The 57,671-nt window shown below is 60.4% G+C and carries 50 protein-coding genes (1 of these 50 running past the window's edge); 31 read left to right on the top strand and 19 right to left on the bottom strand.

Features of this window, described 5'->3' with window-relative positions:
• On the bottom strand, positions 1-233 hold the 5' portion of the coding sequence (locus F7P65_RS15630; protein WP_025551028.1) for a hypothetical protein. The gene continues 244 nt to the left of window position 1, outside the view; the window shows 233 of its 477 coding nt (coding positions 1-233); its start codon is at positions 231-233; its stop codon lies beyond the left edge, outside the window.
• A 194-nt stretch (positions 234-427) separates the two neighbouring features.
• On the opposite strand from F7P65_RS15630, the gene F7P65_RS15625 reads away from it, so the two are divergent.
• A complete protein-coding gene (locus tag F7P65_RS15625) occupies positions 428-898 on the top strand; it encodes an NUDIX domain-containing protein (protein ID WP_025551026.1) in 471 nt (156 codons plus the stop codon).
• A gap of 76 nt (positions 899-974) precedes the next feature.
• Here F7P65_RS15625 and F7P65_RS15620 read toward each other — a convergent pair whose 3' ends face one another.
• Positions 975-5,201, bottom strand: a complete 4,227-nt coding sequence (locus tag F7P65_RS15620; protein WP_025551025.1) for a strawberry notch-like NTP hydrolase domain-containing protein — start codon at positions 5,199-5,201, stop codon at positions 975-977.
• A gap of 80 nt (positions 5,202-5,281) precedes the next feature.
• Positions 5,282-5,935, bottom strand: coding sequence for a DUF7146 domain-containing protein (locus F7P65_RS15615; protein WP_338053910.1), 654 nt, complete (start codon positions 5,933-5,935; stop codon positions 5,282-5,284).
• Between the two features lie 977 nt (positions 5,936-6,912).
• On the opposite strand from F7P65_RS15615, the gene F7P65_RS15605 reads away from it, so the two are divergent.
• From F7P65_RS15605 to F7P65_RS15595, 3 genes are all read left to right on the top strand, one after another.
• Complete coding sequence (locus F7P65_RS15605) at positions 6,913-8,115, top strand: AAA family ATPase (RefSeq protein ID WP_025551020.1); 1,203 nt, start codon at positions 6,913-6,915, stop codon at positions 8,113-8,115.
• On the top strand, positions 8,112-9,146 hold the full coding sequence (locus F7P65_RS15600) for a ParB/RepB/Spo0J family partition protein (RefSeq protein WP_025551018.1): 1,035 nt from the start codon (positions 8,112-8,114) through the stop codon (positions 9,144-9,146). The genes F7P65_RS15605 and F7P65_RS15600 overlap by 4 nt, the downstream gene beginning before the upstream one ends.
• Before the next feature lie 125 nt (positions 9,147-9,271).
• A complete protein-coding gene (locus tag F7P65_RS15595) occupies positions 9,272-10,597 on the top strand; it encodes a replication initiator protein A (protein WP_275897562.1) in 1,326 nt (441 codons plus the stop codon).
• Positions 10,598-13,291: 2,694 nt separating this feature from the next.
• On the opposite strand, the gene F7P65_RS15590 is transcribed toward F7P65_RS15595, so the two are convergent.
• A complete protein-coding gene (locus tag F7P65_RS15590) occupies positions 13,292-14,332 on the bottom strand; it encodes a hypothetical protein (RefSeq protein ID WP_162854655.1) in 1,041 nt (346 codons plus the stop codon).
• 230 nt (positions 14,333-14,562) lie between these two features.
• On the opposite strand from F7P65_RS15590, the gene F7P65_RS15585 reads away from it, so the two are divergent.
• From F7P65_RS15585 to F7P65_RS15545, 9 genes are all read left to right on the top strand, one after another.
• Positions 14,563-16,104 (top strand): tyrosine-type recombinase/integrase, encoded by a 1,542-nt coding sequence (locus F7P65_RS15585; RefSeq protein ID WP_150293323.1) that lies wholly within the window; start codon positions 14,563-14,565, stop codon positions 16,102-16,104.
• A gap of 77 nt (positions 16,105-16,181) precedes the next feature.
• Positions 16,182-16,640 carry a helix-turn-helix domain-containing protein gene (locus F7P65_RS15580; RefSeq protein WP_150293321.1) on the top strand — a complete coding sequence of 153 codons (459 nt, stop codon included), beginning with the start codon at positions 16,182-16,184 and terminating at the stop codon, positions 16,638-16,640.
• A 3-nt stretch (positions 16,641-16,643) separates the two neighbouring features.
• Entirely contained in the window at positions 16,644-17,240 is a 597-nt protein-coding gene (locus F7P65_RS15575) for a VapC50 family PIN domain-containing toxin (RefSeq protein ID WP_150293319.1), read from the top strand.
• A gap of 430 nt (positions 17,241-17,670) precedes the next feature.
• Positions 17,671-18,723, top strand: a complete 1,053-nt coding sequence (locus F7P65_RS15570; protein ID WP_162854654.1) for a transporter — start codon at positions 17,671-17,673, stop codon at positions 18,721-18,723.
• A 97-nt stretch (positions 18,724-18,820) separates the two neighbouring features.
• Entirely contained in the window at positions 18,821-19,060 is a 240-nt protein-coding gene (locus F7P65_RS15565; RefSeq protein WP_240334326.1) for a hypothetical protein, read from the top strand.
• Between the two features lie 225 nt (positions 19,061-19,285).
• Positions 19,286-19,717, top strand: coding sequence for a hypothetical protein (locus F7P65_RS15560; RefSeq protein WP_150293315.1), 432 nt, complete (start codon positions 19,286-19,288; stop codon positions 19,715-19,717).
• Positions 19,718-19,899: 182 nt separating this feature from the next.
• On the top strand, positions 19,900-20,196 hold the full coding sequence (locus tag F7P65_RS15555) for an HU family DNA-binding protein (protein WP_150293313.1): 297 nt from the start codon (positions 19,900-19,902) through the stop codon (positions 20,194-20,196).
• A gap of 151 nt (positions 20,197-20,347) precedes the next feature.
• On the top strand, positions 20,348-20,689 hold the full coding sequence (locus F7P65_RS15550) for a glycine zipper 2TM domain-containing protein (RefSeq protein ID WP_150293311.1): 342 nt from the start codon (positions 20,348-20,350) through the stop codon (positions 20,687-20,689).
• Positions 20,690-20,821: 132 nt separating this feature from the next.
• Positions 20,822-21,064 carry a hypothetical protein gene (locus tag F7P65_RS15545; RefSeq protein ID WP_150293309.1) on the top strand — a complete coding sequence of 81 codons (243 nt, stop codon included), beginning with the start codon at positions 20,822-20,824 and terminating at the stop codon, positions 21,062-21,064.
• 23 nt (positions 21,065-21,087) lie between these two features.
• Here F7P65_RS15545 and F7P65_RS15540 read toward each other — a convergent pair whose 3' ends face one another.
• The 5 genes from F7P65_RS15540 to F7P65_RS22085 all read right to left on the bottom strand — a co-directional run bounded on the left by F7P65_RS15540 (position 21,088) and on the right by F7P65_RS22085 (position 23,624).
• Positions 21,088-21,510 carry an HIRAN domain-containing protein gene (locus F7P65_RS15540; RefSeq protein ID WP_082749261.1) on the bottom strand — a complete coding sequence of 141 codons (423 nt, stop codon included), beginning with the start codon at positions 21,508-21,510 and terminating at the stop codon, positions 21,088-21,090.
• 183 nt (positions 21,511-21,693) lie between these two features.
• Positions 21,694-21,933, bottom strand: coding sequence for a DUF6961 family protein (locus F7P65_RS15535; protein ID WP_237230242.1), 240 nt, complete (start codon positions 21,931-21,933; stop codon positions 21,694-21,696).
• On the bottom strand, positions 21,885-22,535 hold the full coding sequence (locus F7P65_RS15530; protein ID WP_066564796.1) for an SOS response-associated peptidase: 651 nt from the start codon (positions 22,533-22,535) through the stop codon (positions 21,885-21,887). Before F7P65_RS15530 ends, F7P65_RS15535 begins: the two co-directional genes overlap by 49 nt.
• 247 nt (positions 22,536-22,782) lie before the next feature.
• Complete coding sequence (locus tag F7P65_RS15525; RefSeq protein ID WP_066564798.1) at positions 22,783-23,442, bottom strand: SOS response-associated peptidase family protein; 660 nt, start codon at positions 23,440-23,442, stop codon at positions 22,783-22,785.
• Positions 23,443-23,471: 29 nt separating this feature from the next.
• Positions 23,472-23,624: a hypothetical protein gene (locus F7P65_RS22085; protein WP_162854653.1), complete on the bottom strand. Its 153-nt coding sequence runs from the start codon at positions 23,622-23,624 to the stop codon at positions 23,472-23,474.
• Positions 23,625-23,698: 74 nt separating this feature from the next.
• Here F7P65_RS22085 and F7P65_RS15520 point away from each other — a divergent pair, with 74 nt between their 5' ends.
• Complete coding sequence (locus F7P65_RS15520; protein ID WP_145907848.1) at positions 23,699-23,959, top strand: hypothetical protein; 261 nt, start codon at positions 23,699-23,701, stop codon at positions 23,957-23,959.
• A gap of 404 nt (positions 23,960-24,363) precedes the next feature.
• Here F7P65_RS15520 and F7P65_RS15515 read toward each other — a convergent pair whose 3' ends face one another.
• The 4 genes from F7P65_RS15515 to F7P65_RS22075 are packed head-to-tail and all read right to left on the bottom strand — an operon-like array spanning position 24,364 to position 25,399.
• On the bottom strand, positions 24,364-24,726 hold the full coding sequence (locus F7P65_RS15515; RefSeq protein WP_066564803.1) for a hypothetical protein: 363 nt from the start codon (positions 24,724-24,726) through the stop codon (positions 24,364-24,366).
• 4 nt (positions 24,727-24,730) lie between these two features.
• Positions 24,731-25,066 carry a hypothetical protein gene (locus F7P65_RS15510; protein ID WP_066564805.1) on the bottom strand — a complete coding sequence of 112 codons (336 nt, stop codon included), beginning with the start codon at positions 25,064-25,066 and terminating at the stop codon, positions 24,731-24,733.
• Positions 25,053-25,244 carry a hypothetical protein gene (locus F7P65_RS22080; protein ID WP_128830664.1) on the bottom strand — a complete coding sequence of 64 codons (192 nt, stop codon included), beginning with the start codon at positions 25,242-25,244 and terminating at the stop codon, positions 25,053-25,055. Before F7P65_RS22080 ends, F7P65_RS15510 begins: the two co-directional genes overlap by 14 nt.
• Positions 25,238-25,399, bottom strand: coding sequence for a hypothetical protein (locus F7P65_RS22075; RefSeq protein ID WP_157846831.1), 162 nt, complete (start codon positions 25,397-25,399; stop codon positions 25,238-25,240). The genes F7P65_RS22080 and F7P65_RS22075 overlap by 7 nt, the downstream gene beginning before the upstream one ends.
• Before the next feature lie 128 nt (positions 25,400-25,527).
• Here F7P65_RS22075 and F7P65_RS15505 point away from each other — a divergent pair, with 128 nt between their 5' ends.
• The 9 genes from F7P65_RS15505 to F7P65_RS15470 all read left to right on the top strand — a co-directional run bounded on the left by F7P65_RS15505 (position 25,528) and on the right by F7P65_RS15470 (position 38,901).
• On the top strand, positions 25,528-26,289 hold the full coding sequence (locus F7P65_RS15505; RefSeq protein WP_025547075.1) for an ImuA family protein: 762 nt from the start codon (positions 25,528-25,530) through the stop codon (positions 26,287-26,289).
• The gene (locus F7P65_RS15500) at positions 26,204-27,724 is read left to right on the top strand and encodes a Y-family DNA polymerase (RefSeq protein ID WP_025547077.1); all 1,521 of its coding nucleotides are present in this window, start codon (positions 26,204-26,206) and stop codon (positions 27,722-27,724) included. Before F7P65_RS15505 ends, F7P65_RS15500 begins: the two co-directional genes overlap by 86 nt.
• A gap of 51 nt (positions 27,725-27,775) precedes the next feature.
• Positions 27,776-27,949, top strand: coding sequence for a DUF6771 family protein (locus F7P65_RS22070; protein ID WP_162854652.1), 174 nt, complete (start codon positions 27,776-27,778; stop codon positions 27,947-27,949).
• Between the two features lie 25 nt (positions 27,950-27,974).
• The gene (locus F7P65_RS15495) at positions 27,975-28,316 is read left to right on the top strand and encodes a hypothetical protein (protein WP_025547078.1); all 342 of its coding nucleotides are present in this window, start codon (positions 27,975-27,977) and stop codon (positions 28,314-28,316) included.
• Between the two features lie 257 nt (positions 28,317-28,573).
• On the top strand, positions 28,574-31,840 hold the full coding sequence (locus F7P65_RS15490; RefSeq protein WP_025547079.1) for an error-prone DNA polymerase: 3,267 nt from the start codon (positions 28,574-28,576) through the stop codon (positions 31,838-31,840).
• 353 nt (positions 31,841-32,193) lie between these two features.
• Positions 32,194-33,468, top strand: a complete 1,275-nt coding sequence (locus tag F7P65_RS15485; protein WP_150293307.1) for a metallophosphoesterase — start codon at positions 32,194-32,196, stop codon at positions 33,466-33,468.
• The gene (locus tag F7P65_RS15480; protein ID WP_150293305.1) at positions 33,465-35,582 is read left to right on the top strand and encodes an ORC-CDC6 family AAA ATPase; all 2,118 of its coding nucleotides are present in this window, start codon (positions 33,465-33,467) and stop codon (positions 35,580-35,582) included. The genes F7P65_RS15485 and F7P65_RS15480 overlap by 4 nt, the downstream gene beginning before the upstream one ends.
• Positions 35,575-36,624, top strand: coding sequence for a hypothetical protein (locus F7P65_RS15475; RefSeq protein ID WP_150293303.1), 1,050 nt, complete (start codon positions 35,575-35,577; stop codon positions 36,622-36,624). The genes F7P65_RS15480 and F7P65_RS15475 overlap by 8 nt, the downstream gene beginning before the upstream one ends.
• A 330-nt stretch (positions 36,625-36,954) precedes the next feature.
• Positions 36,955-38,901, top strand: coding sequence for an ATP-binding protein (locus F7P65_RS15470; protein ID WP_150293344.1), 1,947 nt, complete (start codon positions 36,955-36,957; stop codon positions 38,899-38,901).
• A gap of 467 nt (positions 38,902-39,368) precedes the next feature.
• Here the strand turns inward: F7P65_RS15470 and F7P65_RS15465 are convergent, their stop codons facing one another.
• The gene (locus F7P65_RS15465; protein ID WP_150293301.1) at positions 39,369-40,220 is read right to left on the bottom strand and encodes a thermonuclease family protein; all 852 of its coding nucleotides are present in this window, start codon (positions 40,218-40,220) and stop codon (positions 39,369-39,371) included.
• Positions 40,221-40,519: 299 nt separating this feature from the next.
• Here F7P65_RS15465 and F7P65_RS15460 point away from each other — a divergent pair, with 299 nt between their 5' ends.
• Both F7P65_RS15460 and F7P65_RS15455 read left to right on the top strand, forming a co-directional pair.
• The gene (locus tag F7P65_RS15460) at positions 40,520-42,025 is read left to right on the top strand and encodes an acyl-CoA synthetase (RefSeq protein ID WP_150293299.1); all 1,506 of its coding nucleotides are present in this window, start codon (positions 40,520-40,522) and stop codon (positions 42,023-42,025) included.
• A gap of 272 nt (positions 42,026-42,297) precedes the next feature.
• On the top strand, positions 42,298-44,328 hold the full coding sequence (locus tag F7P65_RS15455; RefSeq protein ID WP_420853320.1) for a M13 family metallopeptidase: 2,031 nt from the start codon (positions 42,298-42,300) through the stop codon (positions 44,326-44,328).
• A 62-nt stretch (positions 44,329-44,390) separates the two neighbouring features.
• Here F7P65_RS15455 and F7P65_RS15450 read toward each other — a convergent pair whose 3' ends face one another.
• The gene (locus F7P65_RS15450) at positions 44,391-45,365 is read right to left on the bottom strand and encodes a HEPN domain-containing protein (RefSeq protein ID WP_338053909.1); all 975 of its coding nucleotides are present in this window, start codon (positions 45,363-45,365) and stop codon (positions 44,391-44,393) included.
• Positions 45,366-45,427: 62 nt separating this feature from the next.
• Positions 45,428-45,712, bottom strand: coding sequence for a hypothetical protein (locus F7P65_RS15445; RefSeq protein WP_150293293.1), 285 nt, complete (start codon positions 45,710-45,712; stop codon positions 45,428-45,430).
• 326 nt (positions 45,713-46,038) lie between these two features.
• On the opposite strand from F7P65_RS15445, the gene F7P65_RS15440 reads away from it, so the two are divergent.
• The 4 genes from F7P65_RS15440 (at position 46,039) to F7P65_RS15425 (ending at position 53,305) form a co-directional block, all read left to right on the top strand.
• The gene (locus tag F7P65_RS15440) at positions 46,039-46,509 is read left to right on the top strand and encodes an RNA polymerase sigma factor (RefSeq protein ID WP_162854650.1); all 471 of its coding nucleotides are present in this window, start codon (positions 46,039-46,041) and stop codon (positions 46,507-46,509) included.
• 8 nt (positions 46,510-46,517) lie between these two features.
• Positions 46,518-47,501 carry a FecR family protein gene (locus F7P65_RS15435; RefSeq protein ID WP_162854649.1) on the top strand — a complete coding sequence of 328 codons (984 nt, stop codon included), beginning with the start codon at positions 46,518-46,520 and terminating at the stop codon, positions 47,499-47,501.
• A 120-nt stretch (positions 47,502-47,621) separates the two neighbouring features.
• Positions 47,622-50,720, top strand: coding sequence for a TonB-dependent receptor (locus F7P65_RS15430; protein ID WP_150293287.1), 3,099 nt, complete (start codon positions 47,622-47,624; stop codon positions 50,718-50,720).
• A gap of 56 nt (positions 50,721-50,776) precedes the next feature.
• Positions 50,777-53,305 (top strand): S9 family peptidase, encoded by a 2,529-nt coding sequence (locus F7P65_RS15425; protein WP_150293285.1) that lies wholly within the window; start codon positions 50,777-50,779, stop codon positions 53,303-53,305.
• On the opposite strand, the gene F7P65_RS15420 is transcribed toward F7P65_RS15425, so the two are convergent.
• From F7P65_RS15420 to F7P65_RS15410, 3 genes are all read right to left on the bottom strand, one after another.
• Positions 53,187-54,977 carry an asparagine synthase-related protein gene (locus F7P65_RS15420; RefSeq protein ID WP_150293283.1) on the bottom strand — a complete coding sequence of 597 codons (1,791 nt, stop codon included), beginning with the start codon at positions 54,975-54,977 and terminating at the stop codon, positions 53,187-53,189. The genes F7P65_RS15425 and F7P65_RS15420 overlap by 119 nt on opposite strands.
• A complete protein-coding gene (locus F7P65_RS15415; RefSeq protein ID WP_150293281.1) occupies positions 54,943-55,575 on the bottom strand; it encodes a lasso peptide biosynthesis B2 protein in 633 nt (210 codons plus the stop codon). Before F7P65_RS15415 ends, F7P65_RS15420 begins: the two co-directional genes overlap by 35 nt.
• Before the next feature lie 506 nt (positions 55,576-56,081).
• Positions 56,082-56,705, bottom strand: coding sequence for a GntR family transcriptional regulator (locus tag F7P65_RS15410; protein ID WP_162854648.1), 624 nt, complete (start codon positions 56,703-56,705; stop codon positions 56,082-56,084).
• Here F7P65_RS15410 and F7P65_RS22065 point away from each other — a divergent pair.
• Entirely contained in the window at positions 56,698-56,871 is a 174-nt protein-coding gene (locus F7P65_RS22065; protein WP_162854647.1) for a hypothetical protein, read from the top strand. The genes F7P65_RS15410 and F7P65_RS22065 overlap by 8 nt on opposite strands.
• Positions 56,872-56,947: 76 nt before the next feature.
• Positions 56,948-57,526: a helix-turn-helix domain-containing protein gene (locus tag F7P65_RS15405; RefSeq protein WP_205452103.1), complete on the top strand. Its 579-nt coding sequence runs from the start codon at positions 56,948-56,950 to the stop codon at positions 57,524-57,526.
• Positions 57,527-57,671 lie beyond the last annotated feature (145 nt).

Here is a 57,671-nt window from a genome sequence, read left to right as displayed (position 1 = left end):
GGAGCGCCGCGGGCTTGCGCGGTCGCGCCCAGAACGGTTGCCACGCTTTGCTTCTGGACGAACTCACCCGCTGATAGCAGGGCGGATTTATTCCTCTCGATCTGCATGAGGAACGGGAGCATCTCGCCCCTTCCATGCGGCTCGAAGCAGTCGTCAAAGTCTCCCACGTCCGATAGGAGAACGGCGGGCACAGACGAAATATGAGACGCACTGCTAAGCGCGAAATCTGGCATGGCATCCTCTCCTGGCGGCGGTGTTATCCCGCCTTTCCGTAGCGTAAATTTTCATAGTCACACTGAGTCGTCAATGCGGCTCAAACGAGGTAACGCTCCTAAGCCGGACCAAATTCAGCACAATAATAGGTCAGTTTGATGTCAGGACCGTGAAGCGCTATCGATTGGATTTGCGTCCATGCTATGGACAGCAGATGCGTCTCCTCATTCTCATCCGGCCTGCCATGAAAGCCGCCGATCGGATACGACGCGCCTATTGGCGGTTCAGGGGGAGAACCATCTACGGGGTGATGGTCATGGCCTTTACCCCAGACGGTCAGCTCGTGCTTGTGCGGCAGACCTATTCGCCCGGCTGGAGTCTCCCTGGTGGCGGGCGGCGCGCCGATGAAGAGCCGACCGCTGCTGCGCTGCGGGAGTTGCGTGAGGAAATCGGCCTGACTCGATGGACCGATGTGGACATTCTGGTATCATTGGATCGACCGTTGTCTGGCGCGCCGGCGTCTATCGATTTGATCCGGGTCAACGACGCAGAATTCACGTTCAGGCCCAATTTCGAAATTGAATCTGTTGCGACATTTGATGTGAATAATCTTCCTTCTAACCTAAGCAAATGGTCGACATATTTCATAGAAGCCGCCGCAATCTATGTTCAACGGAAAGCGTAGCTTGATTTCGCAGATTTCCACTGCAGAAGCTACGATTTCCGTCGAATTGCAGAACGTCAATAAATTTGATGATAACTCAATCCAATGACGATTTGTTCAGAATTTTGCCAATGATCGCTTCGGCTTCTGAAACCGGCAGGAAGGCACGCGTTCGGAAAGCGATGATTTCAGTGAACGCCCCCAAGGATTTGAGCCAGGACAGTTGGGCCGCCGGCACTCCCACCAATTCGATTCGTGACTTGCCGTTCACGATCGCCCGCTTGACGGTCATCGCGAAGGGACGGACAAGTTCGACGCTGCGACCCGACAGAACAGATTTCGCAATTTGGTCGACAGGGAGATTGTCGGCACGATCCACGCCAAGCTTGGTGTAGAGGTGGGCGACATGCTCATCATAGACCATGCGGCCGAGCCAGGACCGACCGTCGGCCGTGGCAATGCGGTTGACGATCAGATGATCGCTCGGCAGCGCGGACCAGATGGGTAATAGCAGGCCCGTCGCAATGCGGATGGTCTCGCGTTCCAGCGTCTGCGCAGCTTCGTCGGCCTCGGCCGCCCAGCGCTCGGCAAATTCCTCGCGCAAGATGGGTTTCCAGGCGGTTTCGAACATGTCCGCGACGCGCTGATATTCGCGCCGGGTGGGCCGCATCAGCTCTACGCGGGGAATGGGCGTACCGTCCTTCTCTTCCATGAGGGATCGAGCCTGCATCTGCAGCGCCACCTTGCCGGACTTGCCGTTGATGAGAAATTCCGAGGTGTCGTCCGCGTCGGCGATCCGCAGGATGCGCTCCAGCGACACCGGCGTTCGGCGCCGGGCCACCTCTATGGTGAGCAGATGCGACGTCGCGCCGCTCAGCGGATCGGTGCGCAGCACCGTATCTTCAAGGATGGTCGCATCATCGACCAGCATGGTTTCAACGCCGACATCGAGCCGCCCCGCTTCGCGCGCCGCGGTGACACGGGTTTCCACCAGCGTCAGGAACTCGTCGAATATCCTGTTCTGGAGATTGATGGGGAGCGCCAGCAGGCGATTGAGCCAGCGCTGGATCGGCGGCAGGTCGTCCCTCAATATGCCGTCCTTGTAGGTCAGTTCGAGACCGGTCAGCTCCTCGAACTCGGTAAAGCTGACGCTCTGGAGTTTGCCGGTCACCAGCAGGTGGAACCAGCTCGTAAGCGCAGCGCAGGCATATTCGCTCTCAAGATTGTCGGCGGGATCGAAGAGATTCTGGCCACCGGTCTGACGCTGGCCGCGCGTGAGCGCGCCCAAACTATCGAGCCGTCGGGCGATCGTGCTAGTGAAGCGCAGTTCACCCTTGCAGTCGGTCGTGACCGGCCGGAACAGCGGGGAGCTTGCCTGGTGCGTCCGGTGGGTTCGGCCGAGGCCCTGAATTGCCCGGTCGGCGCGCCACCCCGGCTCGAGCAGGAAATGAACGCGCTGCTCCTGGTTCACCACGTCGAGCGACGCGTGATAGGAACGGCCGGTGCCGCCGGCGTCGGAAAAGACCAGGATGCGCTTGGCCCCAGCCATGAATGCCGCAGCGTCCGCCTGGGACGAGCGTGTGGACCGGCTTTCCAGCTTCTGCGCGCCGCCGCCTATCGAGACCAGCCTTTTAGTCCGCCCCGTAACCTCGGCGACATGATCATGGCCGAAATGCTCCAGCAGGCCATCGAGCGCGGACGCGATCGGCGGAAGTGCGCAGATATGTTCGATGAGCCCGGCGCGTGCCGCTTCAGCCTGCGGATTATAGACAGGATTACCATGATCATCGGTCATTGGCTCCGATCGCGGCGTACCGGTATCGTCGGTGAAGACCCGCATCTGCCGCGTCGGAAAGGCGCGTTCGAGATAATCGACCATGAAATCGACCGGAGACAAGTCCAGGTTCAATTCCGCCCGTTCGTCGGGGCTGAGCGCCCCAAGCCTGCGGTCGAGAATGGACTCCGCCGTGGTGACAAGCTGGAGTACCACCGATTGACCCTGGCGCAAATGGTGATCGACCGCAGCGATCACCGTCGGCAATTTCATCGAGAGAAGCACTTGACCGAAAAAGCGTTGCACCGTGCTGTGCAGGCGCGATCGTGCCGCGGCCTTGGCGCCGCTATTGAGGGTCATGTTCTCGATACCGTCGACGACGCCCGTCAGTTCGAGCGCCGCCTCTACGTTTCGATGAATCACGCTCCACGCCGAGCTATAAGTGTCGTAAATCTCGACCTGCGCCGGGGTCAGACTGTGCTTGAGCACATCATATTCGACGCCGGTGAAGCTCAGCGCCCGGCAGAGGTAGAGGCCCATGGCCTTGAGATCGCGCGCTACCAACTCCATGGCCGCAATCCCGCCCTGACGGATATCGGTGATGAACCGTTCCCGATCGGCAAAGGAAGTCTCCGGTCCCCACAAGCCCAGACGCACCGCATAGGCGAGATTGTTGACCTCGGAGGCACCGGTGGCCGACGCATAAAGGACGCGCGCGAGCGGCAGATGGTTCTGGAGCCGGACGCCGCATATTCCCTGCTGCGATCCGGCCTTGGCGCCAAGAGCCCCCTCCCCGCCTGCCACGCCACCCATCTCGTGGGCTTCGTCGAAGGCTATCACGCCTTCGAAATCGGCCCCTGCCCACTCAATGATCTGCCGCAAGCGGCTATGATCGGATCGCATCGAGCGCAGGGTCGGATAGGTGACGAACAGCACCCCGTCCTGGAGCGTGATGGGCTCGTCGATCTTCCAGTTGTTGATCGGCTGGATATCGGCTGCGACGCCGCCCAGCGCGGTCCAGTCTCGCCGGGCGTCTTCGAGCAGTGGCTCATTCTTGGTGACCCAGATGTTGCGGCGACGGCCGGCGAGCCAATTATCGAGGATGCAGGCGGCCACCTGCCTCCCCTTCCCTGCCCCGGTGCCGTCGCCTAAGAAGAAGCCCTTGCGATAACGGTCGCCGTCTTCGGCGCTGACAAGGCCGACTCCCTCCTTGTCGGGCATCGAGTGTCCCGGCAGGAATTGCGACCAGGCGTGGCCAGCATAGACGACGGTTTCGAGCTGGGAGGCTGAGAGGAGCCGTTCCGTCACCGTCCGTTCGGGCAATTGCGGGACGTAGCTTGGGATCGGCGCCGGGATCGACCCCATGGCGATCGATTCCACCAGAGCGGTGGGATGCTCGCCGGCGGACGCGAACGCGATGCGGCTTGGCCGATAGGGAAGATAGATGCCGGTTTGCTCCAGCAGCGGCGCCGGAATATCGAGCGGCGTGTAGTCGACCGGCAGGACATCATTCTTCACAGGCGCGTGCCAGGATCGTGGCGCAGGCTTGCTGCTTTTAACGGCGCGGAAAAGGGAGATGCCCGAACTGCGTTTGGGCGCGGGCGCGGAGATTGCGCGAAGCTCGGCGCGCGGCGTGACCACACAGCAATCGAGGAATTCCGCAACGGAGGCGCGCTGGATCGTGGATGGAAGAGTGCCGCCCGCCACCTTGTCGATCACAAGCAGCCTGACGGCGATCGACGTGCCATGCTTGGTGTAGCATTTTTCGAGACGCAGCGACGTTCGCACGCTGGTGTCGCGCAGGGTGGTTTCGAACTGGTCGCGCATCCGACCGCCGGGACCGAACCAGTCAGGCATGATCGCTACCAGCCTGCCGCCGGGGCGGAGCAAGCGAAGGGCCGCCTGCAGATGGCGGACAGCGGCATAGTCGTCCGCCCCGCGCCCGATCGACCGGGAGAAGGGCGGATTCATGAGTACAAGGGTCGGCAGCTCGATTGACGCGAGGGTGGAATTGAGTGTCGCCCCGTCATGGCCGGTGATGCTGGCACGAGGGAATGCGGAGGCGAGCCGCGCGCGGCGGGCCGGATCCAGTTCGTTGAGGTGCAGTGCTTCATGTGGACCGCATTGGGCGATCAGCAGGCCATTGCCCGCGCTGGGTTCCAGGATGATGTCGTCAGGCTGTACATTTGCGAGTACCACAGCGAGCGCAGCAATATCGACGGGGGTGGAGAATTGCTGCCAGGCAATCTGTTCCTCGCTGCGCACTGTCTGGGTGGGCAAGCGATCAGCGAGCGCGATGGCTGATGCCACGTCGCTCAGCGATGACGGCGGGGTCGGCTGCCGCACCAGATGCAGAGCCAGCGCATGTTCCAGCATTTCGAAGCTGTCACGCTGGGTCCAGCGGCCGTCGGCATCGCTGCCACCGAAGGCCTGCATCATGACATCGTTGAGGTGGCGACGTGTTATCAGTTCATCGCGTTCAAGGTGGCGGCAGAGCAGGTCAGCGGCGTCGCGGTCGGCGCGAGCAGTCGCCTCGAACAGGTCGGTCATGAAGATCTCCGAAGGTTGGCTGCCCTCCTGGCAGCGGCTCCTTCTCCCGATCCCCCTCCCCTCTCCTGCCCCGGACCGTATCAGCCAGCGGGGTTCGACCCCTGCTCCATGCTGGCGGCGAGGAGATCGGCCCAATCGCCGAAATTTGCGGACGGCGGAGCATGGTGGATGGCAAGACCCGGCCGCGCATAGCGTTCAGCGGCCCGGTTAGCGGCGCGGAGTCCCTCAGCGTCGTTGTCGTGCGCGAGCATCAGGATCTCGACATGATCGGGGATGATCAGCTGATCGAACCGGCGCGCGCCAAGGGATGCCCAGCATGGAATGTTGCGCAGCAAAGTGAAGGCGCGGGCATCTTCGAAGCCTTCGGCAATCCCGAGTATCCGTCGGGGATATCCGCCCTGCCAGGCGCCATGCCTCGGCGTGCCCAGCATCGCCTTGTGCGTATAGTCAGCCTTAGCTGGGTCGAGGAATATCCGCTGGATCGCCGTCAACTGCCGTCGTTCGCGAACTGCGACCAGCAAAGCGGGCAGGAACTGGGTGTGAGGCTTTGGCAGATAGGGACAGCGCGGATGAAAGCGGACGTCCGGCGGAATCGTCGTGAAGTGACGTCGCGCAAGATGGTGTTGGGCGAGCGTGTTGCGAACGTCCACCGCCTCGTTCCAGATGCGAACGGCGTTGCCGGCGCCTGCTCTGTTTGTTGTTTCAGGTGGTGTTCCGTGCTGGGTGATGCGCACTCGGGTCAATTCTCGAAGGACGTCCTCACGGGTGCAGCCGGCGAAGCAGGTGACCAATATGCCTCGATCGCCCTGGCGAAGGGATAGGCTCGGATCATTGTCAGCATGGGCCGGGCAGCGGCACATGGCAACAGGACCGTGCCACTTGCCTCCAAGGGCCTGGACAAGATCGACGAGTTCCTGGGACGGTTTGTGCGCAATGAGGGACATAAGCATTTCTCCTGCCCATGCCCCTCCCCCTCTTCTCTCGTCCGGCCTCGCTGCGACCGTGGCAGCTCCCATTCGCGCGTGCCTGGGTCCGATGCTAATGACCAACAACCCTTAATAAGAGCGCGCTGCGAGCTCCTTATTAATGCTTTCTGCGATAAGCCTACATATGAGCTACTTGGCGTTTATTTTCCGTCGGCGAACGCGGCGATCGAACGGTTGCTCGACACCGATATCCTCGGGGCGCGGATGGGCTACCGCCGCGACCGGGTATTCCTGGCGCTTGAGGCGCTGCGCATAACCAATCGACCATTCGGCGCGGAGCCGGAGATGTGAAATCAGGTCGGAGAAAAGTGCCATCGGTCAAACGATTTTCAGATGCGAATTGGATTCTTCGCGAAAGTGAGCCGCAGCGTATCGCTGCGTGACAGGGCTGCTGTGTTGCTTGGTCCAAACTCGCGCAAAGCATCCTCACCTTGGCATTGTAGCGGACCAAGGGACGAGTATGCGGGGATTTGTCCCCGTCCTTTCGCGCCGTGTGCACATTGAGGCGGGAACTCAGTCCAGTTCATTGCCTTTCACACGTTCTTGGTACGAGGAAGAGGTGGCTGCAGATCCGGGTGGTTCGTGGCAAAGGAGCATTTTCGAAGCTGCTGTCGCAACCTAGTTCGGAAAAAATTTGCTGAACCGGCAATTTATTGACAACCATAGCGCTGCTTCATATTTTATTGGCAACCGTACTTCGCGAATGATTCGGCTGGGGCTCTTTTATGATTGATACCGTTTCCAACCTGAAAGCCATGGTCGAAAACGGTGAGGCCCTTAGTGCCCAGTTGAAGAAGGTCGCTTTTCGACCGCGGGCCCGGAAAAATCTCGAATTGACCTTTGGTCCAGGACGCGCAGCGGATTTAATCGGTCGCACTCCCGAGGCGTTGGCTAAGGCAGAGGCGAAGGGTCGCCTGCCTGCCCCCAAGATTGGCGCCAACGGTCGGCGCTATTACACGCTAGAGGATCTCACGCTCATCCGTCAGGCTCTCGGGATCATTCCGGGAAAGCAGGCACAAGAGCCTGCGGTCGTACTTGCCGTTCAGAACTTCAAGGGTGGCGTCGGGAAAAGCACGATCACCAAGCATCTGGCCGATTATCTTGCGCTTCAGGGGCTAAGGGTACTCGTCGTAGATTGCGATCCTCAAGCCTCGACTAGTTCCTTGTTCGACGTGGATCAGGAAGAACTCTGGGACAGCGACGAGACGCTTGCGCATTTCCTGGCTCCTTCCGCGCCACTCAGCGAATTTCGCCGTACCATCCGCGATACGGCTTGGCCAACGACCAAGATCGTTCCATCGAGCCTAGGCCTAGGAGAAATCGAGTGGCACATGGTCGCAGGCGCGGAAGGGCGCGAAGAGATCATGCGCCGGTTCGGTTTGCTCAGGGCCGGTATCAGCCAAGTTCGCCGCGAATTTGATGTGATCCTACTCGATCCACCTCCAGCAATGGGATTTCTCGGGATGAACGTTATGGCCGCTGCGAGCGGTCTCGTTGTCCCGGTTCCGGCCCGGCAGCTCGATTTTCTATCGACAATTCACTTCATGACCAACATTGCCGACACGCTGGAAGCTCTGAATGAATATAACATGGGAGTGAATTACGACTTTATCCGAGTTGTTGCCTCTAATTACTCGCGATCCGCCGAAGGGGAGGCCGGTATGCTACGTATTTTGCAGCAGATGTGCGGCACGAACATGCTGACCAATCCCATTCTCGCGTCTGAAGAAATCAAGAATTCGGTACAGGAGTTCCGGTCGGTCTATGAGTCCGACAAGCCGATTTCCTCGCACAAAACCTTTACCCGTTGCCGAGACAACCTCGATCTGGTTTTTTCGGAGATCCTTCATGTGATCCGGCAACAATGGCCCTCCACGAGTCTGACGGGTTTTGGCGATCAAAATATGCTGGATGGTGAGGCCGCATGAGCAAGCGCGCGTTATTCGACGAAGTCATTGCCAATGCTGCTGCGGAGCAAGGCGAGAGCACGTCCACTGCTGAAGGGCCAGCCCCGTCCCGCGCCCGCAAATCAATGAATTTCGCGACGCGGCGGCTCGATAACTTCGAAGAAGCCGCCAAGATGCTCAAAAAGCCAGCGATTTCGCTTAAGCCTGATGAAGTGTCTATCTGGCCGGGCAACGCACGGGACTATTCAGCCCTGAGCGAAGATCGAGTACGTACGTTGATTGACTCGCTCGTCGCTGAAAATGGGAACCGCATTCCGGTCATCGTCCGTCCGACGCCGAACGGCGAAAAGCGCTATGAACTAATCACCGGGACGCGGCGGCATTGGGCGGTAGCTTGGCTCAATGCCAATAACCATCCCGAGATCAGCCTATACGCCTCGATTGAAGACCTCACCGACGAGGCCGCGTTTCGCGTCGCGGATATCGAAAACCGGGAACGGGAAGATATCTCCGACTACGAACGGGCGACAAATTATCGCGAAGCCCTTAAATCCCATTATGAAGGGGTGCAGCGTCGCATGGCCGAGCGACTGAAGCTGAGTCCCGGTACGCTTTCACGTTATATAGCTCTTGCCGAAATGCCGCAGACGATTGTCTCGGCCTTTGGCTCACCACGCGATCTGACTCTCCATTTCGCCAAGCCACTCCTGCCCTTGATTGATGACCATGAAAAGCGTCAGCGGATGGAAGATGCTGCCCGCTCGATCGCAGAAGACCAGAGCCTCAAGCAGAGTTTCGACGAACCCATTATTCCGGCCAATGAAGTGGTAACGCGGTTGCTATCTGCGGCTAACAATAAGCAGGCCCGGGCACGGAGGCAAAAGCAGAGCCTGCTTACGCAATCAGGCCGTGAATTCGGAGTGGTTGAACGCGATCGCGCCAGCGAGTTGATGATAAAGATTGTTCCTTCGGAGAGTTCGATCGACGAGCTCATGGAGAGTTTAAGGGCTGCCATTGAGCGCTCCAGAATTTGGGTAAAGGGTAAGGCGTGAGGCAAGCTCAGCGCCAAATTATCAAAAGCTCAAAATGGCCAATTTGCCGTTTAAAATCATTATGTTCGCACGGATGTTGCCGTCAGCAACATCCTGCGGCTTTTAGCGTTCGAGCGATTTAGGAAATGGTGGAATCCCCCCCTAGTCTTGGCCGGCAGGTACAGCTCAGTTTTGAGATGTTCACGCCCTTGCCGGACTTCGGGGACATGTCTTTGCGCGACTATCAGGAGACTATGCAACGCCCGTTCTTCTCGCTAGCGAAGAAGCGCGTGAAGCCGATCCAATATCTGAGTCCTAATGGCCAGGTGAGCGTCCATGTTTCCGCCAACCCGCACTACGGGATGGCGACTATATGGGACGCGGACATCATGATCTTCTTCGCATCCTATCTGAACGAGCAGCGACAGCGCTCGAACCACTTGTCTCCCACGATCCGCGTCCATCCTGCGGATATCATGAAGCTGATCCGCCGTGATACATCCGGGAGAGCCTATGAGCGGTTGCGCGACGCGCTCGATCGGCTGCAGGCCACGACAATCAAGACGAACATTTGCGCGAAGGGCAAATCCAGGGAAGTGACCTTCTCGTGGATCGATAGTTGGACCCAGCTGATCGACGAGCGACGCAATAAAGTCCTATGCATCGAAGTAACACTTGCAAAATGGTTCTTCGACGGCGTCCTTGACCAAAAATCGGTCTTGTCGGTTGATCCGGCTTATTTCGATCTCAAGGGCGGGATCGAGCGCTGGCTGTATCGAGCTGCGCGCAAGCATGCCGGGGGTAATGGTTCGGAAGGCTTTACTATCGGTTTCGACACACTTCTTCAGAAGAGTGGTAGCGAACAAACGTCAGCCAAGTTCAAGGCGTCGCTGCTGGCCATTGCGCGTGCAGATGCCCTGCCCGAACTGCATATCGAAGTGCTGGAGGAGAAGTCGGCCAATCCAAAGCTTTGGATGGTGATGCGCAAAGACTGGCAGGGGAGCGCAAAGCCTCAGCAAGTTCTGCCAGCCCCTTCCTCGGCTGAACTAAAACGAGAGGTTGTGCCGGCCACACAACTGCGCAGCTCCGGTAAACGCCTTGCAGAAACGGTGATGGATCCCGAGGATCTCGTTTCCCCCGCCGACATGGCAGCCTTGGTTGCCAGTACGGCAAATGGCTTTCGCGTGTCTTCACAAGGGGCAAAAACTCTTTCGCCCTCCCCTACCCCTCGTTCATCTGAGAAACCGGCGACCCGGCGCCGCGGAACCCGAGCACAAGATGTAATCGATCAGGAAACCTACAGCGCAATTCGCCGGGATTTCCCAGGCTGGGACCTCGACGTCCTGATGGCAAGGTTTGACAATTATATTGCAAACAACCTTACCGAAATTCCGGCGAATTATTCCAAGCGCTTCTACTTTTTTATGAAAAGCCATCACCAGCGGAACAAGCACACCTTGCCCGGTAGCTAACCGACTTAGAAGGCTAGCAGGTGACAGAGGTACGGTCTGTCGGACCGACATTGTCCCTCCCCCTCTCCGTTTAAAGACGCCTGTCGGCAACCGTGGTTAGATCTCGGCTCAAGGTTTATCGTGCTATCGCGGATAGCGCCATTACCCCAACTTTACCCTAGCGCTCCACGCCCAACTGTCGGCAATGTCCTCTGAGAAAGTACCCCTTACCCCGCTCTCAAGGCGGTGCCTGATAGCACGAGGGGGAGTGTGCGATTCCATTGGAGATTTGGACGAAGTCAGTTCGACGGAGAGAATAATCTGAATGCCCCTCCCCTCCCTCGGTTATTGCCCCTTACTGGCTTTGAATAACGAACGAGGTTTCAATGACGCTTCCGAGAAAGGCCATTTGGAAATCGGTGCGCAATATCCGTGGATATGCCAGATAAATAGTGACTTCTGTCCAGTCGCGTATCGCGGATACCCGAGGATCTGCCACCTCAGCTGACAAATTTATGACCCAATCGAACGATAAAGCGCAAAATTCAATATTATCGTTTTTTATCAATAAATTATCTGAAATGTTGCCTTCGGCAACACGATCCTCCAAAAGCCATCTATGCCGCCCAGTGGATGATCCGCTTCAAGGTTTGCGTTAATTGATATGGGCTGTTGCCCCCATACAGAATGCTTCTCTCCAAAATCGCTCATTCGAAATTTGAGGGTTTGATGCTGGGCCATTTCATGCACAGGAGCTCGCGAAGACTTGAACCAGCAAGTCAGCTAAGCGCATCCGTTCTCTTGTGACGCGGTGCGATGCTCTTCACGCCAGCCTGCGCACTAAGCTGGCGAGCCTCTCCCTCGTGCTGGTAGCGGTAGCCCAATGAACTTCTGCACACATGCCGGCAAGACCGCACTGGATGATCCCCGCCTCAAGGCGAGTGCGCTCAACTAGTCGCGAGGATTTCACTGGGCGCTGTGGGTTCCACGTCGACTGTGGACAGCGCCTCTCTCCTCGATCGTTATTCTTGCCGAAGTTTCTCGGAAAGGGCAGGGGGCTCCAACAGAACGATGCTGCATAATCAGTGCCCCCGCATCCTGACTTGAGAGCGCCCTGCCCTAAAGCACAGAACTCTCGGTGAGATCGACCATTTTGAAACCGGTAGAGCGAGTGGCCGCTCAATCACCAACTATGCATATTTGTCTCAAAAATGAACCTGATGGATGCGCGCTCGGGGAGGGCAGACCTACGAGTAGGCCATTACGCATATCTTTCGCTTCATCACGTGCGCTGGCACATGCCCAGGTATGACAGCGTCTGAATGCGAGCGTCACTGCGCCGCCCATCGAATACACTGCCATTGATGGTAATCGATGCTCCGTAAGCCTCCAGCACATTCACCTCACGGACCGAATGTTTCTCATTAGACTGATGCCCTCATTCAGAACCCAACCAGTAATCGCAGAGACCCGCGATCCGACAGCCGGAGAGGAGAGGCTGTATCCGTCTCGCGATACCGGCGCCGAAGGAACCCTCCGGATGCGATCTGTCCGTACCGGACAAAGGGAGCAGCACGCGCAAGAAATGATGTTGACGAGTAAAACGGAAGGGGTGCCTGATAGCACGATGAGCGGGGACAAACCATTTTTGGATCGGCGAATAATTTGTGCCCGATAGCACGTCAGAGTCGTTCCCGACCCACATTTAGCAATGGTGGGAACTGCCGAAACCACGAAAAAATGGATTCAAAGTCAGCGTTTAGACACGATAGCGGCCGGAATACGGGTGGACTTCATCGTGCTATCAAAGCCAGGGTGCCGGGGCTCCGAGTTAGGGCAATCGTGCTATCATGGAATCCCAATCGTGCTATCGCGCCGCTTAGGACGTGCCATCACAGATGATCTATCGTGCCATCGCGCCGACCCAAAATTCTGCGAATCGTGGAGTCAGCACGATTCGCATCAGGTCTGTCATCTCTTAACTCTCTAACTTCTACATAATCTCATAACCGTGGCGCCTGCGGCGCTGAGATCTGAGTTTGAGTTTTTTGTAGAGATTACTTTCATCAAGCCTCTCGCGCTTCCCCTCACATCGCCGCTCTCGATGGTTGAGGCTCGGCAGGGATGTTACCCATTTGGCCCGATCAGTGGTCCAAAAGCGTACGCAATGAACGCGCCTGGGGAACCGCGTAGTCGATTTGGACGATTGCAATATACCGCCCCTGCATGACGTCTTTGCATTTGCCAAGCAGGTTATCACTGCTGAGTTGATCAACGCGCCGCTCCGTGCTGCAGGGGCTGACCGCGTGAAGCAAGTCAGCATCGGCGGTCGGAGGATGTGCAACAGCATGCTGAACATTCCCGCTAAGTGGGGAGGGGGACGAAATTCATTCCTATGCGATGCTAGTCGGTCTAGCCGAAACTAGGTGGGACACACCTATGAAGCTGCACCAGTCCCAACAGGTTCGTCGAGAGACATCATCAATTTGACGGCCTCTTCAAAGCTGCTCACGATGCAATGCTCGAATATCATCCCAAGTTCTCGAAACCGCAGTTGAACCGGGCTGCCAAGCACTCATCCCTGCCCAGTTTCATGCAATTCAGACGCGCGAAATGCGAACAAAACATGAAATATCCCTAAAATGCCCTCAGAGGGTCGTAGGGCGCATCGAAATCGTTCAGGTCAAATGGTAAAGGGCGCTCTCGTTTTGGCTCTCACAGAGGCTCTGAGTGGACGTGATTTTCACCCTCTCCATCCCAAATTGTGGGCTCAAAGAGCTCGATGACCGGCGGCCGAGATCGGGCGGGGGAGGGGGCTACCCCGCTGACCGGAATCGTGTAGCTGCGAAAGCTCGCCTGACCGGTCCGCTCGAGAAGTAGACCCCCGGCCTCGGCGGTTGCCAGCAGCTTGATCGCCCCGGCGGAAGTCAGCCCAAACCGCTTGGCGACCTGGCTGCTAGTGATGGAGGGACGGGCCATCGCGAACTGGATCACGTCCTTGAGTCGTCCGAGCCGTCGGCGGTCAGCAAGATGGAGAGCGGCCCGCTGCGCATAGCTCCGCAGTTGCACCTCCAGGTCGAGATGGGCGTTTGCCCCGGCGACGATGGCTCCGAGCCAGAGGTGGTCGAGGTCGAGGCCCGAAGCGATCTTCCAGGGACCACCAGCGCGTTGGAGGCCGAGGGCTGTCAGCCCACCTTGCGATCCGTTCCAGCGCCCCGGACCCCAACGGTCGCCGATGAGCAAGCTGGCCACAAGGTCACCGCGGGCAAGGGGCGCAAGCTGCCGCCAGAGCCCGGCGATCCGGCCGGCATGGAGCAGGGGAGGGGAGGGGGGGAGGGCTTGGCAGGCCTTGCTCCAGGCCTCGATCGCCGGGTGCATTTCCCACGGCTCGCGGCGGCCTGGGGCAGGCTGGTCAGAAAGACCGGTTTCGGCTCCAAGCCACGCCAGCAGGGCGGAGGGATCGGTCATGAGTGCATCCAGGGTGATCGGCATGCCGATGGCGTGCTTCCAATGGGTCAAGTCATATGCACTGGTGATGGCTCGTCCTCGGCCGTCGATCGTGACCGCGTCCTCGGGGAGTTCATATGCGTCGATCCCGGCAAGGGCTTGGCGCTCGGCCAGAGCCATGCGCGCCTTCCAGGGCAGGCGGACGGGACTGAGCCGGAGGCGTTCTTCCACCCGTGCGAGCGCGGTTTGCGCGTCGGCATAGGCAAGGAGCAAGGCTGGGTCGAGAAGGCGAGGGGTTGTAGCTGTCATTCTGCGCCGAAATATCCCCAAAATCTGCGTGATTTATCCCATCCGGTCGGATTAGAAAAATAGCCGGTTTCTCTAGGCTAGCGCATCAAGAATTAAACTGAAAGATGCTTTTAGAAAGCCTGCTGTGGCATCTGAAACATTGGACCCGTGATAAGGGCAGTTATCATTGATCCAAAATGCTGTCTGGTTTATGATTTTGCCTTCGATTTGTACCAATATGAGCGGACTGGATGACAGGCGAAGGCAAACGACCGTTGCGCGGGCTGCGCGCCTTTCTCGATCCGTCCTTCGAGTCGGATCATACGCCTGTTCCATCGGTGGAGCACACGACCCGCGCTGCCAGTGCGTCGGAGCCGGATGGTACGACCTTGGCCATCGAAGAAGCTGACACAACTGCGGGGATTGGCCCGGTCGCGCCGCTGGCGATCGCCCCGGGCCCTCGGCTGACCAGCGTGGTGCTGCCGGCGCCGGGCCAGCGTTGGGCCTATGGCGCGCGCCAGCACTATGTCGCGCAGCGCAGGGCGGAGCGCGCGGCGGAGCAGGCACGCACCCCGCTCCAGCGGTTCGAGGCCGCTCTGGCGATGCTCCCGACCACGGGCCGGCCCATCGTCAATCTCGATCTGGTCGAAGCGACGCTGGCCGCCATGGCGACCAACACCGTCCGCGCTTTGCTCGCAGACATGGCGGGCTTTGGCAAGGCATGCCGCGGGTTAGGGGTCAGCGCGCTGCCGGCGCAGCCCACCTCGGTGATCGCGTTTCTCAAAGCTCGGGCGGCGGGGGAGGGCGGCGCAGCCAAAGCGAAACCCGCAACGCTCTCGCGCATCTTCTGGGCGATCGCGACCTTCCACCGGCTGTTCGATCTGCCCGACCCGACCAAGGACAAGCTGGTCGCGCTGACACTCAAGGCCTTGCGCCGCGAACTGGGTACCGCCCAGCGGCAGGCGCGACCGTTGCGCTACAAGGGGTCGGTCAGCGACGTTTTTGACGGCGACGCGCGAGGGATGAGCCTGAAAGCGCTGCTCGACGGGTGCGCCAGCGACGAAAAGGGGCTGAGGGACCGGGCGTTGCTGTCGGTTGCGTACGATACGGGCCTGCGCGCCTCCGAACTGGTCGCGATTGACATCGCCCATATCCGACCGTCCAGCGATCCCGACACCCGGTTGCTTCACATTCCGCGTCACAAAGGGGATCAGCAGGGAGAGGGCGCCACCGCGTTCCTCTCGATGCGGAGCGTTCTGGCGTTGAAGGCCTGGATCAGGGTGATGGCCGACCTCCAGGACGTTTCGGACATCACGGAGGGGCCGCTCTTTCGGCGGCTGTTCATCAAGCCGTTGAAACCGGAGGACGCGGCGGTGGCGCGGGCCGCGGCGCGTCGGCAGGCAGCCGCTTCGCAATGGGGCCTGCCCCGTTTGATGCCGGAGGCCAGGGCCTCGCACCGCATGGGCATCGATCCGTTGACGGCCGTAACCCTGGGCAGCGCCGCGCTGCGGCCCCAGGCGGTCACCCATATTTTCAAGGCGCGCGTCCAGAGTGCCTGGGACGCAGGGCTGTTGCCGGATCTGAGCAAGGAAGAACTGGCGCAGTGGGTCAAGGGGATCAGTGCCCACTCGACGCGTATCGGCATCACGAATGACCTGTTCGCGGCCGGTGAGGATATCGCCGGGATCATGGACGCGCTGCGTTGGAAATCGCCGAAAATGCCGCTCAGCTATAATCGCAATCTGGCTGCCGAGCATGGTGCGGCTGGCCGTCTGCTTTCCAAGCTCCGCTAGTGCTGTTCCCGCTTCGTTTGCTTCGATGGTTGCGTTTTCTGCGATTACTGACTATATAGCGCGCGAGGAGACGCGCCATGACCATGCCCGCCTTTGCGGAAGAAATCGGAAGCCGCCTGCCCTCGGCGGGTGAGAAGGATGCCGCCAATCAGCTTCGGAAAATCATCGCCGCGCATGCCGCCGGCGATGCGAAACTGCGTCTCCTGGAAGAGGGGGACAAGACCCCTACCGAGATCACGCTGACGCCCGCCATGTCTCAGCTGCTGATGGAGCTGCTCCGGCACATCGGCAAAGGGGACGCCGTCACCCTCGTGCCAATCAGCCAGATGCTCACGACCCAGCAGGCGGCTGACGTGCTCAACGTATCGCGGCCCTATCTCATCTCCCTTCTGGATAGAAAGGAGATCGCCCACACATTGGTCGGGCGCCACCGCCGCGTGCGCGCTGAGGATCTGTTCGCTTATAAGCGGGAGCGGGACGGGTTGCGGTCCAAGGCGCTAGACGATCTGGCGGCGACCGACGCCGAATTGTTCTGACCCTTGTTCGCCAATCGCTACACAGCCTTCGTCGATGCCTGCACGCTCGCCAGCGTGCTGCGCCGAAACCTGTTGCTGACATTGGCGGAAGCGGACTTCTTCCGAATTCGGTGGTCTGCGCCGGTTCTTGAGGAAACGGGCCGAGCCATCGCGAAGATACTCGTCAGCAAGGGTCGGTTTCAGGCTGAGGCAGAGGAAATGGCAGCTGCCCAGATTTCTCGAATGCGTCAGGCATTTGGGGAGGCGGAGGTTATTGATTTCGCGCATCTCACTCCACTGGCGGCGGCACTGCCGGATCCAGACGATGCGCATGTGCTCGCCGCAGCTGTAAAGACCCAGGCCGCCGCGATCGTGACGGAGAATCTCAAGGACTTTCCTGACGCCCTGCTGGCTAGCCTGAACCTGGAAGCCCGGTCGTCGGACGACTTTATCGCCGATACCATCGCGCTCGATACCGGCCGCGCCGTCGCGGCTATTCGCCGAATGCGTGAGCGCTTCCGCAGGCCCGAAAAATCGGCCCATGACCTTTTGCTGGACATGGAGGCAGCTGGATTGGTGGCCACCGTCGATGCTCTCCGGCCGCATGTGGGGTCACTTTGAAATTTTTAAATGGCTGCTGACGGAACGACGACCTAACCGTTTTGCACAATGGCCCTAGGATCATGGTCACGCTGTGTCCGCTTGGTGTTCCGAAAGGCAGGATGGCATGTGACGAAACCTCTGACAGAGCGGAGATGACTCAGAGGTTTCGTCACATGGGGTTCCGACGGACGCCTTGCACAAAGCAAAGCTGATTGACCGGTTGTAGCGGTTGAAGCTCTGCGAAACGCGATGTGATCGCGGAAGGCGACCCAGCTACAATCACTGACGTTCCGATCACAAGGCTTGCCCACCTACGGTGATATTAAGCAGTTCAGGAAAAATGAAGGTGGCTGGCGCCCGTCCGGCTGAGCCTGTGACGCTGTCCGCGGATCGGCGTTGACGATCGTCTGCTCCACACTACCCGCGTTGATGATCATGAAACAGCATTTTGTTAACAGCAAATAGCTTGTTGGCTTCTCGCTTGGCGCGAACTGGCAGGAGCCTGTCTTGGCGTGAACATGCTGCTTCTGTGGCCTGCTGCCATGCCGCGCAGCTCCGAAATCTCTTTCGGATGAGGGACCGACAGGCGAGTGAAGCCCTCGGCGACGATGCGGCATGGATTAAAGTGCCCACACCGACCGTTTCCCACCCGAAGCATCAAGCGTGGGAGCAATTCGTGCGTCATTTCATATCGGCCGCAATAGCCACTCTGGCGATCGCCTCACCCGCAGGGGCGGCGGACCAAATAGGGGACCAATCCACCGTGACCCGGCGGACGCCGATGGGCACGGGCGCCGAGCTTTCGACGGGGATTGAATATCAGGACGGGACCTTTGGCACAGCGCAAAAGGTCGAAACCACATCTATTCCGACGAATTTGCGCGTCGCGACAGGCCGCTTCCAATTCACCGCGACGCTGCCCTATCTGCGAATTGATGCTCCTGCCAATGTCGTGGGCGGCGGTGGTGGGCTGTTTGGCCTTCCTATCATTGTTGATCCAAGCCAACCGGCGACCCGCGTGCGTCGCGAAGGGCTGGGGGATCTGCGACTGGGCGCGTCCTATCTCGTGCCCCTTTCAGGCGTCGGGCTTACCCTGATGGGGCAGGTGAAATTGCCGACGGCGTCGCAGCGCAAGAAATTGGGGACCGGCAAGCCAGATTATATGATGGGAGCCGAGCTGGCGAAAAGCTTCGGCCGTTTCACCCCCTTTGCCGATCTCTCCTATACCATTGCCGGTGACCCCCAGGGTTTTGACCTGCGTAATGCCATCTCGGTTCGGGCCGGTGTTGCCGGGCAGATTGCGGCTGGTTTGCGGGGACATATTTCATACGATTATGCCCAGAGCCTCAGCCGCCTCGCGCCTGACCAGGAGCAAATCTCGACCGGGATCGATGCGGGTCTCACGAACCGGCTATCGCTGGGGTTGTACGGCAGCGCCGGGCTGTCGCAGGTCGCACCGGATCTGGGCGCGGGCCTCCAACTGGGCGTGAGGCTGTTCTAAAAAGCATCTGCTTCTCGAACATGCTCTGGCGCGGCTGCCCGTTGCGCGGGCCGCTGCCGTGCCGTCTAATGCCAGGCGGACTTCAGGAGAATACAGCTTGAGCACCCTCGAACGCGCGGCGCGCGCCATGTATGAAACCGTTCAGTCGGAATGGGATTGGGATGACCCTGATGCCGAGCTTCTGCGCCGCATGTACAGGGACAATGCGCGCGCAGCGATCCGGGCGATCAGGGAACCGACGGAAACGGTGGTGAACGCGGGATATAATGAGCTTGTTTGTTACAACAGCGCGGCCGATGCCTGGCGTGCCATGATCGACGCCATTCTCAGCGAGTAGGATTAGGTGGCTGGTCCCAAGGCCGATCTCGCTCTTGGTCCTGGGCTGGCATCAACCGGTTCGATCGGCTAGGCGCGCCACATCATAGCGAAGGATCTGACCGAACTGGGCAAATGGGTCGCGGCGCAACATGGCTGGCCCGCGGCAAAGGCGTTCAAAGCCTGGACGCCTGATGAGGCGGCCGGCGCAATCCTGACGCGCAAGGCCCTGGAACTTCTCCGCGTCATGCCCAAGGCCGTGGATCGAGCCGCTTTGACCTGTGCCTATGCGGTCCATCTGCTCGGTGATTGGGAAGCGCCCGTTCAGGTGGTGGCCGGCCGACTTAGCGTTGAGGGCGGCGATGCGTTCGAGGATCGGCCATTGGGTGATGCACCGGGGAATGCAGAGAAGCTGGCGTCTGGCGTCAATCATCTCTGGATCATGATGGGATCGCAGATCGTCGATATCGCGCTGTTCCGCGAGGCCTATGGCGCCGATGGTCCGAGAGCGGTCGCCCATTTCGTCCATCAACAGTTCGGGCCGGACAAGGCGCTGTATGTTGATGATTGGCGGCTGGCGCGTCGTCGGGGGTTATCCTACGAACCCATGCATGTCCTCAGCAAAGATGAGGTGACGTCATTCATGGCTCGGGCGCATCGCGCGCTGGAGGCCCGCTAGCCCGTCTACCCTGCTTAAAGCATGAGGTCTTTAAGTCCGATCCGGCACCGTGTGAAAGGAAGCCCAGCGTATCGGGTTGAGAGCGTCGTTTCCTGGCACAATTGCCAGCCTGTAAACTGTTTGAATCTTATGGATTTTCTGCCATTTGTCGGATGATCTCTGGGTCGGTCCTTGGAGGAAAAATGGTACGTTCGGAATTGGTCGAGGCGCTGGCGGTTGAGTTTCCCGATCTTGATCGGCAGGTAGTCGAAAAGATCGTCAGCCTGTTCTTCGAGGAGATCGTTGCCCGACTTTCGAAAGGCGGCCGGGTCGAATTGCGCGGCTTTGGATCATTTACATTGCGAACCTATGAGCCGCGGACTGGCCGCAATCCGAAAAGCGGCGAGACGGTGGATGTTTCGGCATCAAGCAGGCCCTTCTTCAAGCCGGGCAAGCCGATATTGGCACGGCTCAACGCCGCAGTCGGCGCCGCTGGTTGAGCGTGGACATTGGCATATCCGCCGCTGCGCGGGACTAAGGTACGGGTGAGAAAGCATAATTTCTGAACGATCGATAACAGGGCGGTTCAGACTCATGCCACGACCGTCGTGGAATAAGGCCCTCAACACGAACAGGTTGAGGAGGTCACCAATGTTCATTCGTAAATCCATTCTCGCCGTTGCTCTTGCGGTCGCTACGATGACGGCAGCCGTCCCCGCCACATCCTTCGCGCATGACGGCGGACAGGGTTGGCATCGCCATGATCGCGAATATGGACGGGACCGTTATTATGATCGCCGGGCGTATCGGGATGATCGCGGCTATCGCTGCCGCAAGTCCGGGGGAACGACCGGGCTCTTGCTCGGCGGCGTTGCAGGCGCGCTGCTCGGCCGTGCTGTCGATACGCGGGGCGATCGTACCACCGGCACTGTGATCGGCGCCGGGGCCGGTGCGCTGGCGGGCCGTGCCATCGATCGCAATTCGAGCTGCTGAGGTGGTGTGGAGGAGGCGGCTCCCAAGGGGCCGCCTCTTGCTGCGTCACCGGACGACGCAGTCGTCACACTGAATCCGTCTGGCGGCAGCGCTGCGTTTCTTGTCGGCATCCAGTCAGTGTATGACGGCGCTATGAGCGAAACTCAGTCCTTTGCGACCCTCCAGAAATGGGCTGACGCGCGGATCGATATGCGCATCGAATGCGCATGCGGCCGGACCGTCAATGTCCCGTCCAACCAGATACTGGCTCGCTTTGGATTCGATGGCCTTACGGACGAGGCCGCTGATCGTCTCCGGTGCAAGCGTTGCGGCGAACGGGGCAAGGCGAGCATGGTGCCGGTTTTCTGGGCCACCCGCCGGCAGACTGGCGTTTGACAAGCTGATTTCGCGAGGCGTGATTATTCGTCGGGCGGGATATAATCGGGCCAAAATCCGGAATCTGGATCACCCTCGTAGATCGGTGCGCCGAGTTTCGGCGCCACCGGCTCAATTGGCGGCGGAGGCAGAGTGGGCTCCTGCCCATCGAGATGGACGCGGATCACCGCGCCATCCCTGGTCGCCTGCTGGAAGATCGCGCGTATATCCTGGCCCTGTCGGATTTTGCCTCCGACCCATCCACAGCGATCCGCACTTAGATAGCCGATCTGATACCCGCGAGCCGAATGCACCGATACAGCGCTGGGATCGGCCTTGTTTGTGGGATCGAGTTCCAGTCGAATGGCATCACCAGGATTGAGCATCCGTATTTCAAAGAGCCGGTTCGATCCATCGGCATTGGGGTGCAACGCGCCAACGACGACGAGGCTGAGTTCCTGGGGCATGTCGATCGTCTATGTGCCGCCGGCTGATTCTGTCCAGCGGCCACGCATTGGGCAGGGCGATCGCCGGATTAGCGCCATTCCGGCCGCAGCTTCGTGGAAGGCCTTCGAGCGCCTGCACCGGATGGTTGCCGACAGATTGCGAGCTTGCCATTCCTCAACCCGTTCCAATCGGACTGTCACATATTATTGGAGGAGCCCATCTGGACGATCCCGAAGCTGATCGAAGCGGTCGGCGATCGCGATCCAGCGGGCCACTCCCGCATCGTCGCCTGCTACCGCGAGCGCGGTGATGCGTTCGGCAATATGCTGGGTCGCCTGTTCGCCAAAGCGACGCTCGATGGCGAGGGCTTCGGCCCAGCGTTCCAGCTCCGCCGTCACAGCAACGTCGCGGCAGTGGATGCCGAGGCGCGCGGCTTGTTCCATGGCTCGCTCGTCCGCTCCATGGCGATCAGTTCGTCAGGGAAGCAGCGCTCCTGAAAAGCGCAGATGTCATCGAAGCTGCCGTGGAGCCACTGGTCATATTCAGCCTCATGAAGCAGGACCGGCATTCGATCGTGGATCGGGCGGATCGCCTCATTGCAGTCGGTCATTGCTCCCGAGAACACCGGTCCCCACTCGGCGCTGTCACGCCAAAGGCCCGCCCAGGCAAAGATGGGCCGGTCGTGCAGCGAGAACCAGGTTCGGGTCTTGGCGCCTTTCGACCCTTCGGCTTCCGCGAAATGGGTGACCGGGATCAAGCACCGAGACTCTGGCTTGCGTGCAGCGCCGCTCCAGAAGGATTTGCGCAGATCCGCGATATTGTTGACGGGTTTGGGCTTGGATTCAGGCTTCATACCCTTGAGGCGCACTGGCCAGCCCCATGTCATGCTCTGCAGGACGCGAGCGCCATCCTGCTCGCGGACGACCATGCCGGGATATCCGGGATAGACCTCTTCGGGCGCGTTGAACTGGGTGACCGGCAGGGGCACGCCGAAATGTGCGGCGACTTCGGCGGCTGATTTGCGGACCGTGAAAAGATTGCACATGGCCGCAAGCTAACACCGGCGACACCTCAAGAAAACTGCCGATCACACGCACGCGTTTGCGCAATGCAGGGGGCATCTGTCGACCGGAGGGATCAGCAGCGGAGAGCCAAAAAAATGGCCGATCCAAAGACCGGCCTTCTGAGTTTTAGGAGAGGATGCCTGAAAGGCAGGGCGCATGTGGCACCGGGTGGCGCGACCCGCAAATGCGAAGCGCCCGCTTGCGATTGCGTCAAACGCAATCGGCCCTTCAAAGCAGCGCTAGTTGCGCGCCTCCGCTGGGTGGCGCCTTGCCGCTGCGCCACAAATCCTCGGTCGGCTCGACGATCATGCGTTCGGCGGCGAACGGCGCTCTGAACTGAAAGGCGATCACGTCCTCGATCGACCCATAGAGCCAGCGCTGATAGTCGGTTGGATCGAGGAGGACCGGCATACGGTCGTTGGTCGGGGGAATGGCGGCATTGGCCGTCATGGTCATGCCGGCGTAGACCGGACCCTGGTCCGGCAGGTTCCGGCAGAAGCCTGCCCAGGCCATGATCGGCTGCCCCTTCACGGAAAACCAAGTGCGGGTCATGGCACCGGGCGTGCCGGAGGGATTGGAGAAATGGGTGAGCACGATCAGGCACCGATAGCGGGTGTCCACCGCCATCTGCTCCCACATCGGATTGGTGAGATCGGCGACAAGGCCGATGCGGCCTGGCTCTTCGCCCCGTTCGCGCATTTCGCGGGTGAGGCGCGGGAAACCCCAGGTCGCGGCACGAAGAATGCGGCGCCCCTTATTCTCGAACACCACCATCCCCTCCGCGCCCTCGGTGATGTCCTTGGCCGGTGGGATGGGTGCGGGCATGTCGGCGCCAAAATATTTGGCGACTTCCGCCGCGCCCACGGTGATGGTGTGAAGCCTCGACACGCCTTATCCTGTGATTCTGCATGCTGTTATCAGAAATCGAGGTTTCGCCGTTCCATCTCGTCGATGACGGCCTGCTGCTCCTCGGTTATTTCCTCGGGGTCGAGAATGCCGGCCCAAATGGCGATCAACTGCGCGTCGGTCAGCGCGGCAACCTGCGCCGCTGCCCTGTGAGCATCCTCCATGGTCTGCCTCCATGCCATGTCGGCAGAAAATATAGCATGAAAAAGGGCCGCCATGAAAATGACGGCCCTCCTTCGTGACGAGGGTGCAGTTAGCGCTGCTGAGAGCCGCGATCCTGGTCGTCGCGACGTTCCTGCTGTCCGCCACCCTGCTGGCGGCGCTGCTCGTCCTGCTGATTCTGCTGGTCGGGCTTCTGGCCGGGCTGTCCGCCCTGTTGGCCGCCGCCCATCTGATTGTCTCTATTCTGGTCTGCCATGATCTGCATCCTCTCGCGTGCCGAAGCGACACGAGGGAAGAACCGGCGGCAAGTGATGCCGTTCCGGCAAAATCGTGCTGATCGAAATCAAGAAGGCGATAAGTCACGGATTCATAGCAGAAAGGTGAGAAGCCATCGATCTGCGTGCGACGATGTTCGTCGATTCTCCAGCATGAGTTGGCAGCTATTCGTGCTCGTTCAGGGATCGTTTCACTTCGATGATTATTATAGCTGTATCTCCCGGGCACCAAGGGAGTCGCAGGAAGCTTGCGTGAGCGTTGCCGCATAGAAAGCGCCCTGCACGCAAGGGATAGGTGCAGGGCGCGTCCGTCTTGCTGTCGGGCAATAAAGGACGCGCCCGTTATATCGGAATGACACAGCATTTCAAAAGCTATTCGGCTCATTCTCGAAATTTATTGCCCTGCGTTCCATTTCATTGATCATATTGTTCAACTGAAAAAGGGAACGATTGTTAGCGCGATCATTCAATTGAGTTTTGTCTTGGTGACGCCGAGCATCGCCATGAGCTGGGTCCCGGTCGTGTCGTCGCCATTTTTGAGGATCGCGGCAAAGCCGCCGATCATCTTGCCGAAATGCTCGCCCGATAGCCGCATGTCGCGCGGGGTTTGCTGATCGTCGTCCGCGGTGATCAGCATCGCGATTCCCATGGCGAGGGCTTCGGTCAGCATGGGCATGGCGATACTGGCATGGCCTTCCTGCACCTCGCGCGATCCCATGGCATGGGTTACCGCCTGGATCGCGATCTGGGCGCAAACATGGCGATATTCGCCCGGTGAGAGATTATCGGGAATATCGAACAGTTCTTCCGGTACGGCCTTGATGCTCATGGCTTCATCCTCTGTGTCGGCTCACGGCCTTTTTCCATTCCCGTTCATCGGGAGGGGGAAATTTGATCCGCAGCGGTTGCCGGGTGGTTTCGATCGAGACTGGGCGGACCTTGCGACCATAGCGTTTCGAACAGCTGGTGCAGTAGAAGCATCGGACTGCGTCGCGAAAATCATCGGTCCAACCTTTGCGGTGGAATTTCCACCACAGGCCATGGGGTTCGAACAGGCCCACCCGCCGGCAGCGGCATTCGACCTTGACCGTATAGCCCCAATGGGCGGCCTCGAAGATGGAGGTCGTCTGCCGATCATGATCGTGGGTGATGCCATCACGGGTTTGCATGTCTCACGCGCTCGTCCCAGGCTAAAGCGCCCAGCATATAGGGGCCATCATCGCGCCGGCCTTCGCGGATCTCGCGCAGGAAAGCGCGATTGTCGAAGCCGCGCTTCTCCAGCGCTTGCGCCACCGCCTCGCGGATATGATCGATATGGTCCATGGTCCGGTCCTCTGGCTTCACCACGGAATCTCATCATCGTCGACGAGCGCCGGATCCTTGCGGGGATCGACGGGCGGTGTCGTCGATTCGGTGCCGGGGGTCTCAAACAAGTCCGCTTGTTCTGGCGCCTCAGCCGACTTGGCGCCAAGCCGTAGACTGAGCTTTCGACGTTGCTGCATCGCGATTCTCCTCGATGATTTCAGGCCAGTCTCGACTGCCTCGATGGGGTGCGACTCCGGCCCATTGACTCTTAGCGCCTTTGGAACAAAAAAGGAACAAACAACCGCCGAGTCATAGGAGGCCCTTCATGACGGAAAGAGGGGCACGTCCCCATGTCGCTGCGCTGCGCGCAAAAATCGCCGAGATCGAGGGTGGTGATCGCCGGGCGCGGTCGGTGTTGCCGTTCGGGATCGAGGTGATCGATTCGAAGCTGCCGGGCGGCGGCCTGGCGCTGGGCGCGCTGCACGAAGTGGCGGGCGGCGCGCAGGGAGCGACCGATGGCGCTGCGGCCGCCTTGTTCGCAGCCGGCATTGTCGGGCGGATCAGCGGCAGCATCCTCTGGTGCATGACCCAGGCCGATCTGTTCGCCCCGGCCATCGCCCAAGCCGGGCTCGATCCCGACCGGGTCATCTATGTGGAAGCCCGCGACGAGACCGCGCTGCTTTCCTGTTTCGAGGAGGGGCTGCGCCATGGTGGTCTGGGTGGCGTGGTGGCCGAGGTCGCGCGGCTGTCGATGACCGCCTCGCGGCGATTGCAACTGGCGGCGGAAAGCACCGGCACGATCGGTATCGCGGTGCGCCGCTGGCGGCGATCGGCCGAAGCCTCGGACCTTGGGCAGCCGACGGCTGCGGCGACGCGCTGGCGGGTGACGGCGGTTCCCTCTGAGTTGCTGCCGGTGCCGGGTGTCGGGCGGCATCGCTGGTTCGTCGAACTCATCCGCTGCCGCGCGGGCGAGAGCGCTGATTTTCTGGTGGAAGCATGTGATGCGACAGGTTGTCTCGCTCTTCCTGCCGACCTGGCCGACCGATCGGCTGCGTCGCAGGCTTGGGCGGAACGCGCCGCCTCCTGACGCGGCGCTCGTCCTGGTCGGCATGGAGGGTAATCGCCGCGTGCTCACCGCGGCGAATGCGGCCGCGCGCGCGATCGGGCTCCATGCGGGCATGGCCGCGACCCAGGCGCAGGCGCTGGTGCCCGATCTGCTCATCATGGACGCAGACCTGGAGGCGGATAGGCAGGCGCTGGAGCGACTCGCCATCTGGTCGCTCCGCCGCTACGCCCCGATCATCGCGCTCGATCCGCCCGATGGGCTGATGCTCGACATCACCGGCGCGGACCATGCTCATGGGGGAGCTATGGGAGTGTTGCGCGACATATTGAAGCGCCTGGCCGAAGTGGAAACGGCGGGACGCGCCGTCTGCGCGCCGGCCTATGGCGCTGCCCATGCATTGGCGCGTTATGGCGCTGACCCCTTTCGTGTGGTCGACCCGCTGGAACTGGCCGATGCCATTGGCGATCTTCCGCTTGCCGCGCTACGCCTCGACCGTGCCACGATAATGTCGCTCAGCAAGCTCGGCCTCGAAACCATTGCCGATCTGGAGGCCATGCCGCGCGCCTCGCTCGCGCTGCGGTTCGGGTCCAAGCCGGGCCAACGGCTCGACCAGGCCTATGGTCGGGCATCGGAACCCTTCGAGCCCATTGCCGCGCCCGAGCGCATCGAGGTCGAGCGGCGTTTTGCCGAACCGATCGGCGCGCCCGAGACGCTGGCGCGCTACACGCACAAGCTGGTGGACCAGCTCTGCCAGCAGTTGGAGGAGGCGGGGGTGGGCGCCCGCCGACTCGACCTGCGTTTCCATCGCGTCGACAATGGGATCGAGGCGATCCGTGCCGGGCTTGCAAGGCCCAGCCGGGACCGCAAGCAGATGGGGCGACTGCTCTGCGACCGGATCGAGACGGTCGATCCGGGGTTCGGGGTGGAGCGCATGTTGCTGGCGGCGCCGGCGGTCGAGCCTTTGCGTTTCCGCACCATCTCCAACCTTGGCGATGTGCCGGTGCCCGATGTGGCCGCGCTGGTCGACATATTGGGCAACAGGGTAGGGGAGGAGCGGCTCTATCGCTATGCCGCGCGGGAGAGCGATATCCCCGAACGGTCGGTGACCAGGATCGCGCCCATGGCCGATCCGACGCTGCTCCGCTGGCCCGAGCGCTGGCCGCGCCCGGCGCGGCTGTTCGCGCGGCCTGAACCGATCGACACCATGGCGCTGCTTCCCGATCATCCTCCGGTCCATTTTATCTGGCGCGGCATCCGGCGGCGGGTGAAGCGGGCCGATGGCCCGGAACGCATCTATGGCGAATGGCATATGAGCGAAGCGGAGTGGCTCAGCGTCCGGGATTATTTCCTTCTCGAGGATGAAACAGGCGCGCGCTACTGGGTGTTCCGACAGGGTGACGGCATGGACAGCGCGACCGGCGGACAGGGCTGGTTCCTGCATGGGCTTTTTGGCTGAACACCAATGCCCTGTTGCCCTGCCAATGTGGGTTGATCATAGGCCTTTGAAATGGACGAAAAAGTGAAGGACCAGATTCTGCGCGCCACGGAGCGCGCGCCGCAATGGTTGCGCAATGACCTTGCCTCCAAGGATGCGGGCGTGCGCGCGCAAGCGGAGGAGATCCTTGCGACGACGATCGCTAACGCGCTGGCCAATGGAACCGGCGCGCCCGCGGAGGATTAGGGGCGCAGATTCGTTGGAGCCTGGGATGATGCGTGCCGTGGAGATTGCCGTGCCTGCGCTTCCTCTCCTCGCTATCCTTATGCTGATGGGATCTTCGGCGGCTCAAGCTGTCGATCATCACAAAGCTCTACGTGTCGTGTGCGCGCAGGGCCGCAGCTTTGGGCTTAGGATCGAAGGTCGGCAGGCGCATGTGCAACTGGCCGACAGCGAGCTGGTGCTCGTCCGCAAGCCTTCGTCGCTGGGTCAGCATTTTCGCAACGGGGACGCGACGCTGATCCTCGACGATGACTATGTCGCCTTTGTCCAGCGCGGTGACTGGGGCTGGCAGGATTGCCATATCGACCAGCCTTCCGGTTCAGATCGGTGACGAATCCATCTTGAATTGCTACGGAAAAGGCATAGCTTCAGCTTGTCGCCCCACTCTTGGAGCGACATCTCCCCTCAACCTCGGCCCCGCCGTTGAGTTAGGCTCCGGCGGGGATCCTTTTATCCTGGACCGATGGTGCCGACAGCGGCAGCATCGCGCTCAAATTGGCGGAGTGACCGCCGTGCCCGTTGACTCTCTGCCCATTGGAACAAATAGCGAACATATGCGCTATGATGTGAGAATCGGCAGGTGCCGCCATGCGATATGCTGAACTCCAATGCGCCTCGCATTTCTCCTTCCTGCGCGGGGCATCGAGCTGCGAGGAGCTGTTCACCCAGGCGGAAGCCTGTGGCCTCGACGCCCTCGCCATTACCGATCGTAACAGCCTGGCCGGAATCGTGCGCGCTCATGAGGCAGCAAAGGTCACCGGCGTCCGGTTGATCGTCGGTTGCCGGCTCGATCTTGCCGAAGGTCAGTCGCTGCTGGTCTATCCCATCGACCGATCCGGCTATGCCCATCTCTGCCGGTTGCTCAGCCGCGGCAAAAAGCGGGGCGGGAAGGGCAAGTGCATCATCGGCTGGGACGATGTCGCGGATTTTGCCGAAGGGCTGCTCGCCATATTGCTGCCCGGCGAGGTGGAGGAGGCGCAAGCCGTGATTTCGCGCTTCGCCAGGATCTTTGCCGGACGAGGCTATCTGGCGCTGACGCTGCGCCGGCGGCCGGGCGATCAACTGCGGCTGCACAATCTCTCCAACCTGGCCGCACGGCATGCGGTGCCGACGGTGATCACCGGCGATGTTCTCTATCATCATCCGCACCGCCGGGTGCTCCAGGAGGTGATGACCTGCACCCGTCATCGCTGCACGATCGATGAACTCGGCGCCCGCCGCGAACTGTATGCCGACCGCTATTTGATGCCGGCTGCGGAAATGCACCGTCTCTACGGTCGCTATCCCCAGGCGCTGGCGCGGACGCTCGAAATTGCCGACCGCTGCCGCTTCTCGCTCGACGAGCTCAAATATCAATATCCGGAAGAAGCCAGCATAACGGGCCTGACGCCGCAGGCGGCGCTGGAGCAGATGAGCTGGGAGGCGGCCAAGGTCCGCTATCCCGAGGGCGTGCCTGACAAGGTCGCGCGCCTGCTGCGCCACGAACTGGGGCTGATCGCAGAGCTTGGCTATGCGCCCTATTTTCTGACGGTGAACTCCATCGTCCGCTTCGCACGCAGCCGGGACATTCTCTGCCAGGGGCGGGGATCGGCCGCCAACAGTGCGGTCTGCTATGTCCTGGGCATCACCTCGATCGACCCCGAACGTTCCGACCTGCTGTTCGAGCGGTTCATCAGCCAGGAGCGGAAGGAGCCGCCCGATATCGACGTCGACTTCGAGCATGAGCGGCGCGAGATCGTCATGCAATGGGTGTTCGACACCTATGGCCGCGACCATAGCGCGCTTTGTTCGACCGTCATCCGCTACCGCGCCAAGGGCGCGATCAAGGATGTCGGCAAGGCGCTGGGCCTGTCGGAAGATCTGATCAAGGCGCTTTCCGGGCAGGTCTGGGGGTGGAGCGAGGAGGGCGTGCAGGAGCGCCATGCCGAGGAGCTCAATCTCAATCTCTCCGACCGGCGGTTGCGTCTGGCGCTCGATCTTGCGCGCGAACTGATCGGCACGCCGCGGCATTTGTCGCAGCATCCCGGCGGCTTTGTCCTGACCCATGACCGGCTTGATGAGCTGGTGCCGATCGAACCAGCGGCCATGGCGGACCGGCAGGTGATCGAATGGGACAAGGATGATATCGATGCGCTCAAATTTATGAAGGTCGATTGCCTGGCGCTGGGCATGCTGACGGCGATGAAGCGCGGGTTTGATTTTCTGGAACAACATAAGGGAATCCGCATGGACCTGGCTTCGATCCCGCCCGAGGATCCGCGCACCTATGCGATGATCCGCGCCGCCGACACGCTGGGCGCCTTCCAGATCGAGAGCCGGGCGCAGATGGCGATGCTCCCGCATATCAAGCCGCGCACTTTCTATGATCTGGTGATCGAGGTGGCGATCGTAAGGCCCGGCCCCATCCAGGGGGATATGGTCCATCCCTATCTGCGCCGCCGGGCGGGCAAGGAGAAGGTCGAATACCCCAAGCCCGAACTGGAAAAGGTGCTGGGCAAGACGCTGGGCGTGCCGCTGTTCCAGGAACAGGCGATGCGGGTCGCGATCGAATGCGCAGGGTTCACCGCATCCGAGGCCGACCAGCTGCGGCGCGCCATGGCGACGTTCAAGTTCACCGGCGGCGTCTCGAAATTCAAGGAAAAGCTGGTGAGCGGCATGGTCGAGCGCGGTTACACGGCGGAGTTTGCCGAGAAGACCTTCGGGCAGCTCGAGGGCTTTGGCAGTTATGGGTTCCCGGAAAGCCATGCGGCGTCGTTCGCGCTGATCGCCTATGCGTCCTGCTGGCTCAAATGCTGGCATCCTGAGATTTTCTGTGCGAGCCTGCTGAATGCCCAACCCATGGGCTTTTATGCACCGGCACAGATCGTGGCCGATGCCCGCGCGCACCGGGTGGAAGTGCGGCCGGTCTGCATCAATGCTTCCCGCTGGGATTGTACGCTGGAGCCGGCGGATGGGGATCGGTTCGCGGTGCGGCTCGGCATGCGGATGGTCACGGGGCTGAAAGAGGCTGACGCCGCTCGGATCATCGTGGCGCGGGCGGATGAACCGTTTGTCAGCGTAGAGGAGCTATGGCGTCGGGTCGGGGTAGGGATAGGCTCGCTGAACCGGCTGGCGGAAGCCGATGCGTTTCGCGGGTCGATGCGCCTGGCGCGGCGGGAGGCGCTTTGGGCGATCAAGGCGCTGCGCGACGAGCAATTGCCACTGTTTGCTGCCGCTGACGCGCGGGAGAACGGGCTCGTCCAGGAAATTGTCGAGCAGCCCGTCGCGCTGCGGCCGATGAGCGAGGGGAGGGAGGTGGTCGAGGATTATGGCCATGTCGGCCTCACCCTCCGGCAGCATCCGGTGTCGTTCCTGCGCGAGGAATTGCTGCGGCAGAAGATGGTGCCTTGCAGTGCGCTCGATCGCACCAAAGACGGGCGCTATATCTGGCTGGCCGGACTGGTGCTGGTCCGGCAGCGGCCGGGATCGGCCAAGGGCGTCATGTTCATCACCATCGAGGATGAGAGCGGGATCGCCAATCTCATCATCTGGCCGCGCATGTTCGAGCAGAACCGGCGGATCGTCATGGGGGCGCGGATGATGGGACTCTATGGGCAGGTGCAACGTGAGGGCGAGGTTGTCCATGTGATCGCGAAGAAGCTCATCGACTTGTCGCCGTTGCTGGGTTCGCTGGGTCAGAGATGGGAAGCTGGCCCTTCCTCACTCGGTCCAGACGACAGAGCGCTCAGCCACGTCGGTCCTGACACTGGGGCGGTTTTGGCTGGTCCGCCCAACCCACGGGACATCCTCGTGAGAGATCTGCACATCGATCAGGTCCGCGACCGGCCATTGATAAAGAGCAGAAATTTCCATTGAAGCTATCGCGGAAAGGCTTCAGGCACAGCAGATTTTTGGAAACTCGGGGACGTACCCGAATGTCGGCTTAGGAAACACCAAATCAAGAAAGCTGCCGTTCACAGCTCATAGAAAGTTGAGAGCCCGAACGTGCTCATTCAAGTCGCCTGAGCTTTCGGATGGCCGTATAAAGGGCTTCCTGCGAAGCAATGGTAGAAAGGTTGATCGCTGGCGGTCGCCGTGTTCGTCGGAGTGAGGATGGATGTGTGGAGAGTGACAGCCGTGTAACGTGATTGCCATGCTCGCCCGCGTCACCTTGCAGCACACGGTGAATTCTGTAAGAGGTTAAAGCGTTGAATATCGGGGGATAGACATTGGGGTTACCGCGCGTCAGGTTGCTGCAGATTGGCGATCTGCATCTGCCGTCGGCTGCTCGCACTGAAAGGTCGGTGGACCAAAAGGACCGTACTTTCTCAGTTGAGCTGCGCAACGTCATTTCTCGTCAACCCATCAAGACTGTCTTCAAGCGCATCTATCGAATGTGCGAGGCAGAGGAGATTGATGGAATTCTGCTCATGGGAGACATGACCGACTTTGGTAAGTTGGACGGCTATAGGGCGGGCGCGGCTTACGTTGCAAACGCATTGCAACTGGGCAAGGGGCGTCGCAACGCGTTGACCTTCTGCGGTATCGTGCCGGGAAATCACGACATTGATCGCAACTTGGCGAAAAAGCCGAGCATGACGGCAAAATTCGGCCCGCTCAATGCCGCATTGAGCGCCGTCGGATTGGAGCAGATCCCGGTCGAGCAATCGCTCATCCGCCATGTGGGGCCATCCGATGCGACGTGCGCGGTCGTATTAATGAACAGCTGCTGGGGATGTGGAGCGGTTGAATACATCCCTGCGGAGTTTCGTGATAGTGTGGGGCCTGCAATCGAGGCTGCGATCGCGGCGGGTGATCCAAAGGTCCTGAGCGCATACTACGACCGCCAGTTTGACACACCGGCGTTCTCCGACAACAGCATAGCGCATCTCGTAGAGACTGCTGGTAAGATGCCCCGGGAGGAACAGTTGGTCGTGGTCGCTCATCACAACCTGCTCCCTCAGCGCATGACCCGCCTTGCCCCCTATACCGAACTTGTCAACTCTGGAGCGGTTCGCGCCTCGTTAATGGAAGCCGGAAGGCCAATATTGTACCTGCATGGCCATATCCACACCGACCCGGTCGAAGTGCTCTCCGTTCCGGGCGGTGACGCACTTGTCTGTATCTCCGCGCCCGCCGCTGAGGACGGGTTCAATATAATAGAAGTGGTTTTCACCCGCTCCGGGAATCCCTTGGTGGGCCACATTCTTCCTTGGACGTTCGATCGTTCTGGTGTTCTTCGGCAAGGTGAGCGGCTCACCGTTCCGCTTATCGGGAAGCGCCGTCGATCCCTCGATGGGGGGCTGGCCAAGGTCTATTCCTATCTTCTGGGCGCCCGCCAATGCTATTGGTCCGATCTGGTTCAAGAATGCGGCAAGCATTTCCAGACAGACACGGACGAGAAACTGCAGGAATGCGTCGAGCTCTTGATGGCGGATCATTCAATCGTCGTCGAAAATTACGATGCGAAACGCGAAAGCTGGATTCTGGAAGCGAAGATATGACGCCTGGCGCGATAAACCCCTTTCGCCCCACACGTTGGGAACACCATACCGATGGTCGCCCTCTGATATGGTTTACCGAAGAGGCAGAAGAGCTCTCTGCGGATAAGTCCACGTATATCCACGGGACCAGGGGGACAGGAAAAACCACGCTTCTGAAGGGAATTTGTTGGGAGGATTTGTGCCACAACGAATCGCTGAAGCTTCAGCGCAACCTTGGCGACTTCAAAAATATCGGGATCTACGTCCGCTTTCCCGATCATATTTCCGCGTCGATGTCCTTCACCGATTGGACTGCAATCTTTCCGAACGTCCAAAATCCCGAGTTTGAATTCTACTCATTCTTCTCTGTAGCCGTGGAGGCAATTTGCATCGAAAGGCTGTCGGAGGCCTGCCACAATTTGCGCGAAATGCGGCAGATTTCGATTGCCGCCGCGCAGGAGTTGCAGCTCGTTGCTGATTTTGCGACCGAATTTCCAGCTGTCAGCAATTTCAGCCCGCGTCCTCCCGCAACCTTTCTCGATCTCGCCCGCTGCCTGAGGCTGATGACGAGTGCGATGAATCGCGCATGTGGCCGCGGCACCGTTGGCGAACTCGTCGATGACTTACCCGTTCGCGAGCCGTACCAGATGCTGGCTTACTTCACTGAGAGAGTTAGCGCTTCAATCCGTTTGAACACGAGCGTGGGCCAGCAGACTGTTGGTTTCAAGTTTTGCTTGGACGATTGCGAAGTGCTGAGCCCACTCCAACGCAAGAGTATCAATAGTCTTGTCCGGTTGAGCCGGGCGCCCTGCTCCTGGGTAGTCAGCTCTGTTGGTGGTGGTCGCGACGACAGCGAAACGTTCATTGAGTCGCAGCCACTTACTGATGCCGATCGCCGTGTCATTTCTTTGGATGGGCGAGACGAGAACGAGTTTCGGCAGCTTTGCCAGTCGGTCGTCAGCCTGCGTCTGATTTTCTCGCTGCCTCCTGAAGCGCGGCCCTACCTCAGTCAGACTGAGGTATCATCCTTTTTCGACCTTCAACAAAGGCTGGGCCGGTGGGATGTGAATGATATGATGAGCGCGCTTGTGCGGCGCTCATCCCGCCCCTCCACGCTTTTGCTGCAAAAAGGTGCAGAAACGCTTCTCTCTCTCATGCGGGAGAGAGGAAAAAAGATTCCGTATAGATATGAATCCGATGACAATCGGCTTCCATACTACGAAGCCTATGTACTCATGCTATGGCGCGGTCGGGAGGAATCCTTCAAGACGACACTTGAAAACACTGACCTGGAAAAGTTGACGACTTTCGTCGACTCTTTTGGGCAGCCCGCGTTTGAAGCCTGGCTTCGAAGGAAGCAGCGTGGCGCATTCCTTCACTTTTCAGCCTCCCTTGGCATTCGGCGCTTGCCATTGGCGGGCGCCAACATCGTGGTGTCGCTTGCAGACGGTTCGATACGTGATTTCCTAGAAATCATGGGTGAAATCTACGAGGCGTATATCAATTCCCATAAATGGGAGATCAAGGATCCGACGAACCTTCGCCGGTTCACGGCTAGTCGGACTCCGATTGCAAACACCATCCAGACGAATGGCATTTACTCAGCGAGCGAGTCTTATTTCGAGGGTGTGAGCCGGCGGTCCGAGATCGATACTGATGTCATATCCAGACTGCTTGCAGGTCTCGGGGAGTACACTTCGCTTCTCCAGACAAACCCCGCAGACTCTAGGGTACTGAGTACGACAGAGCGCGGTGTCTTCTTTGTCGACTACATGTCTCTGATGGCGAGCGGTGGGCTGCCTGAAAGCGCCAGGTTCGTGAACTCTGCCATCCGGCAGGCAGAGTTGGCGGGATATCTGCGTCCAATCGAAATCAGGCGACACCAAGCGCAACATATCGATGGTCAGTTTCGCTCGGTGGCGTTCAGACTGCACCGGCGGTTCTCGCCGAAGTTCCGGTTCTCCTACCGCGGCGCTTATGAGGCGGTAGCCCTGGAGCCGAATGATCTGACGCAACTTTGTCTGGGTGGGACGACGATTACGGCTAGGGACTGGGCAGAGAGCCTTGCTGTGAAAATACCCGCGTCGAATGCTCAACTTGATCTACTCAGAATGCTGGATAGTGACCATGGTTGAAGAGTTGGCAATCGGTGACTTTGTGTTTCGCCAGCGCAATTTGAAGGCTGGTGAAACCCTTGCTCGCAAATACGACCTTGTCATTGCAGGCCTAAGCTGGGAAACGCGTGGACCGTCCGCGCTTGCGCGGGTGAGTGGGCTATCTACAAAGCTTACCTTACTGAAATTTCGGTCGCGGTCCGAAGAGACTGAGACGGCGAAGCTTGCCCAGTTAGAGCAATTCCGTTCGATGCTTTCCGAGGTCACGATCAAAGATCTGGACCCGTCCACCGAAGCCGAAAAGAACTTCGCAGCGATTAAGGCCTGGCTTCAGGATACCTACGCGGCGTCGAACCGACCGCTTTCAATCCTCGTCGATATCACGTGTGTCCCAAAAACATACGTTCTCTATCTTATCGGACTTGCATTCTCCGATGAGCTGGTTGCTCGAATTGATTGCCTTTACACGCCGGGCAAATACGATCTTGCTGCTGATGCGCCGAGTGCACCGCTGGCTTTGGCTGGTCCACGTGCGATATTATCCGAGGGCGAATGGCATTCGCGCCAGATTCCCTATTTGGAAGCAAGCGAGTATATTGCAAACGATGCAGACTTGCTGGTTTCTCTGGGGGGTGAGCTCGGATTATCGCTTCCGTTTATTGAACGCTTTGAGCCCCGCAGATTGGGACTCATATGCATTGAGGAAACCTCTCCGTCGCGCGGTTTGCCAATGCTTGAGAGTGAAAAGATGGCTTTTGAAGAATTGCTTCGGGAGCCCAACGCGATGCAGGAGGATATCAAGCTTTGCGACGCCGTCGGTGTCGCGAGGCATGCACTTGATTTCATGAACACTTCGGCGGCACGGGGGGCCACGATGATGGCGATCGGGTCAAAACCTCATGCGATCGGCCTGGCGCTTGCAGCGCTATCGGACCCGCGGGTCGAGGTCGTATGCCGTACCCCGGCTTCTTATCGAGCCATCGATGTTCACGCATCCGGCGATCCGATAATATATGAGATCGAGGATCGGTTTGACCCCAGAAGCTATCTGGTGGGTAGTTGACGACCCCTGCTGGGGGCCCGGATGGGCCGCCAATATCGACCGCATCACATTGTCTGTGTAGAAACAACGGGATAGCGGCCTAGGGATCAAGATTTGACCCTCGAGCGTCTCAGATGGCTCGGCCCTGGCAGGCAGGGTCAGGGACGGGCTGTCATTCGCGAGCACGCCCGTGAACAGCGGGTTTCGGTTTCAACCTGACGTTCGCAGCCGGAAGGTTGATCGAAGAATGGCCGAGGCTGGGCCGTTAGCCGCTTGATCGGCGCGCAAAAGTTCACCTCGCAGTTCGGCATTAATCCCGCTACCATTCCGATCCCAACACGAGATAAGCCTATGACGACCCTCAAACTTAAAGCCGCGCAGGACCATCTCGAGAAGGAAGCAGCGACGCGCGACCCGATCAAGGGAATCGCGGAGTTCGTCTGGAATGCGCTTGACGCGGATGCGACCACGGTGCGCGTCGATCTTATCAAGAACGCGCTAGGCGGGATCACCGGCATTCGTATTAGCGACAATGGGCACGGGATCACCCGTGAGCGCGCGAGCCACGACTTTGAGAACCTCGGTGCATCCCACAAGCGTCGTGCCGTGAAAACCCAAAAGCTCGGTCGCGCGGTCCATGGGAAAGAAGGGCGCGGACGGCTTAAATTCTATTCGCTCGCGCGCCGCGCACATTGGTTCAGCGTGGCGGAGGTGAATGGCGAGCTCGCCGCCCTGACCCTGACCATACAATCCAACGGCCTGGAGGATGCGGATCTTCAGGATGCCGACGTGAGCGGCACGGCGACGGGCACGATTGTCGAACTGTCATCTTTGAAGGAAGCGTTCGACATCCTCGATAGCAGCGATTCCTTCCGGCAGTTCAGCACAATTTTCTCGCCTTACATCCTGCAATATCCGGACGTGCAGGTGTTCTACAATGCAATGGCAGTGGATCCGCGCGTCACGATCCATAAGACCTTCGACATCCCGCAGCAGCCTCTGATTTGTCCGACCCGCACGATTGATGATCTCCGCCTCAAAGTGATTGAGTGGAACGCCCAGACAGAGGGTCGTCAGATCTTCTTCGGTGGCGACAATGGCATCGTGCTCGGGTCCCAGGCAGCCTATGTGACCGCACCAAACTTTGCCTACTCCGCCTACGCTTACAGCAGCTTCTTTCGCGAATTGTCTGACGCCAATCTACTCGAGGTGGAGGGCCTCAACGATCCCGATTTCCTCTACATCATCGAGCATATCCGGTCCGACTTGAAAGATTATTTCCGCAAGCGTCAGGCCGATCTTTCAAGGGGGCTGATCCAAGAACTGAAAGAAGAAGGTGCCTACCCTTACGAAGGCGAACCCGGCGATGAAGTTGAGAAGCGCGAGCGCCAAGTTTTCGACATCGCAACCTACGCTGTTTCATCCAATTCGCGCGAGTTCGCGCGTGCGGATACGTCAGTGAAACGGATGACACTGACCTTTCTGAAAGAGGCGGTGAAGCATAATCCGGACGCCCTTTCGACGATTCTGCGCGCAGTGGTGAACCTACCGAAAGGGCAGCAGACCGAATTTTCCGAGCTTCTCCAGCGCACCGAGCTCGGCAACATCATCTCTTCCTCGAGCCTAATCGCGGATCGTGTAGCTACCTTGTCGACGCTGCGGACCATGGTGTTTGAGCCGAAATACCGGCACACGGTGAAGGAGCGTGGTCAGCTCGATGCTCTGGTGCGCGACAACACCTGGCTCTTCGGAGAGCAATTCCACTTTACCCTTCCAGAAGCGGGTTTGGCGCGCGTTATGCAGCGAGTTTCCGAGGATCTCGGCACCAAACGTAAGAAGGCTGCTGTGCTGAAACCCGATGGCAAACGCGGCCGCGTCGATCAGTTTCTCGGTCGTGTCGTACCGGGCGCTGATCAGGGCAAACGCGAATATATGCTGGTAGAGCTCAAGCGTCCGGGGCTGACGATCGGGCGCAAGGAGCTCGATCAGGTCGAGGACTATCTGAACGCGTTACGCAAACAACCGGATTTCAGCCACACCGACACGACGTGGCATTTCTACCTGATCACCAGCGAATACGACGACGCCGTCGAGGCGCGTATTACCCAGTCCGATCGACAGCGCGGCATCGCGCAGTTGGGAGACAACTACACCGTCTGGGTGAAGACCTGGGGCGAGGTGCTGCGCGAGAGTGACGCTCGTCACCAATTCATCCAGGACAAGCTCAAGGTTGAAGTGTCCGACGCAGAAATCGACGCGCGCATCACCGAGCTCACTCAAGCCGTGATCAAGGCCTAACGATATGTCCTTCTAACCTGAGGTCGGAACAACGCTAATGATGATGGGTCGGCGACAGAAGCCCTTCTTTGAAATGGTACGGCTGCTCCGCGCTCAACTGGTCAGGTTGCAACCGGCTATTTCAGGGAAGCAGACTAAGCATCGCAAACTTGCGTTGATCGTCGCTTGCCTTTGCAAATTGGGGCAGCTTTCCTACTTTCGCTTGTCCCACGAGCGATTCCTCAGAGCGGTACGTCTTCAGGATAGCAATCTGATTGCGGACGGTCCGGACCCGGGAATGGGAATTTGGCCCTTGAATGACAAAGAAGGGTCGCGTGCCGCTGGGCGGCTTTCCTGCTCCGATCCGGTCCAGCGGCTTACCGGCGTTGACGGGCGCTTCGCGGACCGGGAACGGCGATGCCGGGTGGGAAGGAGACGGCAGCTTAAGGATTGCGGATTTTTGAACGCGGACATTTTTGCCCGAAGCATTACGAGCAAATCGCGCGCTGCGCGTTGAACTTCGGCCAAACAACGGTCGTGCCGCTGTTGACCATCGCGCAGTTGATTTCCGTGTTCTGCTGGTTCCAGCAAACCGCAGTCACTCGACCATAGCTGGTGCCGGTCTGCTCACAATGCAGAGTTTGGCCCGATACAAGCTGAGATAACTGCGCCGTAGCCGACGCGCCGGACGCCGAAGGGCATGGGTGGCCCGGTTTGCAGGTTTCGTCGCTCTCACGCGCTGCTACGGCATGAAGTCTGATCCTCGTGCCGTCTGAACAGCGCAACGTGTCGCCATCGGTGATGCTGCTCACATTGCACAGGAAGCGGCCATGTGTAGGTTCACCGACGCTCGGATATGCTGCCACCGAACTGACAGGCGCCTGTGATCTTGCCCCTGAAACGCCAATCGTGGGTTTGGTGGTAGGGACGTAGAATGGAGAAGCCGCCGGTGGTTCCGATTGAGTGATGTGAGCGGTTTTGCTGGGCTGGCGACTCGGCCAGAAAAAGACAGCGCAAAAAGTGCCGACCATGAGGACAGCGGCAACGGCGTAAACTGCCCATGCGGGAAACTGACGCTCTTTTGGCTGCTGCCAGCCATTCGTTCTGGCCCGTTTATCATATGGACGCCGCTGTTGGCCCACCATGCGGGGTTGCCATCTCCTGCGACGGCCCCAACGGCGTGTGTGGTTCCAGAAGTAGAGCGGAACCAAACCCATCAACGCGGGCACGATGACATAGCCTGCGGCTATGCCGGTATTCTGCTGAACCCATATGCCAGCAGCTAACGCGCCGACGATGGCCAATTCAATGAGGAAGCCTCGCGTCGATCTAATGCCCATAGATCAAATTCTCATTGAAAGCGTTATAGCCCGAAGAAACGACGCCAGCCTTTCTTTTGCTTCGTAGGCATATCCTTGGCGAGCCAACTCCGCAAGCAACGTAGATTTCCCGTCCCCCGGAGCAGCCTGAAATAACGATGAACCTATCCATCTCGTCCGCTTCTAGTAAATCGATCCAGCCATTTGAAGGTCCGACTTTGGTCGATCCCGCCTTCCCGGTACTGCGTCGCGTTACATTGATGGGCGTGCCGAACGCCTCTATGAGTAAAGGTCAAGATTAGCGTTTTGGAGAGGCACGCATGTTGTTAAACCGCTTTCCACGATTGCAAGCGGACGATGACCGGATCGCCCTGATCGACGGCGACCGCCAGATCGCTTATGGCACGCTGAACGACGAAATTAACCGGCTCGCTCACGGATTGCTGGAAAGCAAAGAGGATTTGGAGGAGGAGCGGGTCGCCTTCTTTCTGCCGGCCAGTGCGGATTACGTGGTCGTCATGCACGGGATCTGGCGCGCGGGCGGGATCGCGGTCCCACTCAACGTCGGGGCGACTACAGCCGAACTCGACCATTACCTTGGCTGCGCGCGGGTGACCCGGCTGATCGCTCATGCCGAGCATAATTCCATGCTGGGCGACCTATGCGGCAATCTGGGTATCCAACTGTTGGAGCCGAGCGAACTGATGGCCAGCCCAACGGGCATACTTCCGCCGATAGCGGATGACCGTCGGGCGATGATGGTCTTTACCAGCGGCACCACCAATAAACCCAAGGGCGTGGTGACGACCCACGGCAATATTCGGGCGCAGATTACCGTCCTTCTGGACGCCTGGGGCTGGTCGGATAGCGACCGCATTCCCTTGTTCCTGCCGCTGCATCATGTTCACGGCATCATCAACGTCCTGAGCTGCGCTCTCTGGGTGGGCGCGACCGTGCATCTTTTTCCCCGCTTCGATGCGCCTTCCGTTACCGCGGATGTCGCTGCCGGGGATTATTCTGTCTTCATGGCGGTGCCGACCATCTATGTGAAGCTGCTCGACTATCTGGAAAGCCTGGATGAAGCAGAGGCGCAGGCGATTTGCGATGGCTTTGCCGCCATGCGCCTCAATGTGTCCGGCTCGGCGGCTTGCCCGGTGCCGTTGTTCGAACAATGGCGGGCGCGGACGGGCCAGGTGCTGCTCGAGCGCTACGGCATGACCGAGATCGGCATGGCCTTGTCCAATCCTTATCATGGAGAGAGACGAGCCGGGCATGTCGGCCAGCCCTTGCCCGGCATCCAGGTGTGCCTCTTTGGCGAAGACGATCAGCCCATTGTCGATGAGGAGACGCCGGGCGAAATTCGGGTCAAGGGTCCCAATGTATTTCTTGAATATTGGGATAATGAGCGGGCCACGCGGGAGAGCTTTCGCGACGGCTGGTTCTGTACCGGCGACATGGCCGTCCTGGAGCAGGGCTATTACCGGATCATGGGCCGGACCTCGATCGATATCATCAAGTCGGGCGGTTACAAATTGTCCGCGCTGGAGATCGAAGCGGTGCTCCTTTCCCATCCGGCCATCGCGGAAGCGGCGGTGATTGGCGTGGAGGATGAAACCTGGGGCGAAAAGGTGGTGGCCTTCATCGTGCCGCGGCAAGGCCGGCAGGTGGAACTGGACGAGATCATGGAATGGTCGTCGGGGCATTTGTCTTCTTACAAGATCCCTCGACTGATCCGCATCGTCGAAAGCCTGCCCCGTAACGCAATGGGAAAGGTGACCAAGCCAGATCTGAAGGCGCTGCTCATCGCCGGTGCTCAATCTATATGAAAGATCGCTTCACGTTGCAGCAGGGCGCTCAGGATCACCGCGCCGTGCTGCCATGGGACACCGAATGAGCGCAATTTGAGAAAAATCCTTCGCGCCCGACGACACCTCCAGGGTTAGCCCCCTCAATTTTCGTTAGACAGGTTGGGGACAGTGGAGGTGTGGCGTCTGGTTCGCGGGCGTTGCTATGTTCTGGCGCCCGATGACGCTGCCGTCTGACGGGGCACGTTCGATGCTCGACCACTCTCCCCTGGGATCTTGCGAGAGGGTTCGGGATGCGATCGTCAAATTTCGGTGTGGCAATGTTTTTGGCCGCATTCTCATTTTCAGCAGCACATGCGGATCAGGGCGCGCAGTCGGGATCGAATGCCCCGGCCTATGGCACCTACGGGTTTGACGAAGGCGGAATGGATCGTGATGCGCGGCCGGGTGAGGATTTCTCCCGCTATGCGAATGGCAACTGGGAGGCCCGCACGCCGATCCCGGAAGACAAGGCCAGCTTCGGCATGATCAACGTCCTGGAAGACCTCTCGCGCGAGCGCACGAGGGAGATTCTGGACGCGGCCCGTAAAGACCCCTCGAACAAGATTGGCGCGGCCTATTCCAGCTATATGGACGGCGGCGCTGTGGAGGCAGCCGGTCTCAAGCCGATCACGCCGTGGCTCCGCCAGATCAGGGATCTCCGCAACAAAGCCGGACTTGCGACCCTTATGGCGAAGGCAAATCGCGATGGGGTTGCTGGGCCCTTCCGCCTCTACATAGGTCAGGACGACAAGAACCCTGACATCTATATCCTCAAGTTGAGCCAGGGCGGTCTTGGCCTGCCGGATCGCGACTATTATCTCGACCAAAGCGATAAAATGGCCGCAATCCGGACGGCGTATCGTGCGCATCTTGCACACATGGTGACCCTGATAGGGGAACCTGACGCGGACAGCCGGGCCGACGCCTTGATGGCGTTCGAAACGGAAATAGCGAAGCTCCACTGGTCGCGGGTCCAAAGCCGCGACGTCGACAAGGTCTACAACAAGACCACCCTCGCTAAATTGATGGCGGACGCGCCCGGGTTCGACTTCGCCGCCTATTTTGCCGCGATCGGGATCAAACCCGCCGACATGATTGTCGCCCAGCCCAGCGCCATAGCGGGGGAGGCGGCACTCATCGCGAACACCCCCCTTCGGGTTCTGAAGGATGCGCTGCTTGTGCGAAGCGTCCACGCATACGCCGATTTCCTCCCCGACCGTATCGGGGAGGAGGATTTCGCCTTCTACGGAACGATTCTGGCCGGCACGCCAATGCGGCTGGAACGCTGGAAGCGGGGCATCGACTTTCTCAAGGGAGCCTTGGGAGAGGAGGTCGGGAAGGCCTATGTCGCCCAATATTTCCCGCAGGAAACCAAGGCTGCGATGGATGAGTTGGTCCAGAATGTGATCGCGGCCATGGGGCGCCGGATCGACCGGCTGACCTGGATGAGTGATGCCGCAAAAATCCGGGCTCGCCGCAAGCTGGCCGCGTTCACGGCCAAGATCGGTTATCCAGACAGATGGCGCGACTATTCGGGCCTCAGGATCAAGGCGAACGACCTGTTTGGTAACGCGCTCCGCGCCAGCCAGTTCGCCTTCGACTACCTGGTGGGCAAGCTCGGCAAGCCGATCTATCGCTGGGAATGGGGTATGACGCCCATGGAGATCAACGCCTACGCCAATTTCGGCAAGGTGGAGATCGTCTTTCCTGCCGCGATCCTGCAACCGCCCTTTTTCGATCCCCATGCCGATCCGGCGGTCAACTATGGCGCGATCGGCGCGGTGATTGGTCATGAGATCAGCCATCATTTTGACGACCAGGGTTCAAAATATGATGAGACGGGCAAGCTCAACCAATGGTGGAGTGAGGCCGACGTCGCCGCCTTCAAGGCGCTCAGCGGACGTCTTGTCGAGCAATTCGACCGTTATGAGCCCTTTTCCGGTGTGCATGTGAAGGGGGCGATGACCCTGGGTGAGAATATTGGCGATCTGGCAGGTCTGGCCGTTGCTCTCGACGCCTATCATGCGTCACTGGGCGACAAACCGGCGCCGGTCATCAACGGAAAGACAGGCGACCAGCGCTTCTTTCTCGGATGGGCGCAGGTGTGGCGGATCAAATATCGGGAGGCCGCTCTGCGCCAGCGGCTCGTCACGGATTCCCATTCGCCCGCGGAATACCGAACCTCCACGGTTCGAAACTTTGATGAGTGGTATGCCGCGTTCAATCCCGAACCCAGCGAGAAGCTCTATCTTCCGCCCAAGGACCGGGTCAAAATCTGGTGATTTCATCGAAGGCCGGGGTAATGCCCGGCCTTGTAATGGGGGGTGTCAGCGGCCAATCTCAGTCACGATGCCAGTCGCTCTTGGCAAATTTCCTTCACCAACTCTTGCAACACAGTAATGCGTTCACAAAGCCATTCCAGTTCTTCGGCCGTAATTTTGTAATGCTCCGAGTACCGGGCGTTTACATAAGCGCCGCGTAGCAATTCAAAGCATCGCTTGGAGAACTTTGTATCGCGTGGCCACGCTGCAATTAACCTAGAATCCAGTTGTTCGCATCGAGATCTCAGAAAGTTAAGTTTATGAGACTTTGGAGAATACTGCTGCAGGACGAGTAGGAGGCAATGGTACAGTTGTTCGGTCGCCTGATGAAGCTCGAACGCGGCTTTATTATTCCAACCGCGTCCGGCGGCGTCTTTACCGTGCTCAAGAAACTGTTCAGCGCTGGGGAACCACTTATCGAAGTTCGCTTGGGCCTCAGATCGTGCTTCGTCCTCGGATAGAATGGCCGGTTGCTCGAATGGATGGTCAGGCGCTTCATAAAGCGCAATGCCATCGCGTAGAATGTCCTTGAAGAATGGGCGGCCCTTCTTCAGTTGTTTGTTCACGTCGGTCAGGCTGTGCGTGATGATGTTTGCTGGCGCGCTCAGTTTTTTGGAGATCGTGTGGGCCCGGAGCAGGTGATCCTCCGCCTTGGTCCAATATTCGAGGGGATCGGCAAGCTCCTCGTGGTTCACGACAATCAGAACATCATAATCAGAAAAATAGCCCCCGACCGGGTCTTCGACCCAATTGCCGCGCGCATAAGATCCAAAGAGAATGATCTTGAGAATGCGGCCTGCCTTGCGATGCGGCGCGTTCCGCCCGGCGATCGTGTCCTCGAACTCCTCGAACAATATACGGCGGATTTCGCCCAGCTCCTGCTGTTTGCGTTCGGGTAGATGGTCGAGGGACGTCTTCATGGCCGCAGATTCCCTCCTTGGCGCGGAAAAGCCAAGAAAAATTTGCGCCTTGCATCGATCCGGCGGCTTGGTGGCCATCGCATTCCAGTGGCTCACAGCACTCGATGTCCCAGCGTTTCAGGCCGTTCGCACATCCCGAATCATCCGCCGGCGGCGAGGCCGCTTCGTCGCAAGTCGGCATTTAGCTGCGGAGTTTCCGCAGCTAAATGCCGAATCTGCGCAGCTAATTGGCGGAAAACGCGCAAATTGCTGCGCAGAGCGAGCCAAGCCATTATTTTTTCTTCGCTTTGTGCGGTGCAATTAGACAGCCGCGTCGGCTGCGCTATGGAGAGGATGTCGGGTGCCGTGAAACAGGACGCGTATCCCATGGGCCGGGGGATCGGCGGGCTTTTGGCTTGGCCGGTCGGCAGCGGTGCGACGTCCAAATAACGGGTCCTGGTACAGGATTTCCAACACCCGACCCCTTTTCCCAAGGCCTTGCCAGCGGATTCCTGATGCAGGAGTCTTCTTCCTGCCGTCGGGAGGCCGATGGCGGGGCGTGGAAACCCCTGTACCGAAGATCGGCGAGCCAGGCTTTGCAGTGGCATGCCCGATCCATGCGCGCGCACTTTGCGCGACGCGCCGGCATGGAGCCTTTCCTTCGCCGTCCTCATGGGACGGCGCGCCCTTGGTAATGCGAGGAAAGGCGCGGGTAATGACCGGCGAGCGAGGGAAAATGCCGTGGCTATCAGGGGGTAGCCGCCAGGATGGGATGGTCGATCGGCTGTACCGCAATCATGCGGGCTGGCTGCTTGGGAGGCTGCAACGCCGATTTGCAGGCTCAGGCCTGGAGGCGGAGGATCTGGTGCAGGACACCTATATAAGGGTGGCGCGCTATAGCGAAGAGGAGGCGGAGCACCGTCCCCGCGCGCTGCTGCTGCGGATCGGGCTCAACCTCGCCTTCGACCAGATGCGCCGCAACAAGACGCGACCGGCGCCGATGGCTGCAAATGATCCCGATCCTTCCTGGAACATCGCGGACTGGGGGGATCAGGAATATCTGCTTGGGCTGAAACAGGCGATCGTCTCCTTGCCACCGGATCTGCGGACGGTCTTTCTTTTGTCGCGGTTCACACGCATGACGAATGTGGATATCGCAAAAAGGCTGGGAGTCTCGGTCAAGACCGTCGAGGGACGGTTGAGCAAGGCGCTTATATTGTGTGCACAATGGCTGTCGGACTGAGGGCAGGGATGACGATGGGCAGGGAAGAGGACAAGAAGATTGAAGACGACGCAGCCCAATGGGTTGCGCGCTTCAACTCCCGCGTCGCGGACAGGAACGAGCTCCAGCAATTTTTCGCCTGGAAGAAGGATCCGCGCCATGCTGCCGCCTATGAGCGGGTAAACCGGCAATGGGAAAGCGCGCAGAAGCTCGGAAGAGACCCGCAGATCGCCTGCCTGGTCGATGACGCGATCGAGCGAACCGCGCCGCGGCCCGCCATCCACCGGCCGATCTTATGGGTGGCAGGTGCGGTCATTGCCGGCGCCATGGCGCTTGGCACATTCCTTCTCTGGCCGGTGGCGATCCATTATGAAACCGGCATTGGCGAGCAGCGCCTGGTTCGCCTGGAGGACGGCACGAGCCTCCATCTCGATAGCGCCAGCGCGGTCGACATACGCTTTTCGTCCGGGCATCGCCGCGTCGCCCTGATCAGCGGCCGGGCGCTGTTCGAAGTTGCACATGACAAGAGCCGCCCCTTTGACGTCGACGCGGGCGCGGCGACTGTCAGGGCGCTTGGCACCCGTTTCGAGATCGACCGCCAGCAGTCGGATGCCCATATCCTGCTGATCGAGGGCAAGGTCCGGGTGGATGCCGCGCAATGCCCGTCCGGCAATTGCACCGACCAGTTGCTGCCCGGCGACATGGTGATGGCGAGGGAAGCGGGGCTTGGCGTAAAAGAGCGGGGTGATGTCGAGGCGATCACCTCCTGGACCACCGGCCGGCTCCAGTTCCAGGGCCGCTCGCTCGCCGCCGCGGTCGATGAGGTTAATCGCTATTCCAGGGCGCCGATCATCCTGGAAGCCCCGGATCTCGCGGAGGAGCGCGTCAATGGCGGATTTGCCGTGGGCGACCGCGATGCCTTCATCCGCGCCGTGACCGCGCTCTATCCGCTGCGCGCGGAGCCGCAAGCCAATGGCGCGATTCGGCTGGTTCCTGACCCTGCCCGATCCTGACATAAAAATTTCACATATTGTCCAGGGTTACCCCCTTTCCCTTACGTTACAGAAATAGGCGACAGGGAAAGGCGGGAGGCCCGCCCCTCGGTCCGCCGGACCAGCAGGGGAAGGGAAACCATGACAGCCAGGAACGTCCATCGAACGCAGCCGCATAAACGGGTGAGGCCCGCACAGCGCCGCGGCCTGCTCCTGTGTGCGGCCTGGGCGCTGACGACCGTTCCCGCGATTATGCCTTTGGCTCATGCGCAGGAGGCGCGTCAGTATTTCGACATCGCGGCGGGATCGCTCGACCAGGCGTTGCAGCGCTATATGGTGCTGACCGGCCGCCAGATCCTATACCGTAGCCAGCTGGTGGAGGGACGCCGGGCCAACGCGGTTGTGGGATCGATGGATGCCAACAAGGCATTGCGCAAGTTGATCGGCGGCTACCCGATCACCGTCAGCCACCAGGGTCGCAACGTCTATGTGCTCTCGCCCCGAGCCGCGCCGCCGCCGCAAGGAAAGGCGCAGTCCCAGCCTCGGCCCGCGCCCCAGCGCCCGCCCCAGGTGATGGTGCCTCGTCCAAAGCCCGTTCGCGCGCCGGACATGGTGGCTGAAAACATTGTCGTCACCGGCACCAATATCCGCTCGTCGGCGCCCCCATCCTCGCCGGTGATCAGCATGACCGGCACGGACATCGCCCGCTCGGGCGCCGGCACGGTCGCGGAGGCGCTGGCGCTGTTGCCGCAGAATTTCGGCGGCATGGCCAATGAGGATACGAGCCTCACCGGCTCGGATCGCGTCAGCATCAACCCCGGCCTTGGGTCGAGCATCAACCTGCGCGGTCTTGGCTCGGACGCCACCCTGACCCTGGTGAATGGCCGCCGCACGGCCGGTGCGGGCGGGAAGGGGGATTTCACCGACCTCTCCAGCATCCCGGCGGTCGCGGTCGAGCGGGTGGAGGTGCTCGCCGATGGCGCGTCCGCCCTCTACGGCTCGGACGCGATCGGTGGCGTGGTGAACATCCTGCTGCGCAAGGACTTCGAAGGCGCCGAAAGCCGGCTGCGGCTGGGCACGGTGACGCGCGGTGGCAGCGAGGACATCATCGCCGGACAGGTGGTGGGCGCCGGCTGGGCGACCGGCCATATCATCGCGGCCTATGAATATCAGCATCGCGGGCGCCTCCCCGGTTCCGCGCGCAAATATACGCGCTCGGCCGACCTTCGGCCGCTGGGTGGGCATGATTATCGCCAATATTTCTCGGTGCCCGGCACGATCGTGGTGCTCGACCCGGTGAGCCGCACCTATGTCCCTGCCTATGCCATTCCCGATGGACAGGATGGCACGGACCTTGAACCGGGCGACTTCCTGCCCGGTGCCAGCCTCTCCAGTCCGCGCGCCCATGTCGACCTGCTCTCGAAGCAGGATCGCCACAGCCTGTTCGTGAGCGGTGAGCAGGAATTGACCACCGGCCTCACCTTCTATGCCGAGGGCCGCTATTCCGACCGCAAATTCGATGCGAATTCGCAGCCATCGCTCACCATCATGAGCGTGACCCGCGCCAATCCCTGGTTCGTCTCGCCCACCGGCGGCTCGTCGGTCGCGATCGCCTATGATTTTGGCCGGGACATCGGCCCGATCCTGACCAGCGGGCGGGTGCGCAGCCATTCCGTGACTGCAGGCGTCCGCGCGGAACTGGGCGGTGACTGGCAGGTCGACGCTTATATGTCGCACGCCCGCCAGGTCGATCGGCAGCTCAGCGATCACCTCCTCAACAGCAGCGCGCTCAATGAAGCGCTGGGCCTCACCGCCGATAATCCGCTCACCGCCTATAGCGTGGCGCGGGACGGCTATTTCAACCCCTTTGGCGATGGTAGCAGCAACAGCGCCGCCATCACCGATTTCATCGGCAGCGGCTTCATCCGCCAACGCTACAGCAGCGAATTGCTGAACGGCAGCCTGATTGCCGACGGCACGCTGTTTGATTTGCCCGGCGGGCCGCTGAAACTCGCCTTCGGGACCCAGGCGCGCGAGGAGCATTTCTCCCGTTCGATCCAGACCTTCGCCTCGGGCGTCACGCCGCCAGCGCCGGTGAGGGCGAAGGCGAACCGGACGATCGTGGCGGTCTTTGGCGAACTGGCCGTGCCGCTGGTCGGCCCTGGCAATGCGCGCCCGGGTGTTGAGCGCCTCGACCTGTCGCTCGCGGTCCGCCATGAGCGTTATTCCGATTTCGGCTCCACCACCAATCCCAAGATCGGGCTGGTATGGGAGCCGATGCAAGGTTTGCAGCTGCGGGGAAGCTGGGGCACGTCGTTCCGCGCGCCCGCGCTCCCGGAGATTTTCGATCCGTTCCGCGTGTCCTATACGCAGCTCCCGACCACGGGTGGCGGCAACCTGCCGGTCCTTACCCAGCGCGGAGGCAATCGCGACCTCGAACCGGAAAAGGCCAAATCGCTGACCCTGGGCTTCAAGGTCCAGCCCAAGGCCGTGCCCGGCTTTGGCTTTGAAGCGAGCTATTTCCAGACGCGCTTTTCGAACAGGATCGGCCAGCCAGTCACCGAGAATATCCTCCAGGCGCTCACCAATCCGATCTACGCGCCCTATGTGACGCTGATCGATCCCGCGCATAACGCCGCCGATCTCGCCCGCGTGCGGGAACTGCTCGCGGTGCCGGGATCGAGCGTGCCGACGACCTTCGCGCCGGAATCCTTCCGCGCGATCATCGACGGGCGCTATGTCAACTCCGCCCGGGTGGACGTGCGCGGCGTCGATCTCCTGGTGCGTCAGAGCCTCACACTGGGTTCGAACCGGCTCAACCTCTCGGTCAACAGTACGATCCTCATAGACTATAAGGATCAACTGACCCCGGCTTCGCCGATGATCGAGCGAGTAGGAACGTTGGGCAATCCGGTCGATTTCCGCCTCCGCGGAACACTCGACTGGGCGCGGGGCGATGTCGGGGCGACGCTCTCGCTCAACCATGTCGGCCCCTATACCGACAATATCAGCGTACCGGCTCGGCCGATTTCCTCCTGGAACGGAGTCGACCTGCAATTGCGCTATGAACCGCGGGCGGCGGAGGGTTGGCGCAAGGGGCTGAGCCTGGCTGTTACCGTGCAGAATCTCTTCGACCGCGACCCGCCCTTTGTCGACCGGAATCTCGGCTTTGCCTATGATCCGGCCAATGCCGATGTGCTGGGCCGCTTCGTATCGATGCAGGTGAAAAAGCGATGGTAGCGCGGCGCGGCTAGGCCGCCGCTTCCCTCACTCCTTGACCATCAGGAATCCATGACATGCGTTTCCCATGGCTGGCGGCGCTATGCCTGGCTGCGGCCAGCATCGCCGACGCACGCCCCTATGGCGTGGACGATATGCTGCGCGTGGAGAGCTACGGGCAGGCGCTGATCGATCCCGACGGCCGGTGGGCGGTGATCGATCGCTATCGCCGCTATGACAGCGCCGCGAGCTACCGCTATGACGGCTTTACCCGGCGGGGGCTGGGGGTCGTGATGCGTCTCGACCTTCAGCATGGCAGTCGTCTTGAACCGCTTTTCCCGCAGGACGACGGCGCGGGCTATTGGATCGCCAGCCTGTCGCCGTCGGGCAAGCGCCTGGCGGTCTTCCGGCTAAAGGACGAGACGTTGTCGCTGGGGATCGTCGAAATGGCGACGCGGGACGTGCGCTGGCTCCCCCAGCATCCCGCGACCTCTTTGCTGCATCCGGCACCGGACTGGCTGGGCGACCGCCACTTGGCGATGCTTGCAGCGGACAGCTTGGCGCTGCCCTGGCCGTTCGCGGCCGGCAGCCGCTACCAGGCCGAGGTCATCCCGCTCTGGGCGCGCACGGCGCAGGGGCAGGAGCCGGGAGTCTCGGTCGTCGGCGGCAAGGGTGAGGCTGCGCCGGTTCCGCAACGCCGGCTTGTGATGATGGATGTCGAGACCGGACGAACGACCCAGCTTGCCGAGGGGCCGATTGCGGACGTCGCTATCTCTCCAGATGGCGCCTCGCTCGCGCTGCTCCGCGAGGGACCGGAGACGGTCATCCCGTCCAATGTCCCGGTGCGGTCGAGCGATCAGAACCGGCAATATCGGCTTTCGATCCTATCCATCCGGGGTGGGTCGGAACGCCAGGCCTGCATTGGCTGCGACATCCAGCCTGGTTTCCTTGAGTGGGCACCCAAGGGCGATCGGCTGATGTTCTATGCGCGCAAACCCGGCGAAGATTGGGTCAATGGGGAGCTTCGGCTGTTTGACGCGCGGACCGGCCAAAGTGGTCCCGCGCTCAAAGGCGTGACGCCCTTCCTGCCACCCGATGACAGCGGCGTGCGATTGGTGCGCGCGGGTTGGTGGGGAGAGGTTCCGCTCGTTTTTGGCCAGCGCGGCGCGGAGCCGAAGCGCTGGATTGGTCCGCGTGCCGCCGTTGCAATCGACAACGCGCTGGAGCGGCTGCCCTGCCAGCCACCGGCGCTGCAGGCGGGGAGCGCCCGACTGCTCCTCGCCTGCCCGGAGGGGCTTTGGACGATCGACCGCACTGGAAAGTCCAGAAGGATCATCGCCGGCGAGCCAGTCGTGATGCCGCGATCGGCGAGCGAGAGCTTCGACATCGGCATTCGTGCCCAGCATCGATCAATCACAGCCATCAGTGACGACGCCCCCATTTTCATCCCGCAGGGTTCAGAGGCGCAGCTTGGTTGGCCGGATGCGCTAATGCGCAAGGTCGAGACCGCAGACTTTCCGATCACACGCCTGCTCGCCGGCAACAGGCGTGGCGGCATCGCGCTCTGGGTCGCGCGCGATGGCCGGGGTGTCGGCCGGCTCATGGCCTCAGGGCCGGCCGGCATTCGCGAGATCGATCGGATCAATGCGCATCTGGCGGACATTGATTTGCCGGACATGCGGCCCCTGACCAACGCTGCCACGGGCCTGGCGGATTGGCTGATCCTGCCACCGGGACCAAGCGGAAGGCAGTTGCCTCTGGTTGTCGTGCCCTATCCGGGTTCGACCTTCACCAAGGACCGGCCACCGGCCCTTTCGCCTGATATGGTGACCGCCCCTGTCAATCCGCTGCTGCTCACCAGCTTGGGTTACGCGGTCCTGATGCCCAGTCTTGTCGATCAGCGGGATGGCATGGATCGCGGCGCCACACTTCGCGCGCAGGTCGAGCAGGCGGTTGATCGGGCCATTGCGACGGGCCTGGTCGATGGTGAGCGGATGGGGATCTATGGCCACAGCTTCGGCGGCTACACCAGCCTCAAGATTGCCACGCAAAGCCATCGCTTCCGCGCCTATATCGCCAGCGCGGCACCTTCTGACCTTGCGCTTCAGCATGGCACGCTGTCGCCGTCTGACCGGGTTGCTCTGGAGGAGGGGTTTCCGCTGACGGTGGGTTTTGGTTGGGCCGAAGGCGGGCAGGGGAGTATGCAGACGGGGCCGCAGGCAGCGCCAGAGCGCTACCGCTTGAGCAGTCCCTATTATCAGGTCGGCGCCATCAGCGATCCGGTGCTCCTCATTCACGGTGATATCGATCCGGTACTCGCCATCAATTCCGAGAGGATGTTCACGCAGTTGCACCGTCGCGGCCGCGACGTGACCTTGCTGCGCTATTGGGGCGAGGCGCATAATCTCCGCAGCCCCGGCAATATCCGAGATATGTGGCAGCATATTGCCGCTTGGCTCAGCGATCGGCTGGCGGTCGGAGGAAGCCTCATGCCCAGCGCTGCGCCCACAATTCCATCGCCACCAGCGTTGCAATCAGCGAATGATCGCCGCGCCAGAGCAGCGCTTCTGGGTCCAGCATCGACTCCAGCGCCGCGCGGTCGATAATGTTCTGCCGCACCAGATGACCCTCGCGCAGCATCGGCCCCAGCCGGTCGAACTGGAGAGCGATGGCCCGGCTGTAGAAGCCTGTGGCTTCACCCTTGGTACGACGCTCGCGCACCGCTTGCGGAAGCCAGTCGGCCAGAACGTCGCGGGCGCCGCCTCGGTCGCGCTCGTCGGGAACCAGCTCCCATGTCGGCACGCGCAGGCAATGTTCGATTACCGGTTGCGACAGCATGGGATGAGCAAGGCGCAGGCCAGCGGACGTGAGCGTCGGTGCGTGGAAGATCTGGCAATTGGAGAGCATAGCGATCTGGAGGCGCCTTCCCGGCGGGAGCCGCTCTGCCTCCACCATCCAGGGATGGCTCGGCAGACCCGCATCCAACTGGGCACGCAGCTGCGGTCCGGCCAATGCCGGCTGGAAATTGGCTGCCGCACGCATGGGGAGCGGGCGCAGTGATCGCCAGAGCGAGGACCAAATGGACCGGTCGGTCGATGCAGCGCTGGCGGCTAGCAGGCGCCAATAGGTTGGCCCAGGCCCTTTGGCGCGCAGTCGGTCAGCCGCGATGTGGGGACCGCGTGGCTGGAACAGCACCGCGTCGCCGCCCTGGCCGCTCAATATCGTCGTGGCACCGACATGGTCGGCCGTGCGCACCGATGTCTGGTCGGCGACAAGGTCGAGACCATAGACAAGCGGCTGCTCCGGTCGCGATCGCTCCAAATGGGCGAGATAGTCGATCTCGCCAGGATGAATGCCGACCTCCACCAAAGGCACGTCCCAGTGACCGGCGACCGCGTTGGCAAAGCGGCTCTCTCCGCCTCCGGTCGCACCCGGCACGAGATTGAGCGCGTGGATTTCCGGCCGGTCTTTCCGCCGGGCAAGTCCGCCCAGAATGAGGGAAGAATCAAGGCCACCCGACAGTTCGATGGAAACCGGGCTGGAGCCATTGGCCCAACCGGCAATGCAATTGGCGAGCACGCGCGGGAGATCGGCAAGGGGCGCCGCGTCCTGGCGGGCGACCGCCGCCGGCGACCAGATGCCCTGCGTGATGATGGCGTCCTTGCCGATATGATAGATGGTGCCCGGCAGGGGGATGGTGACATCCGTCAGCGCGCTCAGGCTTCCCACCCGTTCGGGCAATGCCGTCAGTGTTGCGAGCGCCGACCAGTCGATCGCGGGTGGCACGCCAACACTGTCGAGCAATGCGTCGGGCAGGCCGCCCGTGATCAGCGTCAGACCGTCGACCTTCCAGATATAGGCGCGCAGCGCCCCCGACGGATCGCGCATAAAGCTTGTCTGTTGGCGTTCCGGATCGTGAATGAACGCGACATAGCGGCCCCAGCACAGCCGGGTGAGAACGGACATCGCTTCGATGGGATCGGTGGAGGCTTCCAGCGCGGCGGGCAGTGAGTCCTTCGGCAGCGTTCCCGGCAGCAGGGAGCCGAGCACCTGGGTTCTGCCCTCACGCGCAGCATGCAAGGCCCATCCTGGGTGCGGAGGCCTCACCAGCAACAGGAAACCGGGGTCGTCGGCCAGCACCATGAGATCGGGAAGGCGCGAGCGCAGCGCACCGGCAATGGTCCGGGCGCGCTGCGCCGTCGAGGAACCCGATGGCGCCAGGAGCGCGCAGAAACGCAAGGGATCAGAAGCGTGCAATGGGATCGTACCAGCGGACATGATCGGCCCAATCGTTGAGGACACGCCCCTGCCATTCGACCCAGCAATGGGCTTCGAAGGGATAAGTGCGAACGCCGAAAATCCATTCCGCAGCGATACCGCGCTTGCGCAGGATGCGGATCAGCAACCAGGATTGGACGAAGCAACGGCCGCTGCGCGGCAGGAGAATGCGCAACTGCCGGAAACGCTGCACGAGACGCGCGACCCCGGCATCATCCAGCCTGACTTTCGGTGCGACGCGGATCGGGCGGCGCAGCAGTGACTTGCGGAAAAGCCGATAGTGCACGAGCCCGAGGACCATGGCTGGAATGAGAGTCAGGCTGGCAAGGGTGTCGCCGCGCGGCGGCATGCCATCGATCGGCCATGTCGGATCGAGGATGGTCGGAACATGGTCGTCCACTTCGCACAGCAGTTCCGCATCGACCAACTCGCGGATGACGGGATTGGCGCGATCATGGTCATCCCCGCGAAGGCCAAGGATGACATCTTCGGCATCCGCGCCCTGGAGACAGAAATAGCTGTCGTCGGAAAGGTCGAGGAGAATGAGGTCCCTGCCGACATCGGCGGCTCGGACATGGGGCGCAGTTGTCAGTGGCATGGAAAGAAGACCCCCTGAAATGGGGAGCGGCGTCGAACAGGGGCCGCTCCCGTTGAAGATTAGGGCCAGCAGAGCACGGGCATGAATTCTTCGCTCTCGCCCATCTGCGTGATCGCAAGGGTATTGCGCGAAACGCTGCCGAGGCGCCGAAGGCGCAGAGACTGTGGCTTGGTCATCACAAACCTCCTTGGGGTTATGAAGGTCATCGTCCCGACGACGGGCCGCGAAGGGCACAGTGCGCCGAGCTATTCCAGGAAAGGGAGGAGCGACCTTCAAAAGGAAGGCCGCTCCCGATGGGGGTCAGGCGTAGGACAGGACGGGCAGGAATTCCTCCTGTTCGCCCGTCTGGACGATCGCCTTGGTGTCGCGGGAGACGCTGCCGAGGCGCCGCAAGCGAACGGTCTTCACTTTGGTCATCACGAACCTCCTTCATTGAAAGTGCCGAACATCGGCACACTCATGAGGCGCCCCGGCCCCACGCTATTCAAATGATATTGCGTCTATTTTCATTGAGTAGCCGATCGCGCGAGGGAATCGTGCCGCCGCGCGATTTCGAGGGCGGCCTTGCGCCGTCGGTTATAATAGGCGTTGGTGAAACGCTGCAGGAGCCGCCTGTCGCCTGCGCCAAGGATGGCCAGAAACTCGGAAGACTCAGCCGCAATGTCGAACATCGTCGCTTCTGCCGGTTGCACGGGTGCGAGCCGCGCATCGAGATTGGCGGCGATGAGGCAGAGGAGCGAGTTCGCGGTCTGGCCGGCCAGCGTTACCAATATGGTCCCGCTGTCGAACAGCGTTTCCTCAGCGCCATTGGCCGCGATGTTAGCGGAGAGCACGACAGGTTCGTTCAAAATCGAAACTGCCGTGCTCTGTGCAACTGCGTAGAGTTCGCTCAATTCAACCGGGCCAAGCCGGGGTACGAAGTATCCAAGGCCCCGTCGTTCTTCGAGCAGGCCTTCGCCCGCGAGCCGGGCCATGGCCTCGCGAACCGGCGTTGGACTGAACTTGCAGGTTTCCGCGCAACGGGCGACCGAGACATGCTGGCCTTCTGGCCAGTAACGTTCACGTAATGCCTGACGGATGGCTTTATAGGCCTGTAGATACGCCCTGTCTTCTGAGGTGCCCATGAACATTCTGCGTCCCTTCCAAGTCGGAATCATGGAAGTTGCGGGCATGCAAGCCGCTGGCGAGGAAAATTTGATCCATATGGGGCATAATGGTGCAGATTATCGATATTGGGGTCCAAGTCCGCAGCTATTTGCCGATTTCCCGCGGCTATTTGCGCATTTTGCGCCATAAAATGGCGCGGATTCGGCAATTAGCCGACCTCATTGAAAATCAAGGGTTTATTTGTGCCTGATTTTCTGGTTTTCTTGTGAAACTGACGTTGCTCCCTGTCAGCGTCGGGCCAGCCGGGCTGCACGGGAAAGATGCGGAGATGAGAGAAAAAACGACCGAAGAGACGCACGACGTGGAATTGATCGCCAAGGCCATGCGCATGATCCGTACGGACCGTCGATTGAAGCCATCCGATGTTGCGAAGGTGATGGGTCTCCCCGTGCGTTCCTATGAGCATCTGGAATCCGGCAAGGGACGGATCAGCTATGAGCGGGTCAGTCTGTTCGCCGAAGCTACGAGCAGCGATCCCGATGCGCTCTGGTCCGTTCTCCAACTTGGGTCGCCTGAATTTGCCCTGCGCTGCGCTGACAACAAGCTCATGAGCATCATGGTGTCCTGTCTTCGCGAATTGAACGAGGAACTGGGCGACGATTTGATATTCCTGGAACCTGGCACCGCCATCGGAGCCATGTCCAAGGTCTGCAAGGAACTGGTCGCCAACGTCCGCCAGCGCGACACTTATGCCGAGAAGTGGCTTGAGCTACAGAAAGGCAAATCGCGTAAGTCCGCACCCTTGTCGGTAGGAGTGAGAAAAGGGCGGCTTGCCGAGACTTGATGGGACCATCACCGTCTCGGCGCATCTGATTGTCGGACGAGCAAGTCAAACCGCAATGGGCTGTTATGAACAATTACATTCCCAGATTGGGTGTGAGAAGCTGCAGTTGCCGCGCATTTAGTAAGCGGGGTCTGACGCTTCCAAT

The organism is Sphingobium estronivorans (assembly GCF_008692605.1).
Taxonomy (GTDB): domain Bacteria; phylum Pseudomonadota; class Alphaproteobacteria; order Sphingomonadales; family Sphingomonadaceae; genus Sphingobium; species Sphingobium estronivorans.
This window is presented reverse-complemented; position numbering and strand designations above follow the sequence as displayed.

Coding starts and splice junctions, on each gene's coding strand:
- F7P65_RS15625 (WP_025551026.1), top strand. CDS start 428: ATGCGTCTCCTCATTCTCATCCGGCCTGCCATGAAAGCCGCCGATCGG.
- F7P65_RS15620 (WP_025551025.1), bottom strand. CDS start 5,201: ATGACCGACCTGTTCGAGGCGACTGCTCGCGCCGACCGCGACGCCGCT.
- F7P65_RS15605 (WP_025551020.1), top strand. CDS start 6,913: ATGATTGATACCGTTTCCAACCTGAAAGCCATGGTCGAAAACGGTGAG.
- F7P65_RS15600 (WP_025551018.1), top strand. CDS start 8,112: ATGAGCAAGCGCGCGTTATTCGACGAAGTCATTGCCAATGCTGCTGCG.
- F7P65_RS15595 (WP_275897562.1), top strand. CDS start 9,272: ATGGTGGAATCCCCCCCTAGTCTTGGCCGGCAGGTACAGCTCAGTTTT.
- F7P65_RS15590 (WP_162854655.1), bottom strand. CDS start 14,332: ATGACAGCTACAACCCCTCGCCTTCTCGACCCAGCCTTGCTCCTTGCC.
- F7P65_RS15585 (WP_150293323.1), top strand. CDS start 14,563: ATGACAGGCGAAGGCAAACGACCGTTGCGCGGGCTGCGCGCCTTTCTC.
- F7P65_RS15580 (WP_150293321.1), top strand. CDS start 16,182: ATGACCATGCCCGCCTTTGCGGAAGAAATCGGAAGCCGCCTGCCCTCG.
- F7P65_RS15560 (WP_150293315.1), top strand. CDS start 19,286: ATGCCCAAGGCCGTGGATCGAGCCGCTTTGACCTGTGCCTATGCGGTC.
- F7P65_RS15555 (WP_150293313.1), top strand. CDS start 19,900: ATGGTACGTTCGGAATTGGTCGAGGCGCTGGCGGTTGAGTTTCCCGAT.
- F7P65_RS15550 (WP_150293311.1), top strand. CDS start 20,348: ATGTTCATTCGTAAATCCATTCTCGCCGTTGCTCTTGCGGTCGCTACG.
- F7P65_RS15545 (WP_150293309.1), top strand. CDS start 20,822: ATGAGCGAAACTCAGTCCTTTGCGACCCTCCAGAAATGGGCTGACGCG.
- F7P65_RS15540 (WP_082749261.1), bottom strand. CDS start 21,510: ATGCCCCAGGAACTCAGCCTCGTCGTCGTTGGCGCGTTGCACCCCAAT.
- F7P65_RS15535 (WP_237230242.1), bottom strand. CDS start 21,933: ATGGAACAAGCCGCGCGCCTCGGCATCCACTGCCGCGACGTTGCTGTG.
- F7P65_RS15530 (WP_066564796.1), bottom strand. CDS start 22,535: ATGTGCAATCTTTTCACGGTCCGCAAATCAGCCGCCGAAGTCGCCGCA.
- F7P65_RS22085 (WP_162854653.1), bottom strand. CDS start 23,624: ATGGAGGATGCTCACAGGGCAGCGGCGCAGGTTGCCGCGCTGACCGAC.
- F7P65_RS15515 (WP_066564803.1), bottom strand. CDS start 24,726: ATGAGCATCAAGGCCGTACCGGAAGAACTGTTCGATATTCCCGATAAT.
- F7P65_RS15510 (WP_066564805.1), bottom strand. CDS start 25,066: ATGCAAACCCGTGATGGCATCACCCACGATCATGATCGGCAGACGACC.
- F7P65_RS22075 (WP_157846831.1), bottom strand. CDS start 25,399: ATGCAGCAACGTCGAAAGCTCAGTCTACGGCTTGGCGCCAAGTCGGCT.
- F7P65_RS15505 (WP_025547075.1), top strand. CDS start 25,528: ATGACGGAAAGAGGGGCACGTCCCCATGTCGCTGCGCTGCGCGCAAAA.
- F7P65_RS15500 (WP_025547077.1), top strand. CDS start 26,204: ATGCGACAGGTTGTCTCGCTCTTCCTGCCGACCTGGCCGACCGATCGG.
- F7P65_RS22070 (WP_162854652.1), top strand. CDS start 27,776: ATGGACGAAAAAGTGAAGGACCAGATTCTGCGCGCCACGGAGCGCGCG.
- F7P65_RS15495 (WP_025547078.1), top strand. CDS start 27,975: ATGATGCGTGCCGTGGAGATTGCCGTGCCTGCGCTTCCTCTCCTCGCT.
- F7P65_RS15490 (WP_025547079.1), top strand. CDS start 28,574: ATGCGATATGCTGAACTCCAATGCGCCTCGCATTTCTCCTTCCTGCGC.
- F7P65_RS15480 (WP_150293305.1), top strand. CDS start 33,465: ATGACGCCTGGCGCGATAAACCCCTTTCGCCCCACACGTTGGGAACAC.
- F7P65_RS15475 (WP_150293303.1), top strand. CDS start 35,575: ATGGTTGAAGAGTTGGCAATCGGTGACTTTGTGTTTCGCCAGCGCAAT.
- F7P65_RS15470 (WP_150293344.1), top strand. CDS start 36,955: ATGACGACCCTCAAACTTAAAGCCGCGCAGGACCATCTCGAGAAGGAA.
- F7P65_RS15465 (WP_150293301.1), bottom strand. CDS start 40,220: ATGGGCATTAGATCGACGCGAGGCTTCCTCATTGAATTGGCCATCGTC.
- F7P65_RS15460 (WP_150293299.1), top strand. CDS start 40,520: ATGTTGTTAAACCGCTTTCCACGATTGCAAGCGGACGATGACCGGATC.
- F7P65_RS15455 (WP_420853320.1), top strand. CDS start 42,298: ATGCGATCGTCAAATTTCGGTGTGGCAATGTTTTTGGCCGCATTCTCA.
- F7P65_RS15450 (WP_338053909.1), bottom strand. CDS start 45,365: ATGGCCACCAAGCCGCCGGATCGATGCAAGGCGCAAATTTTTCTTGGC.
- F7P65_RS15440 (WP_162854650.1), top strand. CDS start 46,039: ATGGTCGATCGGCTGTACCGCAATCATGCGGGCTGGCTGCTTGGGAGG.
- F7P65_RS15435 (WP_162854649.1), top strand. CDS start 46,518: ATGACGATGGGCAGGGAAGAGGACAAGAAGATTGAAGACGACGCAGCC.
- F7P65_RS15430 (WP_150293287.1), top strand. CDS start 47,622: ATGACAGCCAGGAACGTCCATCGAACGCAGCCGCATAAACGGGTGAGG.
- F7P65_RS15425 (WP_150293285.1), top strand. CDS start 50,777: ATGCGTTTCCCATGGCTGGCGGCGCTATGCCTGGCTGCGGCCAGCATC.
- F7P65_RS15420 (WP_150293283.1), bottom strand. CDS start 54,977: ATGTCCGCTGGTACGATCCCATTGCACGCTTCTGATCCCTTGCGTTTC.
- F7P65_RS15415 (WP_150293281.1), bottom strand. CDS start 55,575: ATGCCACTGACAACTGCGCCCCATGTCCGAGCCGCCGATGTCGGCAGG.
- F7P65_RS22065 (WP_162854647.1), top strand. CDS start 56,698: ATGAACATTCTGCGTCCCTTCCAAGTCGGAATCATGGAAGTTGCGGGC.
- F7P65_RS15410 (WP_162854648.1), bottom strand. CDS start 56,705: ATGTTCATGGGCACCTCAGAAGACAGGGCGTATCTACAGGCCTATAAA.